Here is a 55,942-nt window from a genome sequence, read left to right as displayed (position 1 = left end):
CTCCACCAGCGCGGCCGCGGCCGGCCGCAGTGCGCCCCGGCCGCCGATCCCGACCAGCCCGTCCAGCACCAGGTCGGCCCGGCCGGGCACGGCCCCGTCGAGCCGCCCGCCGGCGGCCCGCAGCGCGGCCAGTCCGCCCGCGTGCACCCGGGCCGGATCCATCGCGACGGCCGTCACGCCGGCCCCGCGCCGGGCCAGCCGCGCGCCCGCGTAGAGGGTGTCGCCGCCGTTGTCCCCCGGGCCGACCAGCAGCACCACGCGGGCCCCGTACACGCGGGGCAGCAACCGCACGCAGACGGCGGCCAGTCCGGCCGCCGCCCGCTGCATCAGGGTGCCTTCGGGCAGCCGGGCCATCAGCTCGCGCTCGGCGGCCCGTACGGTCTCCACGCTGTAAGCAGTACGCATGCCACCAGCCTGCACGAAGAAGGTGCGGAGAAGGCCTAGGGCATGAGGCCCTAGCCCTCGGCGATCACCACGGCGGAGGCGATGCCCGCGTCGTGGCTGAGGGAGATGTGCCAGGACTTCACGCCCAGCGCCAGGGCCCGCGCCTCGACCGTCCCGGACACCCGCAGCCGCGGCTGTCCGGAGTCCTCCACGTACACCTCGGCGTCGGTCCACAGCAGCCCGCCGGGCGCGCCGAGCGCCTTGGCGAGCGCCTCCTTGGCGGCGAACCGGGCGGCGAGCGAGGCGGTCCCGCGCCGCTCGCCGCTCGGCAGGGTCAGCTCGGTGTCGAGGAACAGCCTCCCGGCCAGGCTCGGCGTGCGCTCCAGCGCCACGCCGAACCGCTCGATCTCCGCCACATCGATCCCGACGCCGATAATCACAACCACAGCTCCAGCTACTACGCCGACTTCTCCACGGTCACCACCGTGCTCGATTGTCGGCGACCTGCTCCGTCCGCTGCGCTCACTCCACAGTCACCGACTTGGCGAGGTTACGCGGCTGGTCCACCTCGTTGCCGCGCGCGGTCGCCAGCTCGCACGCGAACACCTGCAGCGGCACGGTGGCCACGAGCGGCTGGAGCAGCGTCGGGGTGGCCGGGATGCGGATGAGGTGGTCGGCGTAGGGGACCACCGCCTCGTCCCCCTCCTCGGCGATCACGATGGTCCGCGCCCCGCGCGCCCGGATCTCCTGGATGTTCGAAACGATCTTGTCGTGCAGCACCGAGCGCCCGCGCGGCGACGGCACGACGACCACGACCGGCAGGTCCTTCTCGATCAGCGCGATCGGCCCGTGCTTGAGCTCGCCCGCCGCGAAGCCCTCGGCGTGCATGTACGCCAGCTCCTTGAGCTTGAGCGCGCCCTCCAGCGCCACCGGGTAGCCGACGTGCCGCCCCAGGAACAGCACGGTGTTCTTGTCGGCGAGCGACCGCGCCAGCTCCCGTACCGGTTCCATGGTCTCCAGTACGGTGTCCACCGCCGCGGCGATGTCCGACAACTCCCTGATCACGGACCGGATCTCGTCGCCCCACTTCGTGCCCCGGACCTGCCCGAGGTAGAGGGCGACCAGGTAGCAGGCCACGAGCTGCGTCAGGAACGCCTTGGTCGAGGCGACGGCCACCTCGGGTCCGGCGTGCGTGTAGAGCACGGCGTCCGACTCGCGCGGGATCGTCGAGCCGTTCGTGTTGCAGACGGCCAGCACCTTGGCCCCCTGCTCGCGCGCGTGGCGCAGCGCCATCAGCGTGTCCATCGTCTCGCCGGACTGCGAGATTGCGATCACCAGCGTCCGCTGGTCCAGGATCGGGTCGCGGTAGCGGAACTCGCTGGCCAGCTCCGTCTCGCACGGGATGCGGGTCCAGTGCTCGATGGCCAGCTTCGCGATCATGCCCGCGTGGTAGGCCGTACCGCAGGCCACGATCACGACCTTGTCGACCTCGCGCAGCACCGAGTCGGGGATGCGCACCTCGTCGAGGGTGAGCAGGCCGTTCGCGTCGATCCGGCCCAGGAGGGTGTCGGCGACGGCCTTCGGCTGCTCGGCGATCTCCTTGAGCATGAAGTAGTCGTAGCCCCCCTTCTCCGCGGCCGAGGCGTCCCAGTCCACGTGGTACGCCCGCACGCTCGCGGCCGTACCGTCGAAGTTGGTCACCGTGACTCCGTCGCGGCGCAGTTCGACGACCTGGTCCTGCCCCAGCTCGATCGCGGACCGGGTGTGCGCGATGAAGGCGGCCACGTCCGAGGCGAGGAAGTTCTCGCCCTCTCCGACGCCCACCACGAGCGGCGAGTTGCGGCGCGCGCCGACCACCACGTCCGGCGCGTCGGCGTGCACGGCGACCAGCGTGAAGGCCCCGTCGAGGCGCCGGCACACCTGCCTCATCGCCTCCGCCAGGTCCCCGCCCGCGCCGTCGAAACGCTCGGCCAGCAGGTGCGCCACGACTTCGGTGTCCGTCTCGGACTCCAGCCGGTGCCCGCGCTCGGCGAGCTCGGCCCGCAGGGCGGCGAAGTTCTCGATGATCCCGTTGTGCACGACGGCCACGCGCCCCGAATTGTCGAGGTGCGGGTGGGCGTTGACGTCGGTGGGCCCCCCATGGGTGGCCCACCGGGTGTGTCCGAGCCCCGTGGAGCCGGCCGGCAGCGGGTGCCCGACCAGCTCCTTCTCCAGATTGACCAGCTTGCCGGCCTTCTTGACGGCGGCGAGTTCCCCGTCGGCGAGCACGGCGACACCCGCCGAGTCGTAGCCTCGGTACTCCAGCCGCTTGAGTCCGGCAATGACCACATCGAGCGCCGACTGCGCTCCCACGTAACCCACGATTCCGCACATAAGCCGCAGGGTACGCCGTAGTTGGCTCCACGCCCGGTACCTGAACAAGACGAAAACCCCGCCCCGGCTGATGTGCCGGGGCGGGGTCTGCTCCCGCGTGGAACCCTCAGGACGGACGAACCGTCAGGCGAGCTTCTTGAGCTGCGCCGCGACGAGGGCCGTCGGCTGCTCGGCCGTACCGGCCAGGCTGATGGCGTGGAAGGTGGCGAGGGTGTTGCCCTGGCGCACGACCACGAGCTGCGTCGTGAACGGCGAGCCGTCCGCGTCACCCACGACCGTGTAGGCGAGCGCCTCGTCCCCACCGGTGACGGGGGTGCCGGCGGCGACCTTGGTGACCTTGCCCGTTTCGCCCGCCTGGGTGGCCGTGTAGCCGGCGGCGCACGCCGCGCCCGCGCTCTTGAGCGAGGCGAAGGCCTCCGCCGCGCCCGTCCCCTCGAACGACTCCAGGGTGACGGCGGTGGCGGTCGAGCCGAGGGCCTGCATCGCGGCCTTCGCCTTCTCCTCCGGACTCGCGTCCGCGGCCGCCGCCTTCGGCTTGGCCACGGCCTTGACCCGGGCGGTGCCGGTGCCGGCGCCCTGCGCGGCCATGGACTGCGCCTTGACCAGCGGAACGCACGCGGGCTTGTCGCTGGTGGCCCCGGCGCCGGCCGTGGCCTCCTCAGGGGTAGCGCCCTTGAGGACGTGGTCCGGCAGGTCCGCCTGGGCCACGAGCAGGCCGCCGAGCTCGGCGTCCGTCTTCGCCTTCGCTGCGGGCGCCGCCGGAGCGGACGCGGACGGCTTGGTGTCGTCCTTCGCGTCGGTCGTGCCGGAGCTTCCGCACGCAGTGGCGAGCAGGGCCAGGGACAGGGCCGAGGCGGACAGGACGGTACGGCGGACGAGTGCGGTACGCACGATGTTTCCCCCCACGGGACGGTCAGCGAATGGGCAGCACGCGGCTGCGCCCCGAAAGCGGGGCGCCCTCCAGAACTGCGGTGATCAACACCGTACGGGGACGCCGGCGCGGACGCCGCCCCATTACTCGCGCGCCGCACGCATCGTGACCCCGCCGATACCGCAGATCCCTCCAATCGATACCGCCCCTCGTACAACCCACCCCACCCCGGGCCATAAGACCCCACTCCACGTGACCGACCACACCACCCACAGCGCCCCGTCACCCGTGACAATGGCCCTGTGATCTCTTCGCCGCCACGAAGCACGCCGGACCGCGCAACGGAGCGCCCCGACGGATCGGGGGACCCTACGCAGGCCCAGCAGACCCAGCACCCCGAGCACCCCGAGCACGCCGCGCACCCCACGCGCCGCCGGGGCCACGAGGCCTCCCCCTACGTAGACCTCACCCGTGCCGAGTGGAGCGCCCTGCGCGAGCGCACCCCGCTCCCGCTGACCGCCGACGAGGTCGAGCGGCTGCGCGGGCTGGGCGACGTCATCGACCTCGACGAGGTCCGCGACGTCTACCTGCCGCTCTCCCGCCTGCTGAACCTGTACGTCGGCGCCACCAGCAACCTGCGCGGCACCCTCAACACCTTCCTCGGCGACGCGGGCAACGGCCACGGCGCCCAGCAGGGCACCCCCTTCGTCATAGGGGTCGCCGGCTCCGTGGCCGTGGGCAAGTCCACCGTGGCCCGTCTGCTCCAGGCCCTCCTGGCCCGCTGGCCGGAGCACCCGCGCGTGGAGCTGGTCACCACCGACGGCTTCCTGTACCCGATGAAGGAACTGGAGCGGCGCGGGCTGACCGCCCGCAAGGGCTTCCCGGAGTCCTACGACCGCCGGGCGCTGACCCGCTTCGTCGCCGACATCAAGGCGGGCAAGGACGAGGTCAAGGCGCCCGTCTACTCCCACCTGATCTACGACATCGTCCCCGGCGAGGAGCTCGTCGTACGCCGTCCCGACATCCTGATCGTCGAGGGGCTCAACGTCCTGCAGCCCGCCATGCCCGGCAAGGACGGCCGCACCCGGGTCGGCCTCGCCGACTACTTCGACTTCAGCGTGTACGTGGACGCCCGCCCCGAGGACATCGAGCGCTGGTACCTCAACCGCTTCCGCAGGCTGCGCGAGACGGCGTTCCAGAACCCCTTCTCCTACTTCCGCAAGTACACCCAGGTCTCCGAGGAAGAGGCCCTGGAGTACGCGCAGACGATGTGGCGGACCATCAACAAGCCCAACCTGCTGGAGAACGTGGCCCCGACCCGCGGCCGCGCCACCCTCGTCGTCCGCAAGGGCCCGGACCACAAGGTGCAGAAGCTGAGTCTGCGCAAGCTCTGAGCGCCACCGGAAACCAGGAGCCTCCGGCAGCTAGGGTGCGGCCATGCTGCATCTACGGATGATCATTCCGTCGGACCGGACCGACGCCGTGGTCAAGATCGTCGAGAGGACGGTCGGCACCACCCATCTCGCCGTGCTGCCCGGCGCCGCCCGCATCCCACCGGGCGACATCGTGCTGTGCGACGTCGCGCGCGAGGCGGGCGACGAGCTCCTGCACGAGCTCCGGGAGCTCGGCATCGACAAGGACGGCTCGATCGCGGTCGAGAACATCGACCTCTCCCTCTCGGACCGCGCCGACCGGGCCGAGGAGGAGGCCCCGGGCGAGGCCGCCGACGCCGTCCTGTGGGAGCAGTTGAGCGAGGCGACCCACGAGGAGTCCACGCTCACCATCACCTACAGCGCCTTCATGATCGTCGCGACGATGATCGCGGCCTGCGGCGTGATCCTCGACAACGCCATCCTCATCGTGGGCGCGATGGCGGTCGGCCCGGAGTTCGGCCCGCTCGCCGGCGTCTGCACCGCCATGGTGCAGCGCGCCCCCAAGCTGGCCGCCCGCTCGCTGATCGCCCTGCTGGTGGGCTTCGCCGCCGCGATGGTCGCGACCACCGTCTTCAGCCTGGTCATGGACGCGCTCGGCCTGTTCCACCACGACATGCTGGACAAGCCCCGCCCCAACACCAGCTTCATCTGGCAGCCGGACCTGTTCTCGTTCGTCGTGGCGGTGCTCGCCGGCGTGGCCGGGGTGCTCTCCCTGACCTCGGCGAAGTCCGGCGCGCTGGTCGGCGTCGCGATCTCGGTGACCACGGTCCCGGCGGCCGCCAACGCGGCCGTGGCCCTCAGCTACGGGGAGTTCGGCCAGATGTCGGGCTCCATCCAGCAGCTGCTGCTGAACCTCTTCGGCATCCTGCTGGCCGGAGTCCTGACCCTGCTGGGCCAGAAGCTCCTGTGGCGCACCCAGCGGGGCCACTGGCGGCGTACGCCGGCCAAGGCCTGAGCCCCGGCAACGACGGCGGCCCCGCGCTACGGAGCTTCGTAGCGCGGGGCCGCCGTCGTCACGGGAGGGCGGGCCCTAGCCGAGCGCCGACTTCACGACGTCCGCGAGGCGACCGGCGACCGAGCGGGCCTGCTCGATGTCGGCAGCCTCCACCATCACCCGTACGAGGGGCTCCGTGCCCGACGGACGCAGCAGTACGCGCCCGGTCGTGCCCAGCTCCCGCTCCGCGTCGGCGACGGCCGCGGCCAGCTCGCCCGAGGTGGTGACCCGCGACTTGTCCACGTCGGGGACGTTGACGAGCACCTGCGGCAGCCGCGTCATGACCCCGGTCAGCTCGGCCATGGACCGGCCGGTGGCCGCGATCCGGGCCGCCAGCATCAGGCCGGTCAGGGTGCCGTCGCCGGTGGTGGCGTGGTCGAGGATGATCACGTGGCCGGACTGCTCGCCGCCCAGCGCGTACCCGTGCTCCTTCATCGACTCCAGGACGTACCGGTCGCCGACGCCGGTCTGCACGACGTTGATGCCCTCGGACTCCATGGCCAGCTTGAAGCCCAGGTTCGACATCACGGTGGCGACGACGGTGTCCTCGCGCAGGTGCCCGGACTCGCGCATCGCCAGCGCCAGCACGGCGAGGATCTGGTCCCCGTCGACCTCCTCGCCGTTCGCGTCCACGGCGAGGCAGCGGTCGGCGTCCCCGTCGTGCGCGATGCCCAGGTCGGCGCCGTGCTCGATGACGGCCTGCTTCAGCAGACCGAGGTGGGTGGAGCCGCAGCCGTCGTTGATGTTCAGGCCGTCGGGCTCGGCACCGATGGTGACGATCTCCGCGCCGGCCCGGGTGAAGGCCTCGGGCGAGACGTAGGCGGCCGCGCCGTGCGCCTCGTCGAGGACGACCTTGAGGCCGTCGAGACGGTTGGGCAGGACACCCATGAGGTGGGCGACGTACTTGTCGAAGCCCTCGGTGTAGTCGGAGACGCGGCCGACACCGGCGCCCGTCGGGCGGTCCCAGGGAGCACCCGTGCGGTGGTCCTCGTAGACCGACTCGATCCGGTCCTCCAGCTCGTCGGCGAGCTTGTGACCGCCGCGCGCGAAGAACTTGATGCCGTTGTCGGGCATGGCGTTGTGGCTGGCCGAGAGCATGACGCCGAGGTCGGCGCCCAGCGCACCGGTGAGATACGCCACCGCCGGGGTGGGCAGCACACCGACGCGCAGGACGTCCACGCCCGCGCTCGCGAGGCCGGCGACGACCGCGGCCTCCAGGAACTCGCCCGAGGCCCGGGGGTCCCGGCCGACCACCGCGGTGGCCCGGTGACCAGCGAAGGTGCCCGCCTCGGCCAGTACGTGCGCGGCCGCCACGGAGAGGCCGAGCGCGAGCTCGGCCGTCAGATCCGCGTTGGCGACGCCTCGTACACCGTCCGTCCCGAAGAGTCGTCCCACTGTTGTCCTCCCGAGTTCACACTTCGCTATGACCAGTTGTGCCAATTATTTGCCGCTTTTGGCGGTAAACGAACCGCCCCGGCAGCACACAGAGTGCTGCCGGGGCGGATTCGTGCTGAACAGCAGGCGAGATTAACGCTTGCTGTACTGCGGAGCCTTACGGGCCTTCTTGAGACCGGCCTTCTTGCGCTCGACCGCACGGTCGTCGCGGGAGAGGAAGCCGGCCTTCTTCAGCGCCGGGCGGTTGTTGTCCACGTCCGCCTCGTTCAGCGCACGGGCCACACCGAGGCGCAGGGCGCCGGCCTGGCCGGACACGCCGCCACCCGAGATGCGGGCGATGACGTCGTAGCGGTTGTCGAGCTCGAGCAGCTTGAACGGCTCGTTGACTTCCTGCTGGTGCACCTTGTTGGGGAAGTAGTCCTCAAGGGTGCGACCGTTGATCTTCCACTTGCCGGTGCCCGGAACGATCCGGACGCGGGCGATGGCGTTCTTGCGACGGCCCAGGCCGGCGGCCGGCTGGGGGTCACCGAAGCGACCGGCAAGGGACTCGGACGTGTAGTCACCCTCGACTACGTCCGCGGTCTCGGTGGTGTACTCCTCGACGTTGCCCTCGAACTCTTCGACGGGGGTCGTCTCGGCGGTGGTCTCGGCCACGATGCTCCTCAGAAGTTTCTTGTCTTAGGGGGTGTGGTGGCCGGAACTACTGCGCGACCTGGGTGATCTCGAACGGCACCGGCTGCTGAGCAGCGTGGGGGTGCACATCGCCCGAGTAGACCTTCAGCTTCGAGAGCATCTGACGGCCCAGGGTGTTCTTGGGGATCATGCCCTTGATGGCCTTCTCGACGGCCTTCTCCGGGTTGTTCGCCAGGAGGTCGTCGTAGCGGACCGAACGCAGACCACCCGGGAAACCGGAGTGGCGGTACGCCATCTTCTGGGTCGCCTTGTTGCCGGACAGGTGGACCTTGTCGGCGTTGATGATGATGACAAAGTCGCCCATGTCCATGTGGGGGGCGTAAGTCGGCTTGTGCTTACCCCGCAGGAGGGTAGCGGCCTGGGTCGCCAGACGGCCGAGGACAACGTCCTGGGCGTCGATGACGTGCCACTGGCGCGAGATGTCGCCGGGCTTGGGGCTGAACGTACGCACGCGTATGCCTTCGCTTCTTCAGTGGTGGGTCATCCCCGGGGGGTGAGCCCGAGGGACGGGTCCTGACATGGGTCACCACGGACGATCACGACAGCCCTGGTTCACATCGGAGACGCAACCCGTGTGTACCGCTGGTCATCGGCCCGGTGGACCGGCGTAAGGCGAATTCACGTGAGAATGAGCAAGCCAATACGCATAACGAACCAGCAGGGTACCCCTGAAGACCTGGAAGGGTCAAAACGCGGTCCGCGATCCCGTCTGGACGGGGGACGCGGCGCACTCCGGTTCGGTCCTGGGTGGGGACCCCGTAGTTCGTACAGGCTCCAGAGTACCCCGGCGCGGCCGCAGTGCTCGACGCGCCAGCAGTCCGGCGAGCGCGCACAGGGTCACCATGTCCCTGAATGCCCGCCTCTTGGCCTCGAACTCCGAGGGCCACGGAATGCCCGCCGTCTGGGGTACCAGGGCCACCCAGAACCAGGGCGAGCGCGGCATCGAGCCCGCCCGCACCCCCGATGCCAGCAGCAGCGGGAGCACCACGATCAGGTAGTGGTCGAAGGAGGGCCGCGACACCAGGAATGCGGCGAGCATCACCATGCAGGCCGTCTCCACCAGCCGCAGCTCGCCCGCGTCGCCGTCCGCCGCCACCGGCCGCCGCCACCGCCGCCAGACCGCCCACAGCCCGCACCCGGCCCCCGCGAAGGCCAGCGCCACCGCCAGCGGCGCCGGCACCCCCAGCCGCGGCAGCGCCGCGATCGGGGAGGCGTCCCAGGGCAGCGCGTAGGAGTCCTGGCCCTGCAGCAGGAACGGCAGGGTCTTGGTGAAGAACAGCGTCGGCTGCGGCATCATCAGCGCGCCCGCCAGCGACAGCCCCACCGGCACCCCCACCGCCAGGGCCAGCCCCCGCCACTGCCGTGCCAGCAGGAAGAGCAGCCCGATCGGCACCAGCATCGGCTTGCACGCGATGGCCAGGCCCACCACCAGCCCGGCCGCGGCCCAGTGCTTGCGGTGCGCCAGCAGCAGCGCCACCGGCAGGGCGGCGGCCGAGATGGCCGTCCAGTTCCCGATCAGCACGAGGTTGATGTACGGCTTGTAGGCCAGCGCGAACAGCGCGAAACCGCCGACCGCGAACCGCGAGCGCACCGGTACGGAGAACAGCCGCAGCGAGGCCCACCAGCCGATGCCGACGAGCCCGGTCATCCCCAGCGGCAGCACGCAGCGCAGCAGCGGCGTCGGCAGCAGCGCCTCGGGAATCGCCATGATCACGGCGCTGGGCAGGTAGAGGAACCGCTTGTCCTCGTACGGGGAGACCCCGGCGAGCAGGGCGTCGGCCGCCTTGACCACGAAGGCGTTGTCCGAGCCCCAGTTCTCCCGCAGGCTCGCCGCGACCGCCACCGACAGCAGGATCACCAGGCCCACGAACCGCCAGGACCGGGGGGCCGGCCGCAGCAGCCAGGCCACCCCGCGGTCCCAGGAGGACGGGCTGTCCCACTTCATGACCCAGACACTCGGCCGCAGCCCCACAACGAAGTCCCCTCGACCCAAGCCGGGGGGCGGTCTCCCCCTAGCGCTTCCGCTCGACCCTACGTTCGTCCCAGACGGGCTCCGTAGTCTCTCGCACAACACCGTCTGAACCGAAGACCAGGTAACGGTCAAATGTGCGGGCGAACCACCGGTCGTGCGTGACGCACAGCACAGTGCCCTCGTACGCCTCCAGCCCGTCCTGCAGTGCTTCCGCCGACTCCAGGTCGAGGTTGTCCGTGGGCTCGTCGAGCAGCAGCGCCGTGGTCCCCGCCAGTTCCAGCAGCAGGATCTGGAAGCGTGCCTGCTGGCCGCCCGAGAGCTTCTCGAAGGGCTGCTCGGCCTGCCGCTCCAGCTCGTAGCGGCGCAGCGCGCCCATCGCCGCGCCGAGCGGCTTCGCCGCCTCCGTCCACAGGATGTCGACGAGGGTGCGGCCGAACAGCTCCGGGTGGGCGTGGGTCTGCGCGAAGTGACCGGGGACCACGCGGGCGCCGAGCTTCCAGGTGCCCGTGTGCTTGACCTCCTCGCCCGCCATCAGCCGCAGGAAGTGGGACTTCCCGGAGCCGTTCGAGCCGAGGACCGCGACGCGCTCCCCGTAGAAGACCTCCAGCGAGAAGGGCTGCATCAGCCCGGTCAGCTCCAGGTTCAGGGCGGTGAGCGCGCGCACGCCCGTACGCCCGCCCTTGAGCCGCATCCGGATGTCCTGCTCGCGCGGCGGCTCCGGCGGCGGGCCGGCCTCCTCGAACTTCTGGAAGCGGGTCTGCATCGCCCGGTAGCGGGAAGCCATGTCCGGGCTGCTCGCGGCCTGGTTGCGCAGCCGCAGCACCAGCGCCCGCAGACGGGCGTGCTCCTCGTCCCAGCGCCGCTTGAGCTCCTCGAAGCGCAAGAAGCGCTCCTTGCGGGCGTCGTGGAAGGTGGCGAAGCCCGAGCCGTGGACCCACACGTCCGAGCCCGTCGGGCTCGCCTCCAGGCTGATGATCTTCTCGGCGGCCTGGGTGAGCAGCTCCCGGTCGTGGCTGACGAAGAGCACCGTCTTGCGGGTGGCCTCCAGCTGCTCCTCCAGCCACCGCTTGCCCGGGACGTCCAGGTAGTTGTCCGGCTCGTCGAGCAGCAGCACCTCGTCCGGCCCGCGCAGCAGCGCCTCCAGCACGAGCCGCTTCTGCTCACCGCCCGAGAGCGTGCGCACCTCGCGGAACTGCGCCGAGTCGTACGGGATCGCCAGCGCGGCCATCGTGCAGACGTCCCACAGCGTCTCCGCCTCGTACCCCTGCACGTCGGCCCAGTCGCTGAGCGCCTGCGCGTACGCCATCTGGGCGGCCTCGTCGTCCACCGTCAGGATCAGCTGCTCGGCGCGGTCCACCGCCTTGGCGGCCTCCCGGATCCGCGGCTGGGCCACCGAGACCAGCAGGTCCCGTACGGTCGTCTCGTCGCGGACCGAGCCCACGAACTGCGACATCACGCCGAGCCCGCCGCTGACGGTGACCGAGCCGCCGTGCGGCTGGAGCTCCCCGGAGATCATCTTCAGCAGAGTGGTCTTGCCGGCCCCGTTCGCCCCGACCAGGGCGACGACCGACCCCTCCCCCACCCGGAAGGAGACGTCGGGGAGCAGGACCCGCCCGTCGGGAAGGTAGTACTCCAGGTGGCTGGCTTCGAGATGTCCCATGCCGGGCATTGTCCAGGTCCGCCGCCGTTCCGCCCAAACGGATTAGCCAGGCACGGGGAAGGGGACGCGGCCTAGCAGCAGCCGGCTCCCGGCAGCGTCCGCAGGTTCCGCGCTTCCTTGCTGCGGGCGGCCAGCAGCTCGTCGGCCGGATAGCCGACCTCCTCCAGGGTCAGCCCGTGCGGCTTGACCACGTGCACCGAGGAGTCCCGTACGGCCGCGGCCAGCACCTTCCCGGGCCAGTCGGTCGTGCGGTGGCCGTCGCCGACGTGCAGCAGGGCGCCGACCAGCGAGCGGACCATGTTGTGGCAGAAGGCGTCGGCGCGCACGGTCGCGGTGATGATGCCCTCCGCGTCCCGCTCCCAGCTGAGCTGCTGGAGCGTGCGGATCGTGGTGGCCCCCTCGCGCTTCTTGCAGTACGCGGCGAAGTCGTGCTCCCCCACCAGTGCGGCGGCGGCCTCGTTCATGGCGTCCACGTCGAGCGGCCACTGGTACCAGAGCACGTGCCCGCGGCGCAGCGGGTCCACCCCGGCCTGGTGGTCGCCCACGCGGTAGGCGTAGCGGCGCCAGATCGCGGAGAACCGCGCGTTGAAGCCGGCGGGGGCCTCGGCGGCCTTCCACACCCGTACGTCGTGCGGCAGCCGGCCGGCGAGGCGGCGCAGGAGCTTGTCCTGGTGCTCGGCCCACACCTCGTCCCGTACGTCGAACTGCGCGACCTGTCCGCGCGCGTGCACGCCCGCGTCGGTCCGGCCGGCCACGGTCAGCTCCACCGGGTCGGGCAGCCGCATCACGGTCTGCAGGGCCGACTCCAGCTCTCCCTGGACGGTCCGCAGCACGCGCTGCTTCGCCCAGCCGGAGAAGTCCTTGCCGTCGTAGCTCAGGTCCAGCCTGACCCGGACGTGTCCGGGCTCCACCTCGTCACTCACGTGACAGATCCTCTCAGAATGCAGAACGGGCCCGCCCCGGAAGGGGGCGGGCCCGTTCAGAGCCATTCAGCTTGATCCCGAAGGGGGATCAGGCCTCCTTGGTCTCCTCGGCGGCGGGAGCCTCAGCGGCCTCCGCCTCCTTCACGGCGCGCTTGGTGGCGGCCTCGGCCTCACCAGTGGCCTGCTGGGCGACCGTAAGGGCCTCGACCAGCTCGATCACGGCCATCGGGGCGTTGTCGCCACGACGGTTGCCGATCTTGGTGATGCGCGTGTAACCACCGGGGCGGTTCTCGTAGCGCGGGGCGATCTCGGTGAACAGCGTGTGCACGATGCTCTTGTCCGTGATCGTCTGCAGCACCAGGCGACGGTTGTGGATGTCGCCCTTCTTGGCCTTGGTCACCAGACGCTCGGCGTAGGGACGCAGGCGGCGGGCCTTGGCCTCGGTGGTGGTGATGCGGCCGTGCTCGAAGAGCGCCTTCGCGAGGTTCGCGAGGAGGTGCTTCTCGTGCGCGGCGCTGCCGCCCAGACGGGCACCCTTTGCGGGACGCGGCATGGTCATACTCCTTCATATCTGCACCGGCCGTGTCAGGTACCGGTGTCAGTTCCCCCGAGGCGGATGCCACGGGAAAGATCTACAGGTGGTGCTTAGTACTGCTCGGTCTCGACGAAACCGGCGTCCGCGTCGTCGTCGGCGCCGAAGGCGTCGGCGGCAGCGGTCGGGTCGAATCCGGGCGGGCTGTCCTTGAGGGCCAGGCCCATGCCGGCCAGCTTCGCCTTGACCTCGTCGATCGACTTCGCACCGAAGTTGCGGATGTCGAGCAGGTCGGCCTCGGAGCGGGCGACGAGCTCACCCACGGAGTGGATGCCCTCGCGCTTGAGGCAGTTGTACGACCGAACGGTGAGCTCGAGCTCCTCGATCGGCAGGGCGAGATCAGCGGCCAGGGCCGCGTCCGTCGGCGAGGGGCCCATGTCGATGCCCTCGGCGTCGATGTTGAGCTCGCGGGCCAGACCGAACAGCTCGACCAGGGTCTTACCGGCGGACGCCATGGCGTCGCGCGGGCGCATGGCCTGCTTGGTCTCGACGTCGACGATGAGCTTGTCGAAGTCGGTGCGCTGCTCGACTCGGGTCGCCTCGACCTTGTAGGTGACCTTGAGGACCGGGCTGTAGATGGAGTCGATCGGGATGCGACCGATCTCCTGGCCCAGCTGCTTGTTCTGGACGGCGGAGACGTAGCCGCGACCGCGCTCGACGGTCAGCTCCATCTCCAGCTTGCCCTTGCCGTTGAGCGTGGCGAGGACCAGGTCCGGGTTGTGCACTTCGACACCGGCCGGGGGCGCGATGTCGGCAGCGGTGACCAGGCCGGGACCCTGCTTGCGCAGGTACATCACGACCGGCTCGTCGTGCTCCGAGGAGACGACCAGCTGCTTGATGTTGAGGATGATGTCGGTGACGTCTTCCTTGACACCCGGCACGGTGGTGAACTCGTGCAGGACGCCGTCCACGCGGATGCTGGTTACTGCTGCACCCGGGATCGAGGACAGAAGCGTGCGACGAAGCGAGTTGCCGAGGGTGTAGCCGAAGCCCGGCTCCAGCGGCTCGATCACGAACCGCGAGCGGTACTCGTCTACGACCTCTTCGGTCAGCGAGGGGCGCTGAGCGATAAGCATGTCTGTGTTCCTTCATTCGTGGACGCCCACTATTTGACGCCCGACGGAGTGCAGCACGGGGCTGCGACTTACAAGGGTACGGGCGGTACGTCCCCCGCGAGGGGTTCGTACCGCCCGGACACTCAAAGACGCACAGCTGCGAAGCCTGAGCGAGCCTCGTCAAACGCGGCGGCGCGGATCGCGCCGCCCCGGATCAGACGCGGCGACGCTTGGGCGGACGGCAGCCGTTGTGCGGGGTGGGGGTGACGTCCTGGATCGAGCCGACCTCCAGGCCAGTGGCCTGCAGGGAGCGGATCGCGGTCTCACGGCCGGAGCCGGGACCCTTGACGAAGACGTCGACCTTGCGCATGCCGTGCTCCTGCGCGCGACGGGCGGCCGACTCGGCGGCCATCTGCGCGGCGAAGGGGGTGGACTTGCGCGAGCCCTTGAAGCCGACGTGGCCGGCGGAGGCCCAGGAGATCACGTTGCCCGCGGGGTCCGTGATCGAAACGATGGTGTTGTTGAACGTGCTCTTGATGTGGGCGTGCCCGTGAGCGACGTTCTTCTTTTCCTTGCGGCGCACCTTCTTGGCAGCGCCCTGACGACCCTTGGGGGGCATCTAAATCTCCTACGGGAGGTGGTCGGTCCTACAGCGCAAGACCGCTGAACAGGACTACTTCTTGCCCGGCTTCTTCTTACCGGCGATCGCGCGACGCGGACCCTTGCGGGTACGGGCGTTCGTGCTGGTGCGCTGTCCGTGCACGGGCAGGCCACGACGGTGGCGAACACCCTGGTAGCACTGGATCTCGACCTTGCGACGGATGTCGGCCTGGATCTCGCGGCGGAGGTCACCCTCGGTGCGGAGGTTGGCGTCCACGTACTCGCGGATCTTGACCAGGTCCTCTTCGGCCAGGTCACGAACGCGGGTGTCGGGGTTCACACCGGTGGCCGCAAGGATTTCCTTGGACCGGGTGCGACCGACACCGAAGACGTAGGTAAGTGCGATCTCCACACGCTTTTCGCGCGGGATGTCAACACCGGAAACGCGTGCCATTCAATGGCTCCTGTGTGTTCGGGGGTCTTCCGCAGAACCGAACCCCGACCGCCGACCACACCTGCTGGGTGGTGGTACGCCCGGGTCCCCGGCCCCCGCCGGAGGTGCCGCCGGTCCTGGTCAGGACTGGGCGGGTTCTGCGTATGTACGTTTTCTTACGTCGCGCGAAGAACTGCGTAGTGCAGGTCGGTCGGCGTGCGTCAGCCCTGGCGCTGCTTGTGGCGCAGGTTGTCGCAGATGACCATGACCCGACCGTGACGGCGGATCACCTTGCACTTGTCGCAGATCTTCTTGACGCTCGGCTTGACCTTCATGTTGGTGAGGTTCTCCGGGTCAGTGCCACCACCCGCGCGTCAGGACAGGATGTCCGGACGGGGATGAAGACAAGATCTACTTGTATCGGTAGACGATCCGGCCACGCGTCAGGTCGTACGGAGAGAGCTCCACGACAACCCGGTCATCAGGGAGGATGCGGATGTAGTGCATGCGCATCTTGCCGCTGATGTGCGCGAGGACCTTGTGACCGTTCTGGAGTTCCACCTTGAACATCGCGTTCGGGAGGGACTCGATCACGGTGCCCTCGATTTCGATGGCACCTTGCTTCTTGGCCACGCTTCGCCTTTCGAATCGGCTACCTTGATCAGCTCCCCGCCTTCGCATGAGGACATGCGGGTGCAAAGGAGCCGACGAGTCAGTCTACGTCAGGGCCCACTGAAAGACGAATCCGGAAAGTGTGCCCTACAGGATAGATCATCAATCCTGGTCATACCGGTTGGCCCAGCTGGGCCGACCCGGCTCAGCCCAGCGGGTCGGGCGCCGTCGTGACGCCGTACTCCGCCAGCTTCGCCTTGCCGCAGTCCGGGGAGGTGAGGACGATGGGTCCCTCCTCGGTCAGCGCGATGGAGTGCTCCCAGTGCGAGGACCAGGTGCCGTCCGTGGTGATGACCGTCCAGTCGTCCGCCAGGACCTCCGTCTGGGCGGTGCCCAGGGAGACCATCGGCTCGATCGCCAGGCACAGGCCCGGGACGAGCTTGATGCCCTTGCCCCGCTTGCGCGAGACGTAGTTCAGCAGGTGCGGGTCCATGTGCATCTCGGAACCGATGCCGTGGCCGCCGTAGTCCTCGATGATCCCGAACTTGCCGAGGCTGTGCTCACCGGTGGTCGGGCGCGGCTGGCGCTTGATGTACGTCTCGATCGCCTTCGAGATGTCCACGAGGCGGTTGCCGAGCTTCATGGCGGCGATACCGGCCCACATGGACTCCTCGGTCACCCGGGAGAGCTCCACGAGCTCAGGGGCGTGCCCAGAGCCCACGAAGGCGGTGTACGCGGCGTCGCCGTGCCAGCCCTCGACGATCGCGCCGGCGTCGATCGAGATGATGTCGCCGTCCTTGAGGACCGTCGTGTCGTCGGGGATGCCGTGGACCACGACCTCGTTGACGGAGGTGCAGATGGTCGCGGGGAACCCGCCGTACCCGAGGAAGTTCGACTTGGCGCCGGCGTCCGCGATGACCTTGCGGGCCACCATGTCCAGATCCCGCGTCGTGGCGCCCGGCACGGCCGCCTCACGGGTCGCCGCGTGGATCGCAGCGACGACCAGCCCCGCCTCACGCATCTTCGCGATCTGCTCGGGGGTCTTGATCTGGACCATGACGTACCTGCCACCTTCGGATTCGGGTCTTTCAACAGTACGGCCGCGGCGTCCATGGGACACCGCGGCCGGGGCTGCACTACAGGTGAACTGCTTCTTACTACTTCTTCAGGGCGTCCATCGCGCGCTGCGTGACGTCCTTGACCTCGCCGAGAGCGGGGATCGTCACGAGCAGGCCCTGGGCCTTGTAGAAGTCGATGATCGGCTCGGTCTGCGTGTGGTAGACGTCGAGGCGGTTGCGCACCGTGGCCTCGGAGTCGTCCTCACGCTGGTAGAGCTCGCCACCGCACACGTCGCACACGCCGTCGGTCTTCGGCGCGGCGTAGTCGACGTGGAAGATGTGCTTGTTGTCCTTGCGGCAGGTGCGCCGCCCGGCGATCCGCTTCACGACCTCGTCCTCCTCGACCTCCAGGTCGAGGACGGCGTCGAGCTTGATGCCCTGCACCTTGAGGATCTCGTCCAGCGCCTCGGCCTGGGAGACATTGCGCGGGAAGCCGTCGAGCAGGAAGCCGTTCGCGGCGTCCGACTGCTCCATGCGGTCCTTGGCCATGTCGATCGTGACCTGGTCGGGGACGAGGTCACCCTTCGACATGTAGGACTGGGCGCGCTGCCCCAGCTCGGTCTTCTGGCTGATGTTGGCCCGGAACAAGTCGCCCGTGGAGATGTGCGGGATCGACAAGGTTTCGGCAAGGACAGTCGCCTGCGTTCCCTTGCCCGCACCGGGCGGGCCGACGAGGACGATTCGCATCAGCGGAGGAACCCTTCGTAATTACGCTGTTGGAGCTGGCTCTCGATCTGCTTCACGGTTTCCAGACCCACACCCACGATGATCAGGATGCTCGTCCCGCCGAACGGGAAGTTCTGGTTCGCTCCGAAGCCGGCCAACGCCATCGTCGGCACAAGAGCGATCAGACCCAGGTACAGCGACCCCGGCCACGTGATCCGGTTGAGTACGTAGCTCAGGTACTCGGCGGTAGGCCGACCGGCGCGGATGCCCGGAATGAACCCACCATACTTCTTCATGTTGTCTGCAACTTCCTCGGGGTTGAACGAGATCGCCACGTAGAAGAACGCGAAGAAGACGATCAGGAGGAAGTAGGTGGCGATGTAGTACGGGTGGTCGCCCTTGACGAAGTGCTTCTGGATCCAGGTGGCCCAGCCGGCGGTGGAACCGCTGAACTGCACGACCAGTGCCGGGATGTAGAGCAGCGACGAGGCGAAGATGACGGGGATGATGCCCGCCTGGTTCACCTTGAGCGGGATGTACGTCGAGGTACCGCCGTACGCACGGCGGCCGATCATGCGCTTCGCGTACTGGACCGGGATCCGTCGCTGCGCCTGCTCGACGAAGACCACCAGACCGACCATCGCGAGGCCGACCAGCATGACCACGCCGAACTCGACCCAGCCGTCCGCGATCTTGCCCTGCTCCTTGATGGCCCACAGGGATCCGATGAAGCCCGCGGCGATCGAGATGAACATCAGGATCGACATGCCGTTGCCGATGCCCCGGTCGGTGATGAGCTCACCGAGCCACATGACGACACAGGTACCGGCGGTCATGGTGAGGACCATGACGACGGTGGTGAAGATCGACCGGTCGGGGACGATCTGGCTGGCGACCGAGCAGTTCTGGAACAGGGCGCCGCTGCGGGCGGTGGCGACGAGGCCGGTGCCCTGCAGGATCGCCAGCGCGACCGTCAGATAGCGCGTGTACTGAGTGATCTTCGACGTGCCGGCCTGGCCCTCTTTCTTGAGGGTCTCCAGCTTCGGGATGACCACGGTCAGCAGCTGCAAGATGATGCTCGCCGTGATGTACGGCATGATGCCGAGCGCGAAGATCGTGATCTGCAGCAGGGCACCGCCACTGAACATGTTGACCAGACCGAAGAGCCCGCCGTTCTGGCCGGACGCCTGATCAACGCAGATCTGGACGTTCGTATAGCTCACGCCCGGAACGGGGACGTGGGACCCGAGCCGGAACAGCACGATGATGCCGAGCGTGAAGAGCAGTTTCTTGCGCAGGTCGGGCGTCTTGAACGCCCGGGCGAACGCGGTTAGCACGGTGCCTCCTGCGACCCCCGCGCTACTGCGTCAGAGGTGACGGTCTGAGGGATCGACGAATGTGTACAAGCAAAGGTGCAGGCCACCTTACCGGCGTCTGCACCTTCCATGGAACGACCAACCGGGGATGCCCCATATGTGAGGCATCCCCGGTCGGGTTTCTAGCTATTTGTCACTGAGGTCGTCTTAGACGAGCTCGGTCACAGAGCCACCAGCGGCGGCAATCTTCTCCTTGGCGGAGCCGGAAACGGCGTCAACCGAAACCTGCAGCGCCACGGAGATCTCGCCCTGGCCCAGGACCTTGACGAGGCTGTTCTTGCGAACCGCGCCCTTGGCGACCAGGTCGGCCACCGTGACTTCTCCACCCTCGGGGTAGAGAGCGCCGAGCTTGTCCAGGTTCACGACCTGGAACTCGGTGCGGAACGGGTTCTTGAAGCCCTTGAGCTTCGGCAGACGCATGTGGAGGGGCATCTGCCCACCCTCGAAGCGCTGCGGGATCTGGTAACGGGCCTTCTGGCCCTTCGTACCACGACCGGCCGTCTTACCCTTCGACGCCTCACCACGACCGACACGGGTCTTCGCGGTCTTGGCGCCGGGGGCGGGACGGAGGTTGTGGGCCTTCAGCGGGCTGCTCTCAGCCATGTTAGTCAACCTCCTCAACCGTCACGAGGTGGCGGACGGTGTGAACCATTCCGCGGAACTCGGGGCGGTCCTCCTTGACGACGACGTCGTTCAGGCGCTTCAGCCCGAGCGAACGCAGCGTGTCACGGTGGTTCTGCTTGCTGCCGATGTACGACTTGATCTGCGTGACCTTGAGGCGAGCCATTACGCACCCGCCCCAGCACGTGCACGGAGCAGAGCCGCGGGGGCGACGTCCTCGAGGGGCAGACCACGGCGAGCCGCGATCTCCTCGGGACGCTGCAGGCCCTTGAGGGCCGCCACGGTCGCGTGCACGATGTTGATCGCGTTGGAAGAACCAAGCGACTTCGACAGGATGTCGTGAACGCCGGCGCACTCCAGAACGGCGCGCACCGGGCCACCGGCGATAACACCGGTACCGGGGGCGGCCGGCTTCAGCAGCACGACGCCCGCGGCACGCTCACCCGTGATCGGGTGAGGAATGGTGCCCTGGATGCGCGGAACCTTGAAGAAGGACTTCTTGGCTTCCTCGACACCCTTGGCAATGGCCGCGGGAACTTCCTTGGCCTTGCCGTAACCGACACCTACAGTGCCGTCACCGTCGCCCACCACGACCAGCGCGGTGAAGCTGAAGCGGCGACCACCCTTGACAACCTTGGCGACGCGGTTGATCGCGACAACGCGCTCAACGTAAGCGGTCTTCTCGGCGGCAGGGCCACCGTCGCGACCCTTCCGGTCCCGCCGCTCGCCGCCACCGGCACCGCTTCCGCGGCGCTGGGGTCCAGCCATTGGATTACCTCTCTCTGTTACGTCCGTGAGTCCCGGAAAACGGGGCTTAGAACTTCAGCCCGGCTTCGCGGGCGGCGTCAGCCAGAGCGGCAATGCGCCCGGCGTATCGGTTGCCACCGCGGTCGAACACGACGGTCTCGACACCCGCGGCCTTGGCACGCTCGGCGACGAGTGCGCCGACGGCCTGGGCCTGCGAGCTCTTGTCGCCTTCGCCACCGCGGATCGAAGCGTCCAGGGTCGACGCGGACGCCAGGGTGTGACCCTGGAGGTCGTCGATGACCTGAGCAACGATGTTGCGGTTGGAACGCGTCACGACGAGGCGCGGACGCTCCGCCGTACCCGAGACGTTCTTGCGGATGCGGATGTGGCGGCGGGCCTTGGCGGCACGCTTGTACGCGTCGCCCTTGGCGATCTTTACACCGTATGCCATGGCTACTTACCAGCCTTTCCGACCTTGCGGCGGATGACTTCGCCGGCGTACTTGACACCCTTGGCCTTGTACGGGTCGGGCTTCCGCAGCTTGCGGATGTTGGCGGCGACCTCGCCGACCTTCTGCTTGTCGATGCCCTCGACCGAGAACTTGGTGGGCGACTCGACCTTGAAGGAGATGCCCTCGGGCGCCTCGATCAGGATCGGGTGGCTGTAGCCAAGCTGGAACTCCAGGTTGGAGCCCTTCGCGGCGACGCGGTAACCGACACCGCTGATCTCGAGCGCCTTGACGTAACCCGTGGTCACGCCGGTGATCATGTTCGCCACCAGCGTGCGGGACAGGCCGTGCAGGGCCTTGTTCTGACGCTCGTCGTTGGGGCGGGTGACGTTCAGAACGCCGTCCTCACCCTTGACGATCTCGATCGGCGCCTTGACGGTGAGCGCGAGGGAACCCTTGGGGCCCTTCACAGCCACTGCCTGGCCGTCGATGGTGACGTCCACACCGGCGGGAACCTGGATGGGGAGCTTGCCGATTCGCGACATTGCTTTTCCTCCGTTCCCGACTACCAGACGTAGGCGAGGACTTCCCCACCTACGCCCTTCTTGCCTGCCTGCTGGCCGGTGAGCAGACCGTGGGACGTGGAGATGATCGCCACGCCCAGGCCGCCGAGCACCTTCGGCAGGTTGGTGGACTTTGCGTACACACGCAGACCGGGCTTCGAGATCCGCTTGATGCCCGCAATGGAGCGCTCGCGGTTCGGGCCGAACTTCAGCTCGAGGACGAGGTTCTTGCCGACCTCGGCGTCCTCGACCTTCCAGCCGGTGATGAAACCCTCCTGCTTGAGGATTTCTGCGATGTGCGACTTGATCTTGCTGTGCGGCATCACGACGGAGTCGTGGTACGCCGAGTTAGCGTTACGCAGACGCGTGAGCATGTCTGCGATCGGGTCAGTCATGGTCATGAAGTGGCCTTCGGCCTCTCTCGCCGGGGTTTCCTGTATGCGCCATCCCTCTCCCCACTCAGTGGCGGGACGGGTGCGGCGCGGGGACCTACGGCGTAGTAAGTCGTTATGGGCGACGGACGCCCAACCACACAAGCCTAAGGCATGCGCGGCCGGGCATCCGCCGACCAGATGCTTACCGAGAGTGCCTGGAAGTTCCCAAGTCCTTGCGGACGAGAGGGAATTACCAGGAGCTCTTGGTCACGCCCGGCAGCTCGCCACGGTGAGCCATCTCACGAAGGCAGACGCGGCACAGGCCGAACTTGCGGTACACGGAGTGGGGGCGACCGCAGCGCTGGCAGCGGGTGTACGCACGCACACCGAACTTGGGCTTGCGGGCAGCCTTCGCGATGAGAGCCTTCTTCGCCATCTCGCTTACGCCTCCTTGAAGGGGAAGCCGAGGTGACGAAGGAGCGCGCGGCCCTCAGCGTCGTTGGTCGCCGTGGTGACCACGGTGATGTCCATACCCCGGGTACGGTCGATCTTGTCCTGGTCGATCTCGTGGAACATGACCTGCTCCGTGAGACCGAAGGTGTAGTTGCCACGGCCGTCGAACTGCTTCGGCGACAGACCACGGAAGTCACGGATACGCGGCAGCGCGAGCGACAGCGTACGGTCCAGGAACTCCCACATGCGGTCACCACGGAGGGTGACGTGGCAGCCGATCGGCTGACCCTCGCGCAGCTTGAACTGCGCGATGGACTTGCGGGCCTTCGTGACGGCCGGCTTCTGACCGGTGATCGTCGTCAGGTCCTTGATGGCGCCGTCGATCAGCTTGGAGTCGCGGGCGGCGTCGCCCACACCCATGTTGACCACGATCTTCACGAGGCCGGGGATCTGCATGACGTTCTCGTAGGAGAACTCTTCGCGCAGCTTGCCCGCGATGTCCTCGCGGTACTTCGTCTTGAGACGCGGAGTGGTAGCCATCAGATGTCCTCACCCGTCCGCTTGGCAACGCGGATCTTGTTGCCCTCGTCGTCGAAGCGGAAACCGACGCGGGTAACGACCTTCTGGCCGTCCTTCTCCACAACCAGCTGAACGTTGCTGACGTGGATCGGCGCCTCGGTGATCACGATGCCACCGGTCTGCGAGCCACCAGCGGTCTGGCCGGCCTTGGTGTGCTTCTTGACCCGGTTGACACCCTCGACCAGGACGCGGTTCTCAGTAGGGATGGCCAGAATGACCTTGCCCTGCTTGCCCTTGTCCTTACCGGTGATGACCTGAACCAGGTCGCCCTTCTTGATCTTCATGCTTACAGCACCTCCGGCGCGAGCGAGATGATCTTCATGAACTTCTTCTCGCGCAGCTCACGGCCCACCGGGCCGAAGATACGGGTGCCACGAGGGTCGCCGTCGTTCTTCAGAATGACGGCGGCGTTCTCGTCGAAGCGGATGTACGAGCCGTCCTGGCGGCGGCGTTCCTTCACGGTGCGAACGATGACAGCCTTGACGACGTCACCCTTCTTCACGTTGCCACCGGGGATCGCGTCCTTGACGGTGGCAACGATGACGTCACCGATGCCCGCGTAGCGGCGACCGGAGCCACCGAGAACACGGATGCAAAGGATCTCCTTGGCACCAGTGTTGTCGGCGACACGCAGTCGCGACTCCTGCTGGATCACGTCTATCTCCTGTTTGTCTGCCGGTTCCCGGCGGGGGTTTCACTCCGAAGAGCTACCGCCCCCACCGAGCCTGGCGGAACGAACCTGAGGGGCCCCTGGGCGTGATGCCCAGGGCCTCAGATAATTACTTGGCCTTCTCGAGGATCTCGACGATGCGCCAGCGCTTGCTCGCCGACAGCGGACGCGTCTCCATGATGAGGACGCGGTCGCCGACGCCGGCAGCGTTCTGCTCGTCGTGCGCCTTGAGCTTGTTCGTACGGCGGATGACCTTGCCGTAGAGCGCGTGCTTCACGCGGTCCTCGACAGCGACGACGACGGTCTTGTCCATCTTGTCGCTGACGACAAGACCCTCGCGGGTCTTGCGGAAGCCGCGGTCAGTCGTCTCAGTCACGTTCTTCTCGCTCATCAGGCGCTCTCCACCGTCTCGATACCGAGCTCACGCTCGTGCATCAGGGTGTAGATGCGAGCGATGTCCTTACGGACGGACTTGAGCCGGCCGTTGTTCTCCAGCTGACCCGTGGCCGCCTGGAAGCGCAGCTTGAACAGCTCTTCCTTGGCCTCGCGCAGCTTGCCAACGAGCTCCTCGTTACCGAGCTCACGCAGCTCGGACGCCTTGGTTCCCGTCGCCATCACGACTCACCTGCCTCGCGCCGAACAATCCGGCACTTCATCGGAAGCTTGTGAGCAGCGCGGGTGAGCGCCTCACGAGCAATCTTCTCGTTCGGGTAGGACAGCTCGAACATGACCCGGCCCGGGTGCACGTTCGCGATCCACCACTCGGGAGAACCCTTACCGGAACCCATGCGGGTCTCGGCAGGCTTCTTCGTCAGGGGACGGTCCGGGTAGATGTTGATCCAGACCTTGCCGCCACGCTTGATGTGGCGGGTCATCGCGATACGAGCCGCCTCGATCTGGCGGTTCGTCACGTAGGCGGGGGTAAGCGCCTGGATGCCGTACTCGCCGAACGAGACCTCAGTACCGCCCTTGGCCATACCGCGGCGCTTCGGGTGGTGCTGCTTGCGGTGCTTGACCCTACGAGGGATCAGCATGTCGGTCAGGCCTCCGTTCCGGTGCTCTCAGCCGGAGCGGCGGCGGGAGCGTCGGCCTTGGGGGCCTCGGCACCAGCAGCCTGCTGCGGCTTGCGGCCACCACGGCCGCCGCGCTCGCCACCACGGCCACCACGGCCGGCGGGACGGTCGCCAGCGCCGGCGGCACCACGGGCCGGGCGGTTACCCGCACGGGCCGCAGCGTTCTCGGCGCGAACCTCGGCGATGTTCTTGACGTCGCCCTTGTAGATCCAGACCTTCACACCGATACGGCCGAAGGTGGTCTTGGCCTCGAAGAAGCCGTAGTCCACGTTCGCGCGGAGGGTGTGCAGCGGCACACGGCCTTCGCGGTAGAACTCGGAGCGGGACATCTCGGCGCCGCCGAGGCGACCGCCACACTGGATCTTGATGCCCTTGGCGCCGGCCTTCATCGTGCCCTGCATGCTCTTACGCATGGCGCGACGGAAGGAGACGCGGGAGGAGAGCTGCTCGGCAACGGCCTGCGCGACGAGCTGAGCGTCGACCTCGGGGTTCTTGACCTCGAGGATGTTCAGCTGCACCTGCTTGCCCGTGAGCTTCTCGAGGTCACCGCGGATGCGGTCGGCCTCGGCGCCACGGCGGCCGATGACGATGCCCGGACGAGCGGTGTGGATGTCCACACGCACGCGGTCACGGGTGCGCTCGATCTCAACCTTCGAGATGCCGGCGCGCTCCATGCCGGACGTCATCATCCTGCGGATGGCGACGTCTTCCTTGACGTAGTCCTTGTACAGCTTGTCGGCGTACCAACGCGACTTGAAGTCGGTGGTGATGCCGAGCCGGAACCCGTGCGGGTTTACCTTCTGGCCCATTACCGGGAACCTTCCTTGCTGCTGACGACCACGGTGATGTGGCTGGTCCGCTTGCGGATCCGGTAGGCACGGCCCTGGGCACGCGGACGGAACCGCTTCAGGGTCGGGCCCTCGTCCACGTACGCCTCGCTGATGACCAGCGTGGAGGCGTCCGGGTGGTTGTAGTTGTGTGCGGCGTTGGCAATGGCGCTGTCGAGCACCTTGCCAACCGGCACGCTCGCGGCCTGCGGGGCGAAACGCAGGACCGCCTGAGCCTCCGTGGCATCCATGCCACGGATAAGGTCCACCACTCGGCGGGCCTTCATGGGCGTGACGCGGATGTACCGCGCCTGGGCCCTGGCTTCCATGGTTGTCCCTTCGGTGTAAGTCATAGTCGTAACCACCCCGCCTTTAGCGGCGCTTCGACTTCCGGTCGTCCTTGACGTGGCCGCGGAAGGTGCGAGTCGGCGAGAACTCGCCGAGCTTGTGGCCGACCATCGACTCGGTGACGAACACCGGGACGTGGATCTTGCCGTTGTGCACCGCGATGGTGTGACCCAGCATGGCCGGGATGATCATCGAGCGACGGGACCAGGTCTTGATGACGTTCTTGGTACCGGCTTCGTTCTGTACGTCCACCTTCTTGATGAGGTGTCCGTCGACGAAGGGTCCCTTCTTGAGACTGCGCGGCATCTAAACCCGCTCCTAGCGCTTCTTGTTCGTCTTGCGGCGGCGGACGATGTACTTGCTCGAAGCCTTCTTCGGCGAGCGAGTACGACCCTCCTTCTGACCCCACGGGGAGACCGGGTGACGACCACCGGAGGTCTTACCCTCACCACCACCGTGCGGGTGGTCGACCGGGTTCATCGCGACACCGCGGACGGAGGGGCGAACGCCCTTCCAGCGCATGCGGCCGGCCTTGCCCCAGTTGATGTTCGACTGCTCGGCGTTGCCGACCTCACCGACGGTCGCGCGGCAGCGCGCGTCGACGAGACGGATTTCACCGGACGGCATACGAAGGTGGGCCATGGTGCCCTCCTTCGCCAGCAGCTGCACGGAGGCACCAGCGGAGCGGGCGAACTTGGCGCCGCCACCGGGACGGAGCTCGATCGCGTGGATCGTGGTACCGACCGGGATGTTGCGGAGTGCCAGGTTGTTACCGGGCTTGATGTCGGCCGTGGGGCCGTTCTCAATCCGGTCGCCCTGCTTCAGGTTCTTCGGCGCAATGATGTAGCGCTTCTCACCGTCGGCGTAGTGCAGGAGCGCGATGCGCGCAGTGCGGTTGGGGTCGTACTCGATGTGCGCGACCTTGGCCGGCACGCCGTCCTTGTCGTGACGACGGAAGTCGATCACACGGTAGGCGCGCTTGTGGCCGCCACCCTGGTGTCGAACCGTGATCCGACCGGTGTTGTTACGGCCGCCCTTGCTGTGCAGGGGGCGGACCAGCGACTTCTCCGGCGTGGACCGCGTGATCTCGACAAAGTCGGCGACGCTGGAGCCACGACGGCCCGGGGTCGTCGGCTTGTACTTGCGGATACCCATTTCTCAGTCCTCGTCCGATTCCGGACGACTAGACCTCCGTTAGGAGGCCTGGCCGCCGAAGATGTCGATTCGGTCGCCCTCAGCGAGGGTCACGATGGCGCGCTTGGTGTCTGCGCGCTTGCCGAAACCGGTCTTGGTGCGCTTGCGCTTACCCTGACGGTTGATCGTGTTGACCCCGGTGACCTTGACCCCGAAGACCGCCTCGACGGCCTGCTTGATCTGAGTCTTGTTGGAGCCGGGCGCGACGATGAACGTGTACTTGTTCTCGTCCAGCAGCGCGTAGCTCTTCTCCGAGACAACCGGCTTGATCAGCAGGTCGCGCGGGTCAGTGAAGGTCTTGCTGGTAACGGTCGCCTCAGACATCAGGCGTCGCTCCCTTCGGTCTCATCGGCCTTGGGGCCAGACACGAAGGACTCGAAAGCGGCCTGAGTGAAGACCACGTCGTCAGAGACGATCACGTCGTACGTGTTCAGCTGGCCCGGCTCCAGGATGTGCACCTGGGGCAGGTTGCGGGCGGACAGCCACGCAGCCTCGTCGGCGCGCTCGACGACCAGGAGCAGGTTCTTGCGCTCCGAGATCTTGCCGAACAGCGTCTTGGCGGCCTTCGTGGAGGCGGCACCCTCGACCACGCCGGTGACGACGTGGATGCGGGAGTGACGCGCACGGTCCGAGAGGGCACCGCGGAGGGCGGCGGCCTTCATCTTCTTCGGGGTCCGCTGCGAGTAGTCACGCGGCTGCGGGCCGTGGACGACGCCACCGCCTACGAACTGCGGAGCGCGGGTGGAACCCTGGCGAGCGCGGCCGGTGCCCTTCTGGCGGTACGGCTTGCGGCCACCACCACGGACTTCGCCACGACGCTTGGTCTTGTGCGTGCCCTGACGGGCAGCAGCCAGCTGAGCGACAACGACCTGGTGGATCAGCGGAACGCTGGTCTTCGCGTCGAAGATCTCCGCGGGGAGCTCGACGGTACCGGCCTTGTCGCCTGCCGGCGAAAGGATGTCAATGGTGCTCATTACCTCAAGCCCCCTTGGCCGCGGTACGGACCAGGACGAGGCCGCCGTTCGGACCGGGGACCGCGCCCTTGATGAGGAGCAGACCCTTCTCCGCGTCAACCGCGTGGATGGTCAGGTTCTGGGTGGTGACGCGCTCGTTGCCCATGCGACCGGCCATGCGCATGCCCTTGAAGACACGCCCAGGGGTGGCGCAGCCACCGATCGAACCGGGGGAGCGGTGCTTGCGCTGGACGCCGTGCCCGGCGCCGAGGCCCTTGAAGTTGTGACGCTTCATGACACCGGCGAAGCCCTTGCCCTTGCTGTTGCCCGTGACGTCAACCTTGACGCCGGACTCGAACACGGCAGCCGTGATCTCCTGGCCGAGCGTGTACTCGCTGGCGTCGGAGGTACGGAGCTCCACCAGGTGGCGGCGGGGGGTGACGTCGGCCTTGGCGAAGTGACCCTTGAGGGGCTTGTTCACCTTGCGCGGGTCGATCTCGCCGAAGGCGATCTGGACCGACTCGTAGCCGTCGATCTCGTTCTTACGGACCTGGGTAACAACGCAGGGCCCGGCCTTGACCACGGTCACCGGGACGACACGGTTGTTCTCGTCCCAGACCTGGGTCATGCCGAGCTTCTCGCCCAGGACGCCCTTGATCTGCTTTGCCATCTTCTCCGTGCCTCTCAGAGCTTGATCTCGATGTCAACGCCGGCCGGAAGGTCCAGGCGCATCAGCGAGTCAACGGTCTTGGGCGTCGGGTCGAGGATGTCGATCAGGCGCTTGTGAGTGCGCATCTCGAAGTGCTCGCGCGAGTCCTTGTACTTGTGCGGCGACTTGATGACGCAGTACACGTTCTTCTCAGTGGGCAGCGGCACCGGGCCCGCGACCGACGCACCAGTGCGCGTCACCGTCTCGACGATCTTCTTCGCCGACGAATCGATGACCTCGTGGTCGTAGGCCTTGAGCCGGATGCGGATCTTCTGTCCCGCCATGGCTACTCCGTAGTCCTGTCTGTTGTGGAAACGCTCTGGTCCTCGGCCGGCTGCGGATCACTCCGCCGCTCTCCTCCGACCCACGCGGTCGGGCGTGTCGCGCTCCCTCTACAGAAAATTCCCATACGGAAATTCCCTCGTCCAAGGGGGCGCGGTCCCAAGACCGCAGATCGGGGGCAAACACCCACCGAGTACCTGGCAGGCACCGTGCTGACGCTTCCCGAAAGATTCCCGTACGTCCGCCCCATTGCTGCCCCGAGAGACAGGTAGAGCGACGAGTACTGTGGGACTTGCTTCCGGTCCTCCCGGCGGGAGGCGCGCAGCATCGGCACACGGCCGAGCAACTTGAGTAGTCTGCCATACGAGACGCGTATGGCGCCAATCGGGCGGAAGAGAATACCCCGCCACGCTGAGTGGTCAAACTGCACCACGCGGCGGGGTCCCTGCCCCGGCGCCCGCTCAGGACCGCGACATGATGCCGCAGTCCGCCCGCCGGTCGGTTTCCAGGGTCTCGCTCCGGTCGTACGGGTCCACGGGGGTGCCGGAGGGGGTGGGCCCGGTGGGCGCGTCATCGTCGAACTGCGGATGCAGGAAACCGTCGTCGGTGTCACAGGCGCTGTTGCCGATGTTGCGGTAGTTCTCCTCGATCCACAGCGTGCCGGCCGTGGAGTCCCACTTGCGGGGATCGACGATCGAGAAGGTGATCTCGCGCCGCATGACGGTCCGCTCGACCTGGTCGGCGCCCGCCTTCGCCTTCACGAAGGGGTAGACGAAGGTGTAGTCGGTCTTCAGGTTGACCTTCCCCGCGCGCTCCCCGGGCTCCACCCACATCCGGCCGCGGACCTTGACGACCTCGCCCACCAGGGTCAGCTCGGCCGGGTCGTACCGGCTGAAGAGGTCGAGCGGGTCGTTCTTCGCCGAAGAGTGCTTGAGGGCCTCCTCCAGGTTCGTCTTGTACTCCCCCAGCTTCGGGTCGAGCAGTGCCAGCGCCGCCTCGGGCCGCTCCCCGCGCAGGGTCGCCGGGTCCAGGTTGGCCGTGACCAGGAACTGCTTGACCTTCACCAGCGCGTCGGCGATCTTCTCCTTGCTCATGCCCCCGACGGCCTCGGCCGGCGGGATCTCGATCCCAGCCGCTCCGTCGGCCCACTCCACGGCCGGGGAGCCCTTGAAGGGCTCCTTGAGCGACGGCAGGTCCGGGTCCGCCATGGAAGGCGCGACGCTCGGGCGCGCCGTCTCGCCGGGCAGCGACTGCCCGGCCTTGGCGTCCTCCTCGGCCTTGCCTGTGATCTTGTCGATCACCAGCTCCGGCCGGATGGCGATCAGCGCGAGGGCGATGACGAAGGCGATGGCCAGCGCGGCCTTGATCCGGCGCTTGTCCTTGCCGCGGCCTTCCATCTCCTGCCAGGCGGGCCCCGTACGCCACCCCGCGGGCTCGGCGGGGACCGGCCTGGCTCTGCCGAAACGCTTCTTCTGCTGCGCGGCGCGCTGCTCGTCCTCGTGGCGCAACCGCTCGGTCAGCATGCGCGCCCGGGCCGACGGCTCCTTGGGCGCCTCCCCCGCACCCGCCTCGGCCTGTGCCAGGAACCGCGCCCAGTCCTCGTCGGAGACGGCCGGTCCGTCGTCGTCTTTCTTCCCCATGTCCCCCACCCCGTCGTCGATGCAGAAGCCGATCTTCCCATCGACCACGGGTTCGACCACCAGGGGTGCGGCGGAGTCCGTCAGCGGTGGCGCCAGAGCACCCATCCGTGCCTCTTGTCCACCACGGCCACGTACCAGCCCGGGGGCGCCGCCGGCCAGCCGTCCTGCGGGCTCGCGTCCTTCGGGTTCAGCCCCAGGACGGCCGCGTCCGCGGCGGCCGGCGGCTCCTCACCGTGCTTGAGGTCCCTGGTCCAGACCCGCCCGTCGTACACCTCGTACCCCTGGGCCATCCGCAGGTCCCAGTCGGCGCTGTGGTCCATCACCAGGTTCTCGCCCGGCTCGAGGTCCGCCGACTTGGTGAAGCCGGTGGCACTGGCCTCGCGCTGCTTCGTGTGCGGCTCGGCCACGTTCGAGGTGACCGCGACCGTCGCGTAGGCCGCGAACAGGGCCAGCGACACCGCCACGGCCCAGACCGCCCGGCGCCCGCCGGCCAGCCGGAAGAGCACGCAGACGGCGAACACCAGCAGGGCGCCGGCGAGCGTCCGCCCCATGTGCAGCCTCGTCCACTCCGAGGCCAGGAACAGCGCGTCCGGCATGCCCCACCGGATGATGCCCACCTTGTGGAGGCCCTTGCCGACCACCAGGATGACGAACTCGGCCGTGACCACGGTGAACAGCACCGCGCCCGCCACCAGCCGCAGCAGCGCACCGGCCCGCGCCCGTGCCAGGACCAGGGCGCCCACCACGAAGAACGCCGGCACCAGCGGGGCCAGGTAGCGGGCGTAGATCCAGTTGTCGATCCGGCCGTGGTCGTCCGGCAGTCCCGCGGCCGCGGCGAGCGCGATCCCGCACAGCAGGGCGACCATGACGAAGGAGACGACCCGCGCGGCCCGGGTGAAGCGGGAGCTGAACACCGCGAACACGCACAGGGCGACGGCGAGCGCGCCGAATCCCCAGGACGAGACGGAGAAGTACCAGAGCTGGCCGATCGTACGGGTCACCGTGCGGCGCAGCAGCTCGGGGTCGACCAGGCCGTCCAGGACCTTCGTGCCCACCGAGCTCGGCGGCGTGTCCGTGAACTGCGCCTCCAGCCAGGCGGCCAGCAGCCGGGCGCCCAGCACGGAGACGGCGAGTCCGCCCCAGGCCGCGAGCGTGGACCGCGGCGGCGCCCATCGCAGGACGAGTGCGCACAGGAAGACCGCCGCCGTGAGGGCCACCACCACCCCGCCACGGTCGTGCACCGCCATGGAGTAGCCGGCCAGCAGACCGGCCCCCGCCCCGTACCACGTGCGGCGGCGCGCCTCGCCCTCGCTGAGCCAGCCGTGCAGCGCGGTCAGCCAGCCGAGGAGGACCACGGGGAGCACGGTGTCGGACATGGCGAACTCGGAGTAGAAGACCACGGGCGGCATCAGCGCGGCCGCCGTGGCCATCAGGAACGAGAGGCCCCGGGACAGGCCCAGCCTGCGCAGGGCGGCGTAGGCCAGGAGGAAGACGAGCGCGTTGAGCAGCGTGTTGATGCCCATGACCAGCTGGTACGCGGTGACCGGATCGTCCGCGATCCGCAGGGCCGGGGAGATGAGCAGCGCGTAGCCGCCGGGGATCACCGATCCGACCGGCATCTCCGTCGTCGTCCGCCCGGCGAGCACGCGGGCCAGCACGAGGTACGAGGACTCGTCCGCGTGGACCGCCGGGTAGGCCTTGCCCCACACCAGGGAGAGGCGGAACAGCACCTGCACCGCGTACCCGGCGGTGAGCGCCGCCGGCCAGAACCACCGCCGGCTGACGAAGGACGCCCGCAGTGCGAGCAGTTGCCCGGTTCCGGCCGGCTTCCCGGCCCGCTCGGGAGCGGACGCGTGGTCCGCTCCGGCCTCGTCCGTCGTTTCGGTTCCCGACTTCAACCTTGGTACTTCCTCTTCGAGTTGGGGCTGGCGCGGCAGCAGCGGCCACGCCGGCCATGGGGCCGTACGGGGGACCGTGACGGAGGCGCCCTGACGTCGGGGCGGGCGGCATCCTGGAGGTAAAGTCCGCGGACATGACCGTCACCGCTCCCGCGCCCGTCCCGGTAGCCGAACACCGGGCACCGAGCGGCTCCAGTGGCCGCATACCTCGCACCTTCGCCCTCACGGCCGCCGAGGCGGCCGTGTCGGTTCTCGCAGCACTGCTGCTCATCGTCCTGAGCAAGCGCCTCGACGTGAATCCCATGCAGCGGGTCGGGCAGGTCAGCGGGCTGGCCGGCATCCAGCTGCGGCTGCTGGTCCTGCTGGCCGCGACCGTCGTGCTCTACCTGGTCCTGTCCCGGTGGCTGCCGGGTGCGGCGGTGCGGATCAGCGCGGCGGCCGTGGCCGGCCTGGCCACCGGTGTGACCGCGAGCGGCAGTGTGGTGGCCCTGCGGGGAACCAGCTGGCCGTACAACGGGTACGGCGGTGACATCGGGAACCTGCAGCAGTGGGCGTTCCACGTCATGGACGGGGTGCCCCTGCCGGCCGAGTACCCGCCCGGCTTCCCGCACCTGCTGGCGTGGATCTCCCAGCTGTTCTTCGACGGCAACGCCTCGCTCGCCGTCAAGTGGGTGATGATCGGCTTCCTGGCGGTCTCCGGCCCGGTCGCGTACCTGGCCTGGCGCACGCTGCTGCCCCCGCTGTGGGCCCTCGGCATCGGCGTCACGGCGTCCCTGACGCTGATCGAGCCGTACAAGCCGTACTCCCCGCTCGTCCTGGTCGTCGTCATCCCCGTGCTGGCCAAGCTCGCGCAGGTGGTGACGGAGTCCTCCACGCTCGGCCGCAAGCGCTCGCTCGTGGTCGGTGCGGGTATCGGAGCGCTGCTCGCCGCGCTGTTCCTGCTGTACGCGGGCTGGTTCGTGTGGTCCGCGGTCGGCGTGATCGTCCTCTTCGCCTTGGTGCTGACCGGCCGCGCCCGCGCGGGCGGGAAGCGCGCGCTGCTGAACGCGCTGATGCCGCTGGCGGCCGCGTCCGCGGTCTTCCTCGCACTGGCGGGGCGCTACATGATCCGGCTGCTCGGCGCGAGCGGAGCGACCCGGGACACGTACTTCTACTTCGACACCGCCACCGACCCGGCCTACTTCGCCTCGTCGGGTACCGCCTTCCCCGGCCCGCTGCGCTCCCTCGGGTGGCCGCTGCCGGGCGAACTCGGCGGCGTCGGCCTCTTCACGATCCTGCTCGTCGTCGGCCTGGGCGCGGCCATCGCGCTCGGCCTGCGCCGGCCGCTGGTGCTGACCCTGGCGGCCTGCACCGGCAGCGCCTTCCTGCTGCGCTACTGGTACGCCTCGCACATGGCGGGCGACGGCGCCGTGCAGCTGTACCCGCGCACCAGCCTGCAGATCGTCTACTGCATGCTCGCGCTGTCGGGCGTGGCCGTGTACCTCGGCGTGCAGCGCGTCAAGGCGTGGATCCGGGCCAACGAGACGCGACTGCCCGGCCGGGAGGCCCTGCGGGCGGCCGGGCGCGGGCCCCGGGCCGCCGTGATCGGGGTCCTGGTCTCGCTCGGGCTCCTGTTCGGCTCGGCCGGATCGTCCACGGCCGACGCCTACATGCCCAGGCCGCCCTCCGAGAACACCCTCGGCACCCTGGCCTGGTCGGCGCACTCGACGGGAATGCCGGGCGGCAAGTGCCCGAAGTACGCACCTCGCGGCACGTGCTCGGCGTACGACCCGCTGAAGCGTACGAAGAAGAACTGAGCTCAGCTCCGTCCGGTGGTGAAGGCGTGCCGGGCCAGCGTGCGGACGCCGGCCCGGTGCCCTCGCAGCAGTGCGCCGGGCAGCATTCCGAGCGCGTGCAGGCGGGAGGCGTGGTGGAGCCGGGCCGCGCGGGCGGCCCTGGGCCAGCCTCGGGCTTCCATCCGCTCCGCGACTGCCGAGAAGTAGCGCTCGGCCTCGGTGAAGCGGGTCCCGGAAAGGGCCTGGACGGAGGACTCGCTGGCCGCGTGCCGGCGGTACTGGAAGACCGTGGTGGACTCGTCGATCACCATCCGCTCGCCGGCTTCGAGCAGGTCCACGACGAGGGCCAGGTCCAGGAACACCGAGTAGCCGTCCCGGAAGTTCACCTCGCGCAGCGCCGGGCCGCGCCAGGTGATCGACGGGAAGTAGAGCCAGTTCCCGCGCAGCACGCCGGCGGCCGGCGCCTCACCGGCCATCGGTCCCCGGCCCTTGAGCCGCGGGGCGAACATCCACTGCTTGGCCAGGTCGGTCAGGCCCCGCGCGACCCGGCCCGCGCCGTCGATCACCTCGACGCCGGGCTGGACCATGCCGACGCCGGGGTGGGCGTCGAGGATCCGGCGCACGGTTTCCAGGTAGTGCGGGTGCAGCAGGTCGTCGCAGCCCATGATGACCACGTGGTCGGCCTCGGAGAGCTCGACGCACTTCTGGAAGTTCTTCGTGATGCCGAGGTTGCGCTCGTTGCGGAGGTACCGCACCCGCGCGTCACCCAGCCCCGCGAACCAGCCGGGCACGTCCGGCTCCCGGCCGTCGTCGATCACGACGAGCCGGAAGTCGCGGTCGGTCTGGGCCAGGACGCTGCGGACGGCGTCCTGCATCTGCCTCGCGTCCCCGTAGTACGGGAGCATGAAGTCGAAGGACCCCATCGGGCGTCAGGCCTTCACGGCGTCCGCGCCGAGGGGGGCCCGGCGCCGACGGGCCCGGACCCGACGGACCCGGACCCGACAGGCCCGGACGCGTCCTCGGGCGGACCGAGCCGGACGTCGTTGTGCCGGACGCCTTCGTTGATGGCGACCGTCCGGGCGAGGTCGGTGATCTTCTGCTCCAGCGAGCGGAAGCGCAGGTAGGTGTTGAGCGTGAGGAAGCCCATCGCGAGGACCATCACGTAGAGCACCAGGTCGGTGCCCCGGCCGACACCAAGGTGCTGGGCGACCCAGGTGACGTCGGTCGGGCGGAGCACCGCGTACACGTTGACGACGACGAACACCGAAAAGGCAATTCGCTTCCAGGCCCGGTTCGTGGCCTGGCTCCAGGTCCGAATGAACATCAGCGCCATGGAAACCGAACCGGCGATGAGCAGGAGCTGGATCCAGAAATATTTCATCGACGCCCACGCTCCCGCAGTGAAATATCAAAAACGATGTTGACGCCGTTGATCAGGGACTGGCCCTTGGCCCGCGAGTAATCGGTGTAGAGGATGTCGACCGGAATCTCGGTGACGCGCAGGTCGGAGCCCGCGAGGAAACCGACGAGCTCGGAGGCGTGGGCCATGCCGTTCATGGTGATGTTCAGCCGCTCGGCGGCCGCACGGCCCAGCACGCGCAGACCGTTGTGCGCGTCGGTGAGCCCCAGTTTGCGCGCGGTGGGGCTGACCGCGGCGGCCGTGCGCAGCACGACCTGCTTGATCCACGGCACTTGGCCGTTCCGCTCGATGAACCGCGAGCCGAGCACCACGTCGGCGTCGCCGGCCCGCAGGACCGCGACCATCGTCTCGACGTCCTTGGTCTGGTGCTGGCCGTCCGCGTCGAAGGTCGCGAAGTACAGGGCGCCGGGCTGGGAGAGCGCGTACGTGAGGCCGGTCTGCAGGGCCGCGCCCTGACCGAGGTTGACGGGATGGCGCACCAAGTGGGCGCCGGTGGCCGCTACGTGCTCGGCCGAGTCGTCGGTGCTGCCGTCGTCGACGACGACGATGTTCGGAAACGTCTTGCGGGCCGCCTCGACCACGTCGGCGACCACTCGGCCCTCGTTGTAAGCGGGGATGACCAGCCAGACATCGTCGTATTCGGACACGGCAGCAGCTCCAACGGAACGAGGCACGTACGCGTGCCAGGCCTCTCACGGCGGCCGTATCTCGGGGCCCCAGGCGCCCCAACGTAGCGAGTTCGGGTTTCGCGAAGCTGGCGCGCAGGCAACGTTCACGCGCACAGCGTGGTGTCCGGCGGGGTCCTCAGCCCACCCGGCTGTCCCGGGCCGGCCGGGCCAGAGCGGTGAAGCCGGGGGTCGCGAGGGCGTCGGCCAGCTGCTCCCGCCAGTCGCTCATCGGGGCCAGGCCCACCCGGGCCCAGCGGTCGTGTGCCAGGACGCTGAAGGAGGGGCGGACCGCGGGCCGGACGAAGGACGCGGAGGTGGTCGGGCGGATCCGCTCCGGGTCCAGGCCGCACTGCCGGTAGACCTCGCGCGCCAGCCCGAACCAGGTGGTCGCACCGCTCGCGGTGCCGTGGTAGATGCCCGCGGGGGCCTGACCGGCCAGGGCGGCCAGCCCGAGCTCGACGAGCCGCCGGGCGAGCGCAACTGACCAGGTGGGCTGGCCCTGTTGGTCGTCGACCACGTCCAGGGTGTCCCGTCGGGCGGCCAGCCCCAGCATGGTGGAGACGAAGTTCGGGCCGTGCTCGCCGTACAGCCAGGCGGTGCGGACCACGTAGCCGTCCTGCGGCAGGAGTTGGGCCACGGCTTGCTCGCCGATCAGCTTGGAGCGGCCGTACGCGTTCACCGGCCCGGTGGCCGCGTCCTCGGCGTAGGGCTCCGAGGCGTCCCCGGGCAGCACGTAGTCGGTGGAGATCTGCAGCAGCCGCGCGCCGTTCGCGGCGCAGGCCTCGGCGAGGATCCGTACGCCGGTGCCGTTGACGGCAGCGGCGGCCTCCTCGGCCGTCTCGGCACCGTCCACGTCCGTCCAGCCGGCGCAGTTGACGACGAGGGTGACGCCCTTGAGGGCGGACCGGACGGCGGCCGGGTCCGTGATGTCGAGCTCGGCACGGCTGAGGCCGACGGCCTCGATCGCATGGCGCCGCAGTGCGGTCAGGACGTCCTGACCCAGCATTCCGGCCGCGCCTGTGACGAGCCAGCGGCCCGTCCCCCGGTCACCGGTCACTTCTGCGGTGCCGCCTTCGCCTCTGCCCGCGGGGCGCATCCATATTCGGCGCCTCCGTTGTCGTAATCCGGAATGTCCTTCTCCGATAACCGATCGTTCCGTCTGGGCCGGAATCCGCCCCTCACCAGGATGCACATGAAGTGAACAGTAGCTGCGCGGTTCGTTCGATATGGTCCGAAACGGAAACTGCTCGGCCCCTCTCGCATAGGGTCGTGCCCATGCGTGGAATTCTCTTGGCCGGCGGCACCGGATCCCGACTGTGGCCGCTGACGCGGGCCGTGTCGAAGCAGCTGCTGCCCGTCTTCGACAAGCCGATGATCTACTACCCGCTCTCGACTCTCGTCATGGCCGGGATCAGCGAGATCCTCGTCATCACCACCCCGGACGACCGCGACCAGTTCGAGCGCCTGCTCGGCGACGGCTCGCAGTTCGGCATCCGGCTCGAGTACACCGTCCAGGAGCGCCCCGAAGGCATCGCCCAGGCCTTCGTGCTCGGCGCCGACTTCATAGGCGACGACTCCGTCGCCCTGATACTCGGCGACAACATCTTCCACGGCAGCGGGCTCGGCACCCGCCTGGCACAGCACACCGACTCCAAGGGCGGCCGGGTCTTCGCGTACCCGGTGGCGGACCCGACGGCGTACGGCGTGGTCGAGTTCGACGAGGACGGCCAGGCGATATCCATCGAGGAGAAGCCGGCCAAGCCCAAGTCCCGTTACGCCGTGCCCGGCCTGTACTTCTACGACAACCAGGTCGTGGAGATAGCCCGCGGCCTGAAGCCCAGCGCCCGGGGGGAGCTGGAGATCACCGCCGTCAACGACGCGTACCTCCAGGCCGGTCAGCTCAACGTCACCATCCTCGACCGCGGCACCGCCTGGCTGGACACCGGCACCTTCGTCTCCATGGTGCAGGCCTCGGAGTTCGTACGGGTCATCGAGGAGCGTCAGGGCTTCAAGATCGGCTGCGTCGAGGAGGCCGCCTGGCGGGCGGGCCTGATCGACTCCGCCCAGCTGCGCGCGCTGGCCGAGCCACTCACCAAGAGCGGCTACGGGGACTACCTGATCGGCCTGCTCGAAGAGGAGGCCGCACGATGAAGTTCCGCGAGCTCTCCATCGGGGGCGCGTTCGAGATCACGCCCCAGCAGCACGGTGACCCGCGCGGCATGTTCATGGAGTGGTACCGCTTCGACCACCTCGCCGAGGTCGTCGGGCACCCGCTGAAGCTGGCGCAGGCCAACCTCTCGGTCTCCCAGCGCGGTGTGGTCCGCGGCATCCACTTCGCCGACGTCCCGCGCGGCCAGGCCAAGTACGTCACCTGCGTGCGCGGCGCCGTGCTCGACGTCATAGTGGACATCCGGGTCGGCTCCCCGACCTTCGGCCGCTGGGAAGGCGTCCGCCTGGACGACCTGGACCGCCGCGCCGTCTACCTCCCCGAGGGCATGGGCCACGGCTTCTGCGCACTGACGGACGACGCCACCCTGTCCTACATCTGCTCGGAGACCTACAACCCGGCGGCCGAGCACGCGGTCCACCCGCTCGACCCCGACCTGGACATCGACTGGCCGGCGGACGTCCCGCTGCTGTCGGCCCGCGACGACGCGGCCCCTTCGCTGGCCGACGCCACCGCGTCCGGCCTGCTGCCGGACTACGCCGCCTGCATCGAGTTCACGGAGTCCCTGCGGGTGACGTAGCCGCCGCGCACGGAGCCGCGTACGCCCGTACGCCCGTACGAGTGATCCCGTACGACAAAGGGCCCCTCCCCCGTCGCGTGAACGACGGGGAAGGGGCCCTTCTGTCAAACGTGGTGCCCGCTCGCGCGAGCTACCAGGTCAGAACACGAATTACTTCGTGATCTTGGTGACCTGGCCGGCGCCCACGGTACGACCACCCTCACGGATGGCGAACTTGAGGCCTTCCTCCATGGCGACCGGCTGAATCAGCGTGACCGTCATCTCGGTGTTGTCGCCCGGCATGACCATCTCCGTGCCGGCCGGCAGGGTGACGACACCCGTGACGTCCGTGGTACGGAAGTAGAACTGGGGACGGTAGTTGTTGAAGAACGGGGTGTGACGGCCACCCTCGTCCTTCGACAGGATGTACGACTGGGCCTCGAACTCGGTGTGCGGGGTGACCGAACCGGGCTTGATGATGACCTGGCCGCGCTCGACGTCCTCGCGCTTGATGCCACGGAGGAGCAGACCGACGTTCTCGCCCGCCTGGCCCTCGTCGAGCAGCTTGCGGAACATCTCGATACCGGTGACCGTGGTGGTGGTCTTGGTCTCCTTGATACCGATGATGTCGACGGTCTCGTTGACCTTCAGGACACCACGCTCGATACGGCCGGTGACGACGGTACCGCGACCGGTGATCGTGAAGACGTCCTCGACGGGCATGAGGAACGGCAGCTCGGTGTCACGCGGCGGGGTCGGGATCGCCTCGTCGACGGCAGCCATGAGGCCGAGAAGCTTCTCGCCCCACTCCTTGTCGCCCTCGAGCGCCTTCAGCGCGGAGACGCGGACGACCGGAAGGTCGTCGCCCGGGAAGTCGTAGTCGGAGAGGAGCTCACGAACCTCGAGCTCGACGAGCTCCAGGATCTCCTCGTCGTCCACCATGTCGGCCTTGTTCAGGGCGACGACGATGTACGGAACGCCGACCTGGCGGGCCAGGAGCACGTGCTCCTTGGTCTGCGGCATCGGGCCGTCGGTGGCGGCGACCACGAGGATCGCGCCGTCCATCTGCGCGGCACCGGTGATCATGTTCTTGATGTAGTCCGCGTGACCCGGGCAGTCGACGTGGGCGTAGTGACGCGCCTCGGTCTGGTACTCGACGTGCGCGATGGAGATGGTGATACCGCGCTGGCGCTCTTCGGGAGCCTTGTCGATCTGGTCGAAGGCCGAGGCCTCGTTCAGGTCCGGGTACGCGTCGTGCAGCACCTTGGTAATGGCGGCCGTAAGGGTCGTCTTACCGTGGTCAATGTGACCGATGGTGCCGATGTTGACGTGCGGCTTAGTCCGCTCGAACTTCGCCTTCGCCACGGGGTCCTCCTGGAGAGTGGTTCTGTACGCCTTGCTCATCGGCGCCAGGTGATCTTTGCTGGATAGCCGGTACCCCGGGGGCAACGGGAGGGTTACTCCTGTTGCCCCTGAGGCTCCGGTGACAAGCCTAAAGCGTGTACTCGGAAGAGTTACTCGCCCTTGGCCTTCGCGATGATCTCCTCGGCGACGTTCCGGGGAACCTCGGCGTAGGAGTCGAACTGCATCGAGTAGCTGGCGCGACCCGAGGTCTTGCTGCGGAGGTCTCCGACGTAGCCGAACATCTCCGAGAGGGGCACGAGGCCCTTCACGAGGCGAGCACCGTGACGCTCCTCCATGGCCTGGATCTGGCCACGACGGGAGTTGATGTCACCGATGACGTCACCCATGGACTCCTCCGGCGTGGTGACCTCGACGGCCATCATCGGCTCGAGGAGCACGGGAGAAGCCTTGCGCGCGGCCTCCTTGAACGCCTGCGAACCGGCGATCTTGAAGGCGAGCTCGGAGGAGTCGACCTCGTGGTAGCCACCGTCGAGAAGAATGACGCGGACGCCGGTCATCTCGTAGCCGGCGAGGATGCCGAACTTCATGGCTTCCTGCGCACCCGCGTCGACCGAGGGGATGTACTCCCTCGGGATGCGGCCACCGGTGACCTTGTTCACGAACTCGTACGCCGGACCGTCGGCCTCGAGGATCGGCTCGATCGCGATCTGCACCTTGGCGAACTGACCGGTACCACCGGTCTGCTTCTTGTGGGTGTAGTCGTGACGCTCCACCGTCTGGCGGATCGTCTCGCGGTAAGCGACCTGCGGCTTGCCGACGTTGGCCTCGACCTTGAACTCGCGCTTCATACGGTCGACCAGCACCTCGAGGTGCAGCTCGCCCATACCACCGAGGATGGTCTGGCCGGTCTCTTCGTCCGAGTGAACGTGGAAGGAGGGGTCCTCCTCCGCGAGAGACTGGATGGCTACACCCAGCTTCTCCTGGTCACCCTTGGACTTGGGCTCGATGGCGACCTGAATGACCGGGGCCGGGAAGTCCATGGACTCCAGGATGACCGGGTTCTTGTCGTCACACAGCGTCTCACCGGTGGTGGTCTGCTTCAGGCCCATGACGGCGACGATGTCACCGGCGCCCACCGCTTCGATCTCTTCACGCTTGTTCGCGTGCATGCGGTAGATCTTGCCGATGCGCTCCTTCTTGCCCTTGACGGAGTTCAGCACCGCAGTGCCGGCCTCCAGGCGGCCCGAGTAAACCCGGACGAAGGTGAGCTTGCCGAGGTGCGGGTCGCGCATGATCTTGAACGCGAGCGCCGCGAGGGGCTCCTCGTCAGACGGCTTGCGCTTCACGACGACCTCGGCGTCCCGGACGTCGTGGCCTTCGATGGCCTCGATGTCCAGGGGCGACGGGAGGTAGCGGACGACGGCGTCGAGCAGGGGCTGAACGCCCTTGTTCTTGAACGCCGTGCCACAGAACACCGCGGTGACGGTGGCACCCTTGTCGCCCTTGGAGCCGATGATGATGCGACGCACAGCGGCGTGCAGCTGCTCGACGGTGGGCTCGACGCCCTCGAGGAACAGCTCCATGATCTGGTCGTCGTTCTCGGCGACCGTCTCGACCAGCTTGGCGTGCCACTCTTCAGCGGCTTCCTTGTGGGTGTCCGGGATGTCGACGATGTCGTACATCTCGCCCTTGGTCGCCTCGGCGGACCAGACGAACGCCTTCATGGTGACCAGGTCGACAACGCCCTGGAAGTCCATCTCGGCGCCGATGGGGAGCTGCATGACGATCGGAACCGCACCGAGGCGGTCCTTGATCATGTCGACACAGCGGTGGAACTCGGCGCCGGTGCGGTCCAGCTTGTTGACGAAGCAGATGCGCGGCACGCCGTAGCGGTCCGCCTGACGCCAGACGGTCTCGGACTGCGGCTCAACGCCGGCCACACCGTCGAACACGGTGACGGCGCCGTCGAGGACGCGGAGCGAACGCTCCACCTCGACGGTGAAGTCGACGTGACCCGGGGTGTCGATGATGTTGATGGTGTGGTCAACATCTTCGAGCGGCCAGTGGCAGGTGGTAGCGGCAGACGTGATGGTGATACCACGCTCCTGCTCCTGCTCCATCCAGTCCATCGTGGCAGCGCCGTCGTGGACCTCACCGATCTTGTAAGACACACCGGTGTAGAACAGGATGCGCTCGGTGGTGGTCGTCTTGCCCGCGTCGATGTGGGCCATGATGCCGATGTTGCGCACCTTGGCCAGGTCAAGCGAAGTGGTAGCCATATCGGCTCAGTCTTCTCTCGGTCTCGATGTGGGTTCGGACTACCAGCGGTAGTGCGCGAAGGCCTTGTTGGACTCGGCCATCTTGTGCGTGTCCTCGCGCTTCTTGACGGCAGCGCCAAGACCGTTGGACGCGTCAAGCAGCTCGTTCATGAGGCGCTCGGTCATCGTCTTCTCGCGGCGGGCGCGGGAGTAACCCACGAGCCAGCGCAGCGCGAGGGTCGACTGACGACCCGGCTTGACCTCGATCGGCACCTGGTAGGTGGCGCCACCGACACGGCGGGACTTGACCTCGAGCGACGGCTTGACGTTCTCCAGCGCGCGCTTCAGCGTGATGACCGGGTCGTTGCCGGTCTTCTCGCGGAGGCCTTCCATGGCGCCGTAAACGATGCGCTCGGCGGTGGAGCGCTTGCCGTTCAGGAGGATCTTGTTGATGAGCGACGTCACCAGAGGAGATGCGTAGACCGGGTCGATGATGACCGGGCGCTTCGGGGCGGGGCCCTTACGAGGCATTTTTTACTTCTCCTTCTTGGCGCCGTAGCGGCTGCGGGCCTGCTTGCGGTTCTTGACAGCCTGGGTGTCAAGCGCACCGCGGATGATCTTGTAGCGAACACCCGGCAGGTCCTTCACACGGCCACCACGCACGAGCACGATGGAGTGCTCCTGCAGGTTGTGTCCCTCACCCGGAATGTAAGCGGTGACCTCGATGCCAGAGGTCAGACGCACACGCGCGACCTTACGCAGCGCCGAGTTCGGCTTCTTCGGGGTGGTCGTGAACACTCGCGTGCAGACGCCGCGACGCTGGGGCGAAGCCTCAAGCGCGGGGGTCTTTGTCTTCTCGACCTTGTCCTGCCGGCCCTTACGGACCAGCTGCTGGATCGTAGGCACTACTTCTCCGGTTTCTGTGTGCCGTGTAGTGAAGCTAACCTGGAACATTTGCCGACCCACGCGGTCGGGTGTGTCGGATCCGGCGGACCTCCACGCAAGCGTGGAAACGCATGAATCGCGGTGGCTGATACGGCTCAAGTGCGGTTGATGGACACGCACAGGAGCCCAGGCACACCCCAGGCACAAGGTCTGAGCGTACCTACCGCATCCACTCCGGTCAAAACAAAAGCCCCGGCCCCCGAAGCCCGAAGGGCCCCCAGGCCAGTCGCCGCAAGGCCGAAGCCCGGATGCGGCCCCTGCGACGTGCGGCCGTGGTGCACGTGTGCTAAGCGGAGCCGCCGCCGCCCCGCCTCCGCCCCCGGGACGGCAGCCCGGATTCATTCCTTGGGCAGTGCGGCATACAGGGCGCTGAAGAGCGGCCTGTACACCTTCTCCTCCTCGGGCGAGCTCCGTGCGCGGCGGTAGGCCACGCTCGCGGCGCGCTCCGTCGCCTTCGCGCCGCGGCCGAGCAGCCAGCGCGCCATCCGCACCTTCCCGCCCTGGACCGCGAGCTCCAGGGCCGTGCGGTCCTTCATCACGACGTCGATGTCCTGACCGCGGTCGAGGAACAGCGCCACGATGTGCGGGTAGCCCTCGTCCCCGCTGGTGGCCGCCACCGGCAGCGGGACGTACTCCACCCGGCCCTGGGGGCCCACGGGAGCTCCGGCGTCGAGCAGGAGCCTGACCACCTCGAGGTCGGGGCGCATCGCCGCCTGGAGCATGGGCGTCAGCTCGTGGTACTCGCCGGCCCGCCCGCCCGGATCCGCCCCCGCGGCGAGCAGCAGCCGGACTGTCTCCGGCCGCCCCGCGCTCACCGCGAGGTCCAGCGGGGTACGCCAGTGCGCGTTCGGGGCCTCCACCTCGGCCCCCTCCGCCAGCAGCCGGCCCACTGTTTCCGCGTCGCCGTCTTCCGCGGCCTTGGCCAGCCGGTTCGGTATGTCCATGCGCGCATGATCCCCGGCCGCGCGGCCGCCCGGCCACAGAGTTTCCCCGATCCCGTTGCGCGCGCAGGTCGCCGCGGCCGACGCCGCGAAGGCCTTGCGCTCCGGCTGACAACCGCGACCCCCGCGCTCCACCGAAAGGGGGAACCCCCGTGTCCGGAGCCGGCGGGCGCACCCTGCGCACACGCGTCCGGACCACCCTGGTGGGAGCCGTCCGGCCGCCCGCCCGGGCCGACGCGCACGGCCTCGCACACGCCGGACCCGCCGTCCGCCGCCCTGGAACCGGAGCTGCCGCGCGGCACCATGGTGGCCGGATTCGCCCGGGGCGCCGGATCGCGATTCGCCCGGGGCGCCGGATCGCGGCCCTCCCGGTCCGCGAGTCCGGCAGACCAGCCATGTGTGCCACCCGTCGGACAGCCGACCAGCAGGGAGCAGACCCTTGGGGATCTTGGCCGTCGAGCCCGCGACGCAGAGCAGTCCGCCCCCCGATCAGGACCGGCCCCGGCCCCCCTCGCGCCGCACCACCCGCTTCTACGGCCCGCTCCTCGCGTTCCTCACGGCCTCGGGCGCCTTCTGCGCGTCCTGGGCGGCCCGGGGCACCTTCCCCTTCGGCCACACCGGCCGGGCCGTCAACGACCAGGCCAACCAGTACGTCCCCTTCCACCGGGCCCTGTGGGACCTGGTGCACGGCCGGGCCGCCGGCGACCTCCTCTTCACCTGGCGCGGCGGCTTCGGCCAGCAGTTCCTGTCCGACTACCACACCTACCTCGGCAACCCCTTCTCCTGGCTGGCCGTCCTCGTCCCCCGCGCCCACGTGGACCTCGCCGTCTTCGCGGTCACCCCGGTCACGATGGGCACCGCCGCCGCCCTGATGGCCGTCTACCTCGGCAGGCTCCACCCCGGCCCCTGGTGGCAGCGGGGCGTGCTCGGAGCCGTCTACGGGCTGTGCGGCTGGGCGCTCAGCGACGCCTCGTACATCCCGATGTGGATGTGGGGCCTGGTCGCGCTCCCGCTCCTGGGCATCGCCGTCGAGTGGTGCCTGGAGGAGCGCCGCTGGCCGGGCGTGGCCCTGCTGGTCGCGCTCGCCTGGTTCGGGAACTTCTACACCGCGATGATGGCGACGATGGCCGCGTGCGTGCTGCTCGCCGTCCGCCTGGTCGTCCTCGACCTGACCGGAGCCCAGCGGCTGCGCGCCGTATGGCGGGCGGGTACGGGCGCCGCGACGGGCATCCTGCTCACGCTCCCCCTGCTCCTGCCCGCCTTCCTCTCCAGCGGGGCCGCCCAGCCGACCGGGGCGGCCGCCTTCGATCCCGTCCGGATCGAGGTCTTCCTGACGGGCATGCTCCCCGGCACCCACCTGTGGGGCGGCCGGCCCCGGCTGTACGTGGCCTCGCTCGGCCTGATCCTGGCCGGGTCCTTCCTCCTCAACGCGGCGATCACGCGCAGGACCCGCCTGGCATGGGCGGCGGCGGCCCTGCTCGTCGTCCTCTCCTTCCAGTTCCCGCCCACCCAGTACGCATGGCACGGGCTGGCGGTTCCGAACGGCAACCCGTACCGCGAGGCCTTCGTGTTCAGCGGCATGGTGGTGGTCATCGCCTGGCTGTCCCTGGCCAACCGGCCGCGCCCGCTGCACCTGGCTCTGACGGCGGCCCTGCTGGTCGCCGCCACCTTCGTGCTGCGCCACACCGACGACTTCGGCGGCGCCACCTGGCCGGCCGTCCTGGGCGGCGGCGCGGTGTCGCTCCTCGCGCTGGTCCTGCTCGCGCTGGGCGAGAAGCACCGCGTACTGGTCCCCGTGGCCGCGGTCCTCATGGTCGGGGTCGTCTTCGCCGAATCCACCGCCGCCGCGGCCGGCGCGGACGCCCGGCGCGCCCGCGAACGCTGGGCGAAGCCGATCGCCACCTCCAGCGAGTCGATCTCGAACCATTTCGACGCCGTCCGTTCGGTCGACGGCTGGCCCGCGTACCGCACCGACTCGGGCGGCCCGCAGACCTCGTACAACGACGCGCTCGCACTCCGGGCGGAGGGCCCGCAGTACTACAGCAGCTACCTCCCCGAGGCCACCTACGAGGCCCTGGAGCCCCTCGGGTACGGCTACAAGAACGACGGCCGCACCTTCTTCGGCGCCGACAATCCCGTCCTGGACGCGATCTTCTCGATCGGCGCCCGCGCCGAACCGGGCCCGGAGAAGAACAGCTGGACGGCCCGTACCTTCCCCGCCCCGCCGCTGGTCACCGTCCGCAGCGCCCCGTACGCCTCCCCCAACCCCCCGGCCAGCGTCTACGCCCACCAGGAGCAGGTCCTCGGCGCCACCGTCTACCGGGTCCCGCCCGTCGCCCGCGGCGGCACCGCCGCGAAACAGCGGTACACCGCCCGGTGCGCCCCCGGCTCCGAAGCCTTCTGGTACTCGCCCCGGCTGTACGGAACCCTCTCCTTCGCAGGCATCGAGAGGCCCCTGGAGGACCGGACGGCCGGGGTCCGCCGCCTCGGCGAGGTCCCCGCCTCCGGCCGGGTCGACGTCACGGTGCGCACCCGTACCCGGGGCGCCGCCGCCGGCGCCCACCCGGTCGGCTGCCTGGACCGGGCCGCGCTCGCCTCGACGGTGGGCCGCCTTACGGCCACGGGCGCCACCCGCGTCAGCGCGGGCGGCCACACCATCGAGGCCACCCTCCCCGAGGAGGCCTCCGGCACCGCCGTCTTCGCGATGACCGCCGTCCCCGGCTGGCAGTGCTCGGCCCCGGTGAAGAGCTTCCACGGCCTGGTCTCCCTGGACATCCCCCAGGGCACGGCCGCGGTCTCCTGCACCTTCCGCCCCAAGGGCCTCACCCCCGGCCTGGCCGGTGCCACCCTGGCCCTCCTGGCCGTGGCCTCGGTGACCGTGACGGGCCTGCGCCGCCGCCGGCGGACCTGACCCACGCCGGGCCCGGTCCAGGACGCGCAGAAGCCCCCCGCCTCTCCTCTCGGAGCGGCGGGGGGCTTCTGCGTACTACCTACTGCTAACGAGCTCAGCCGTTGTACGGGCCGTAGTCGTAGTCCTCCAGCGGGACAGCCTGGCCGGAGCCGGTGCCGAAGGGCGAGTAGTCGATGTCGTCGTAGCCGACGGCCGAGTACATCGCGGCCTTGGCTTCCTCGGTCGGCTCGACCCGGATGTTGCGGTAGCGGGCGAGGCCCGTACCGGCCGGGATGAGCTTACCGATGATGACGTTCTCCTTGAGGCCGATCAGGGAGTCGGACTTGGCGTTGATCGCCGCGTCCGTCAGAACCCTGGTCGTCTCCTGGAAGGACGCCGCCGACAGCCAGGACTCGGTCGCGAGCGAGGCCTTGGTGATACCCATCAGCTGCGGACGGCCGGAGGCGGGGTGACCGCCCTCGGTGACCACACGACGGTTCTCGGTCTCGAACTTCGACCGCTCGACCAGCTCGCCCGGCAGGAGCTCCGCGTCGCCGGACTCGATGATCGTCACGCGGCGCAGCATCTGCCGGATGATGATCTCGATGTGCTTGTCGTGGATCGACACGCCCTGCGAGTTGTAGACCTTCTGGACTTCGCCGACCAGGTGGACCTGGACCGCACGCTGGCCGAGGATGCGCAGCACGTCGTGCGGGTTGGTGGCACCCATGGTCAGCTTCTGGCCGACCTCGACGTGGTCGCCCTCGCCGACGATGACCTTGGCGCGCTTGGAGATCGGGAACGCCGTCTCCTCGCTGCCGTCGTCGGGCGTGATGACGATCTTCTTCGTCTTCTCGGTCTCCTCGATCCGCACGCGGCCGGCGGCCTCGGAGATCGGGGCGACACCCTTCGGGGTACGGGCCTCGAAGAGCTCGACGACACGCGGCAGACCCTGCGTGATGTCGTCACCGGCCACACCACCGGTGTGGAAGGTACGCATCGTCAGCTGGGTACCGGGCTCACCGATGGACTGGGCGGCGATGATGCCGACCGCCTCACCGATGTCGACCAGCTTGCCGGTGGCGAGCGAGCGTCCGTAGCAGAAGGCACAGGTGCCGACCGCGGACTCACAGGTCAGGACCGAGCGGGTCTTGACCTCCTCGACGCCGTTGGCGACCAGGGCGTCGATGAGCACGTCACCGAGGTCGACGTTGGCCGGCGCGATGACCTTGCCGTCGATGACGACGTCCTCGGCCAGCATGCGGGCGTAGATCGAGGTCTCGACGTCGTCGGCCTTGCGCAGCACGCCGTCCTCGCCGCGAACGGCGATCTTCAGCTTCAGGCCGCGCTCGGTGCCGCAGTCCTCCTCGCGGATGATGACGTCCTGCGAGACGTCCACCAGACGACGGGTGAGGTAACCCGAGTCGGCGGTACGCAGGGCGGTGTCCGCCAGACCCTTACGGGCACCGTGCGTGGAGATGAAGTACTCCAGAACGGTGAGGCCCTCACGGAAGGACGCCTTGATCGGACGCGGGATGGTCTCGTTCTTCGCGTTCGACACCAGACCACGCATACCGGCGATCTGTCGCATCTGCATCATGTTTCCTCGGGCACCCGAGTCAACCATCATGAAGATGGGGTTCGTCTTGGGGAAGTTCGCGTTCATCGCCTCGGCAACCTCGTTGGTCGCCTTGGTCCAGATCGCGATGAGCTCCTGCGTGCGCTCGTCCTTGGTGATCAGACCGCGCTCGTACTGCTTCTGGACCTTCTCGTCCAGCTCCTCGTAGCCCTTGACGATGGCCTTCTTGGCCTCGGGCACGACGACGTCGGAGATGGCCACGGTGACGCCCGAACGGGTCGCCCAGTGGAAGCCGGCCGCCTTCAGGTTGTCGAGCGTCGCCGCCACGATCACCTTGGGGTAGCGCTCCGCCAGGTCGTTGACGATCTCGGAGAGCTGCTTCTTGCCCACCGAGTAGTCGACGAACGGGTAGTCCTCGGGCAGCAGCTCGTTGAAGAGCGCACGGCCCAGGGTCGTCTTCAGACGGAAGCTGTCGCCCGGCTGGAACTCCTGCTCGCCCTCTTCGGCGATCGGGGCCACCCAGCCGCGCGGCGGGATGGTGCCCACCGGGAAGCGGATGTCCACGGCCGACTGGAGAGCCAGCTCGCCGTTGTCGAACGCCATGGTCGCCTCGGCGGTCGAGCCGAACGCACGGCCCTCGCCCTTGACGTCACGGAGCTCGCCGTCGGTGGTGAGGAAGAACAGACCCAGCACCATGTCCTGGGTCGGCATGGTGACGGGACGACCGTCTGCCGGCTTCAGGATGTTGTTCGAGGACAGCATCAGGATGCGGGCCTCGGCCTGCGCCTCTGCCGAAAGCGGCAGGTGCACGGCCATCTGGTCACCGTCGAAGTCCGCGTTGAACGCGGTGCAGACGAGCGGGTGGATCTGGATGGCCTTGCCTTCGACCAGCTGGGGCTCGAAGGCCTGGATGCCGAGGCGGTGCAGCGTGGGCGCACGGTTCAGCAGAACCGGGTGCTCGGCGATGACCTCTTCGAGCACGTCGTAGACGACCGTGCGGCCGCGCTCGACCATGCGCTTCGCCGACTTGATGTTCTGCGCGTGGTTCAGGTCGACCAGGCGCTTCATCACGAACGGCTTGAAGAGCTCCAGCGCCATGGCCTTGGGCAGACCACACTGGTGCAGCTTCAGCTGGGGACCGACGACGATCACGGAACGCGCGGAGTAGTCCACGCGCTTGCCGAGGAGGTTCTGACGGAATCGACCCTGCTTGCCCTTCAGCATGTCGCTGAGGGACTTCAGGGGACGGTTGCCGGGACCGGTGACCGGACGACCACGACGACCGTTGTCGAAGAGGGCGTCGACGGCCTCCTGAAGCATGCGCTTCTCGTTGTTCACGATGATCTCGGGGGCACCGAGGTCGAGGAGGCGCTTCAGACGGTTGTTGCGGTTGATCACGCGGCGGTACAGGTCGTTCAGGTCGGAGGTCGCGAAGCGGCCACCGTCCAGCTGCACCATCGGACGCAGGTCCGGCGGGATCACCGGCACGCAGTCCAGAACCATGCCCTTGGGCTTGTTGCTGGTCTGCAGGAACGCGGAGACGACCTTGAGGCGCTTGAGCGCACGGGTCTTCTTCTGGCCCTTGCCGGTACGGATGATCTCGCGGAGGCGCTCGGCCTCTTCGTCGAGGTCGAAGGACTCCAGACGCTTCTGGAGCGCCGCGGCGCCCATGCAGCCGTCGAAGTACGTACCGAAGCGGTCGCGCAGCTCGCGGTAGAGCAGCTCGTCGCCCTCGAGGTCCTGGACCTTGAGGTTCTTGAAGCGGGCCCACACCTCGTCGAGGCGGTCGATCTCGCGCTGGGCGCGGTCACGGAGCTGCTTCATCTCGCGCTCGGCACCTTCGCGCACCTTGCGGCGTACGTCGGCCTTGGCGCCCTCGGCCTCGAGCTCGGCCAGGTCGGTCTCGAGCTTCTTGGCACGGCCTTCGAGGTCCGAGTCGCGACGGTTCTCGATCTGCTGGCGCTCGACGGAGACGTGCGCCTCCAGGGACGGGAGGTCGCGGGTGCGGCGCTCGTCGTCCACGAACGTGATCATGTACGCGGCGAAGTAGATGACCTTCTCGAGGTCCTTCGGCGCGAGGTCCAGCAGGTAGCCAAGACGCGACGGAACGCCCTTGAAGTACCAGATGTGGGTGACGGGAGCGGCAAGCTCGATGTGGCCCATCCGCTCACGGCGCACCTTGGCGCGCGTGACTTCGACGCCACAGCGCTCACAGATGATGCCCTTGAAGCGGACACGCTTGTACTTACCGCAGTAGCACTCCCAGTCCCGGGTCGGACCGAAGATCTTCTCGCAGAAGAGTCCGTCCTTCTCGGGCTTGAGGGTGCGGTAGTTGATGGTCTCCGGCTTCTTGACCTCGCCGTGGGACCAGGTTCGGATGTCGTCCGCGGTGGCAAGGCCGATCCGCAGCTCGTCGAAGAAGTTGACGTCGAGCACTGTGCGTCAATCCCTCTTTCGGGGTCGAGTCTCAATCATGGTCTGAACGGTCCCGGGGATGACGGGGGGCTCTTGAGCGAGCCCCCCGTCAGGCCCGTCAGACCTCTTCGACGCTGCTCGGCTCACGCCGGGACAGGTCGATACCGAGCTCCTCCGCCGCGCGGAAGACGTCCTCGTCGGTGTCGCGCATCTCGATGGACATGCCGTCCGAGGACAGCACCTCCACGTTGAGGCAGAGCGACTGCATTTCCTTGATGAGCACCTTGAAGGACTCGGGAATGCCCGGCTCGGGGATGTTCTCGCCCTTGACGATGGCCTCGTAGACCTTCACGCGGCCGGTCACGTCATCGGACTTGATGGTCAGGAGCTCCTGGAGGGCGTAAGCGGCGCCATAAGCCTCGAGCGCCCACACCTCCATCTCACCGAAGCGCTGGCCACCGAACTGCGCCTTACCACCCAGCGGCTGCTGCGTGATCATCGAGTACGGACCGGTCGACCGAGCGTGGAGCTTGTCATCGACCAGGTGGTGGAGCTTCAGGATGTACATGTAGCCGACCGAGACCGGCTCCGGGAACGGCTCGCCGGAGCGGCCGTCGAACAGACGCGCCTTGCCGGACGGGAGGACCAGGCGGTCCCCGTCTCGGTTCGGGATGGTGTGCTCGAAGAGGCCGGAGATCTCGTCCTCACGGGCACCGTCGAACACCGGGGTGGCGACGTTGGTGCCGGGCTCGACGCGGTCGGCGCCGATGACCTTCAGTCGCTCGGCCCACTCCTCCGCGAGGCCGGAGACGTCCCAGCCGCGGCTGGCGAGCCAGCCGAGGTGGATCTCCAGGACCTGTCCCGGGTTCATTCGGGACGGGACACCCAGCGGGTTCAGGATGATGTCGACCGGCGTGCCGTCCTCAAGGAAGGGCATGTCCTCGATCGGAAGGATCTTGGAGATGACACCCTTGTTGCCGTGGCGGCCGGCGAGCTTGTCACCGTCGGTGATCTTGCGCTTCTGGGCGACGTAGACGCGGACCAGCTGGTTCACGCCCGGGGGAAGCTCGTCGCCCTCCTCGCGGTCGAAGACGCGGACACCGATGACCTTGCCGATCTCACCGTGAGGAACCTTGAGCGAGGTGTCACGCACCTCGCGGGCCTTCTCACCGAAGATCGCGCGGAGCAGGCGCTCTTCCGGGGTCAGCTCGGTCTCGCCCTTGGGCGTGACCTTGCCGACCAGGATGTCGCCGGCGACTACGTCCGCACCGATGCGGATGATGCCGCGCTCGTCGAGGTCCGCCAGGACCTCCTCGGAGACGTTCGGGATGTCCCGGGTGATCTCCTCGGGGCCCAGCTTGGTGTCACGGGCGTCGACCTCGTGCTCCTCGATGTGAATCGAGGAGAGGACGTCGTCCTGTACGAGGCGCTGCGACAGGATGATCGCGTCCTCGTAGTTGTGACCTTCCCAGGGCATGAACGCGACGAGCAGGTTCTTGCCGAGGGCCATTTCGCCCTCTTCGGTCGCAGGACCGTCGGCGAGGACCTGGGACTCGATGATCCGGTCACCCTCGTTGACGATGACCTTCTGGTTGACCGAGGTGCCCTGGTTCGAGCGGGAGAACTTGGCGACGCGGTACGTGGTGTACGTGCCGTCGTCGTTGGCGACGGTGATGTAGTCGGCCGAGACCTCCTGGACGACACCGTCCTTCTCCGCACGGATCGAGTCACCGGCGTCGACCGCACAGCGGTACTCCATGCCGGTGCCGACGAGCGGCGCCTCCGCCTTGATGAGCGGAACGGCCTGGCGCATCATGTTCGCGCCCATGAGGGCACGGTTGGCGTCGTCGTGCTCCAGGAAGGGGATCATCGCGGTCGCGACGGACACCATCTGGCGCGGGGAGACGTCCATGTAGTCGACGTCGTCGCCGGCGATGTAGTCGATCTCGCCGCCACGACGGCGAACCAGCACGCGGTTCTCCGTGAAGCGCATGTCGTCGGACAGGCCGGCGTTGGCCTGGGCGATGACGAAGCGGTCTTCCTCGTCGGCCGTCAGGTAGTCGACCTCGTCGGTGACGACGCCCTCGATGACCTTGCGGTACGGGGTCTCGACGAAGCCGAACGCGTTGACGCGGCCGTAGGACGCGAGCGAGCCGATCAGACCGATGTTCGGGCCTTCAGGGGTCTCGATCGGGCACATGCGGCCGTAGTGCGACGGGTGAACGTCTCGGACCTCGAAGCCGGCCCGCTCACGGGACAGACCACCCGGGCCAAGCGCCGACAGACGGCGCTTGTGGGTGAGACCCGACAGCGGGTTGTTCTGGTCCATGAACTGCGACAGCTGGCTGGTGCCGAAGAACTCCTTGATGGAGGCGACGACCGGCCGGATGTTGATCAGGGTCTGCGGCGTGATCGCCTCGACGTCCTGGGTCGTCATCCGCTCGCGGACGACGCGCTCCATACGAGCCAGACCCGTACGGACCTGGTTCTGGATGAGCTCGCCGACGTTGCGCAGACGACGGTTGCCGAAGTGGTCGATGTCGTCGGTCTCGACGACGATCGAACGACCCGACTCACCGACGGTCTCGGTCTCACCGGCGTGCAGCTTGACCAGGTACTTGATGGTCGCGATGACGTCGTCGGTGGTGAGCACGCCGGCGTCCAGCGGCTCATCGGCGCCGAGCTTCTTGTTCACCTTGTAGCGGCCGACCTTCGCGAGGTCGTAGCGCTTCGGGTTGAAGTAGAGGTTCTCGAGCAGCGTCTGAGCGGCCTCGCGGGTCGGCGGTTCGCCCGGACGCAGCTTGCGGTAGATGTCGAGCAGCGCGTCGTCCTGGCCCTGGGTGTGGTCCTTCTCCAGGGTGGCGCGCATGGACTCGTACTCGCCGAACTCCTCGAGGATCTGCTCGGTGGTCCAGCCGAGAGCCTTCAGGAGGACGGTGACGGACTGCTTGCGCTTGCGGTCGATGCGAACACCGACCATGTCGCGCTTGTCGATCTCCATCTCGAGCCAGGCACCCCGGGAAGGGATGATCTTGGCGGCGAAGATGTCCTTGTCGGACGTCTTGTCGATGGAGGAGTCGAAGTAGACACCGGGGGAACGGACGAGCTGCGACACGACGACACGCTCGGTGCCGTTGATGACGAAGGTGCCCTTGTTGGTCATGAGCGGGAAATCGCCCATGAAGACCGTCTGAGACTTGATCTCTCCGGTCTCGTTGTTCGTGAACTCGGCAGTGACGAAAAGCGGCGCCGCGTACGTGAAGTCGCGGTCCTTGCACTCGTCGACCGAGTTCTTCGCCGGCTCGAAACGGTGGTCGCGGAACGTCAGCGACATCGACCCGGAGAAGTCCTCGATCGGCGAGATCTCCTCGAAGATCTCTTCCAGACCGGACTTGGTGGGAACGTCCTGTCCGCTCTCAAGCGCCGACTCGACGCGAGACTTCCAGGCGGCGTTGCCGAGCAGCCAGTCAAAGCTCTCGGTCTGCAGCGCCAGGAGGTTCGGAACCTCGAGGGGCTCCTTGATCTTTGCAAAGGAGATGCGCAGCGGGGCGGTGCTGGCACCGTTGTTCGTATTGGTCGAGGCGTTGCGCGAGGCGGCCAAGAGGGGGTCCTTCCGAGGGCTCGGACTCACTACGCGCGTACCGGTCCCAGCTGACACAGAAGACAAGCGCCCCCCATCTGGTCAAAGGACCAGCTCAGGGCCGTTCAATCAAGTGTGCTCATGCGTGGGCATGCCCCTGGCGACGGGCAGGGGGCAGCTAACAGGCAGCGCAAAGGGTCAGTGTAGCCACTAGGCTCACTGATGTCCAGACCAGGTTTCCGGAAACCGGCAACAGGCCTTCCCCATGTCGTTTAAACAACCGTGCGTCCCGCTCGGCTCCGCATACAGAGCGCGTAACAGTACTGCCCTCTTCGTAGTCGATCCATGCCCGATGTGGACCCGATCCATGCCTCGGATCCCGGATCGGGCCTGCCGATCTCACGACGGATCTGAGAATTGCGCGCCGCGTCCCGTTCGTCAAGGCCCCCTGCTCCGAGCGGATCATCGAAGGACCCTGCCGCAGAGCAACGAAGATCACCCTACTCCCCAACGAGACAGGGGCAAGTCAGGCACTCCGGGTACGCCAAAGGGCGACCACCCTTACGGGTGATCGCCCTTGGTTGAGGCCTCAGAGAGGCCTCAGAGGTGTTACTTGACCTCGACGGACGCGCCGGCGGCCTTGAGGGTCTCGGCGGCCTTGTCAGCGGCCTCCTTGGCGACCTTCTCGAGGACGGGCTTCGGAGCGCCGTCGACGAGGTCCTTGGCCTCCTTCAGGCCGAGGGAGGTCAGCTCGCGGACGACCTTGATGACCTGGATCTTCTTGTCACCGGCGGCGGTGAGGATGACGTCGAACTCGTCCTGCTCCTCAGCGGCCTCAGCGGCAACCGGGG

At 68.2% G+C, this 55,942-nt stretch carries 60 protein-coding genes (2 of these 60 only partly in view); 6 read left to right on the top strand and 54 right to left on the bottom strand.

Annotation, left to right across the window (positions count from 1 at the left end; translation table 11 throughout):
- The 4 genes from MTF69_RS12140 to MTF69_RS12125 all read right to left on the bottom strand — a co-directional run.
- Positions 1–405 carry the 5' end (the start) of an NAD(P)H-hydrate dehydratase gene (locus MTF69_RS12140; protein WP_243333396.1) on the bottom strand. Its footprint begins 999 nt before the window's first position, so 405 of the gene's 1,404 nt are visible here — the first part of the coding sequence; the start codon lies at positions 403–405; its stop codon lies off the left edge, out of view.
- A gap of 50 nt (positions 406–455) precedes the next feature.
- Entirely contained in the window at positions 456–824 is a 369-nt protein-coding gene (locus MTF69_RS12135) for a holo-ACP synthase (RefSeq protein ID WP_243333395.1), read from the bottom strand.
- A gap of 82 nt (positions 825–906) precedes the next feature.
- Positions 907–2,757, bottom strand: a complete 1,851-nt coding sequence (glmS, locus tag MTF69_RS12130; protein ID WP_243333394.1) for a glutamine--fructose-6-phosphate transaminase (isomerizing) — start codon at positions 2,755–2,757, stop codon at positions 907–909.
- Positions 2,758–2,880: 123 nt separating this feature from the next.
- Positions 2,881–3,648: a hypothetical protein gene (locus MTF69_RS12125; RefSeq protein ID WP_243333393.1), complete on the bottom strand. Its 768-nt coding sequence runs from the start codon at positions 3,646–3,648 to the stop codon at positions 2,881–2,883.
- A gap of 282 nt (positions 3,649–3,930) precedes the next feature.
- On the opposite strand from MTF69_RS12125, the gene coaA reads away from it, so the two are divergent.
- Positions 3,931–5,022, top strand: a complete 1,092-nt coding sequence (coaA, locus tag MTF69_RS12120) for a type I pantothenate kinase (protein ID WP_243333391.1) — start codon at positions 3,931–3,933, stop codon at positions 5,020–5,022.
- A gap of 43 nt (positions 5,023–5,065) precedes the next feature.
- Positions 5,066–6,016 (top strand): DUF389 domain-containing protein, encoded by a 951-nt coding sequence (locus MTF69_RS12115; protein WP_243333389.1) that lies wholly within the window; start codon positions 5,066–5,068, stop codon positions 6,014–6,016.
- Positions 6,017–6,091: 75 nt separating this feature from the next.
- Here MTF69_RS12115 and glmM read toward each other — a convergent pair whose 3' ends face one another.
- From glmM to MTF69_RS11925, 38 genes are all read right to left on the bottom strand, one after another.
- Positions 6,092–7,450 (bottom strand): phosphoglucosamine mutase, encoded by a 1,359-nt coding sequence (gene glmM, locus MTF69_RS12110; RefSeq protein WP_243333388.1) that lies wholly within the window; start codon positions 7,448–7,450, stop codon positions 6,092–6,094.
- Positions 7,451–7,582: 132 nt separating this feature from the next.
- Positions 7,583–8,104, bottom strand: coding sequence for a 30S ribosomal protein S9 (gene rpsI / locus MTF69_RS12105; RefSeq protein WP_243333386.1), 522 nt, complete (start codon positions 8,102–8,104; stop codon positions 7,583–7,585).
- A gap of 46 nt (positions 8,105–8,150) precedes the next feature.
- Positions 8,151–8,594, bottom strand: a complete 444-nt coding sequence (gene rplM / locus MTF69_RS12100; protein WP_112447734.1) for a 50S ribosomal protein L13 — start codon at positions 8,592–8,594, stop codon at positions 8,151–8,153.
- A 234-nt stretch (positions 8,595–8,828) separates the two neighbouring features.
- Positions 8,829–10,088 carry a glycosyltransferase family 87 protein gene (locus MTF69_RS12095; protein ID WP_243333383.1) on the bottom strand — a complete coding sequence of 420 codons (1,260 nt, stop codon included), beginning with the start codon at positions 10,086–10,088 and terminating at the stop codon, positions 8,829–8,831.
- Between the two features lie 67 nt (positions 10,089–10,155).
- The gene (locus MTF69_RS12090) at positions 10,156–11,784 is read right to left on the bottom strand and encodes an ATP-binding cassette domain-containing protein (protein WP_243333381.1); all 1,629 of its coding nucleotides are present in this window, start codon (positions 11,782–11,784) and stop codon (positions 10,156–10,158) included.
- Positions 11,785–11,846: 62 nt separating this feature from the next.
- On the bottom strand, positions 11,847–12,698 hold the full coding sequence (gene truA / locus MTF69_RS12085; protein WP_243333379.1) for a tRNA pseudouridine(38-40) synthase TruA: 852 nt from the start codon (positions 12,696–12,698) through the stop codon (positions 11,847–11,849).
- Positions 12,699–12,786: 88 nt separating this feature from the next.
- Entirely contained in the window at positions 12,787–13,251 is a 465-nt protein-coding gene (gene rplQ, locus MTF69_RS12080; protein WP_215023458.1) for a 50S ribosomal protein L17, read from the bottom strand.
- A 92-nt stretch (positions 13,252–13,343) separates the two neighbouring features.
- Positions 13,344–14,366 (bottom strand): DNA-directed RNA polymerase subunit alpha, encoded by a 1,023-nt coding sequence (locus tag MTF69_RS12075; RefSeq protein WP_008739666.1) that lies wholly within the window; start codon positions 14,364–14,366, stop codon positions 13,344–13,346.
- Positions 14,367–14,559: 193 nt separating this feature from the next.
- A complete protein-coding gene (gene rpsK / locus MTF69_RS12070; protein ID WP_006376016.1) occupies positions 14,560–14,964 on the bottom strand; it encodes a 30S ribosomal protein S11 in 405 nt (134 codons plus the stop codon).
- Positions 14,965–15,018: 54 nt separating this feature from the next.
- Positions 15,019–15,399: a 30S ribosomal protein S13 gene (gene rpsM, locus MTF69_RS12065; protein WP_053682609.1), complete on the bottom strand. Its 381-nt coding sequence runs from the start codon at positions 15,397–15,399 to the stop codon at positions 15,019–15,021.
- Positions 15,400–15,599: 200 nt separating this feature from the next.
- Positions 15,600–15,713, bottom strand: a complete 114-nt coding sequence (gene rpmJ, locus MTF69_RS12060; protein WP_003956441.1) for a 50S ribosomal protein L36 — start codon at positions 15,711–15,713, stop codon at positions 15,600–15,602.
- A gap of 76 nt (positions 15,714–15,789) precedes the next feature.
- Positions 15,790–16,011 (bottom strand): translation initiation factor IF-1, encoded by a 222-nt coding sequence (gene infA, locus MTF69_RS12055; RefSeq protein WP_003956442.1) that lies wholly within the window; start codon positions 16,009–16,011, stop codon positions 15,790–15,792.
- Between the two features lie 184 nt (positions 16,012–16,195).
- Positions 16,196–17,047, bottom strand: a complete 852-nt coding sequence (gene map, locus MTF69_RS12050) for a type I methionyl aminopeptidase (protein WP_243333376.1) — start codon at positions 17,045–17,047, stop codon at positions 16,196–16,198.
- Between the two features lie 100 nt (positions 17,048–17,147).
- Entirely contained in the window at positions 17,148–17,795 is a 648-nt protein-coding gene (locus tag MTF69_RS12045) for an adenylate kinase (RefSeq protein ID WP_243333375.1), read from the bottom strand.
- Positions 17,795–19,111, bottom strand: a complete 1,317-nt coding sequence (gene secY / locus MTF69_RS12040; protein ID WP_243333373.1) for a preprotein translocase subunit SecY — start codon at positions 19,109–19,111, stop codon at positions 17,795–17,797. The genes MTF69_RS12045 and secY overlap by 1 nt, the downstream gene beginning before the upstream one ends.
- Positions 19,112–19,297: 186 nt before the next feature.
- Positions 19,298–19,753 (bottom strand): 50S ribosomal protein L15, encoded by a 456-nt coding sequence (gene rplO / locus MTF69_RS12035; protein ID WP_243333371.1) that lies wholly within the window; start codon positions 19,751–19,753, stop codon positions 19,298–19,300.
- Position 19,754: 1 nt separating this feature from the next.
- Complete coding sequence (rpmD, locus tag MTF69_RS12030) at positions 19,755–19,937, bottom strand: 50S ribosomal protein L30 (RefSeq protein ID WP_112447741.1); 183 nt, start codon at positions 19,935–19,937, stop codon at positions 19,755–19,757.
- Positions 19,937–20,539, bottom strand: a complete 603-nt coding sequence (rpsE, locus tag MTF69_RS12025) for a 30S ribosomal protein S5 (RefSeq protein WP_008739695.1) — start codon at positions 20,537–20,539, stop codon at positions 19,937–19,939. Before rpsE ends, rpmD begins: the two co-directional genes overlap by 1 nt.
- A 46-nt stretch (positions 20,540–20,585) precedes the next feature.
- Complete coding sequence (rplR, locus tag MTF69_RS12020) at positions 20,586–20,969, bottom strand: 50S ribosomal protein L18 (protein ID WP_030008471.1); 384 nt, start codon at positions 20,967–20,969, stop codon at positions 20,586–20,588.
- 2 nt (positions 20,970–20,971) lie between these two features.
- The gene (rplF, locus tag MTF69_RS12015; RefSeq protein WP_243333369.1) at positions 20,972–21,511 is read right to left on the bottom strand and encodes a 50S ribosomal protein L6; all 540 of its coding nucleotides are present in this window, start codon (positions 21,509–21,511) and stop codon (positions 20,972–20,974) included.
- A gap of 20 nt (positions 21,512–21,531) precedes the next feature.
- The gene (gene rpsH, locus MTF69_RS12010) at positions 21,532–21,930 is read right to left on the bottom strand and encodes a 30S ribosomal protein S8 (RefSeq protein ID WP_008739698.1); all 399 of its coding nucleotides are present in this window, start codon (positions 21,928–21,930) and stop codon (positions 21,532–21,534) included.
- A 223-nt stretch (positions 21,931–22,153) separates the two neighbouring features.
- Positions 22,154–22,339, bottom strand: coding sequence for a type Z 30S ribosomal protein S14 (locus MTF69_RS12005; protein WP_003956452.1), 186 nt, complete (start codon positions 22,337–22,339; stop codon positions 22,154–22,156).
- A gap of 5 nt (positions 22,340–22,344) precedes the next feature.
- A complete protein-coding gene (gene rplE, locus MTF69_RS12000) occupies positions 22,345–22,896 on the bottom strand; it encodes a 50S ribosomal protein L5 (protein WP_030008469.1) in 552 nt (183 codons plus the stop codon).
- On the bottom strand, positions 22,896–23,219 hold the full coding sequence (gene rplX, locus MTF69_RS11995; RefSeq protein WP_215023444.1) for a 50S ribosomal protein L24: 324 nt from the start codon (positions 23,217–23,219) through the stop codon (positions 22,896–22,898). Before rplX ends, rplE begins: the two co-directional genes overlap by 1 nt.
- Positions 23,220–23,221: 2 nt before the next feature.
- Positions 23,222–23,590, bottom strand: coding sequence for a 50S ribosomal protein L14 (gene rplN, locus MTF69_RS11990; protein ID WP_003956455.1), 369 nt, complete (start codon positions 23,588–23,590; stop codon positions 23,222–23,224).
- A 124-nt stretch (positions 23,591–23,714) separates the two neighbouring features.
- Positions 23,715–23,996 carry a 30S ribosomal protein S17 gene (gene rpsQ / locus MTF69_RS11985; protein ID WP_243333368.1) on the bottom strand — a complete coding sequence of 94 codons (282 nt, stop codon included), beginning with the start codon at positions 23,994–23,996 and terminating at the stop codon, positions 23,715–23,717.
- Entirely contained in the window at positions 23,996–24,220 is a 225-nt protein-coding gene (gene rpmC, locus MTF69_RS11980; protein WP_008739703.1) for a 50S ribosomal protein L29, read from the bottom strand. The genes rpsQ and rpmC overlap by 1 nt, the downstream gene beginning before the upstream one ends.
- Positions 24,220–24,639 carry a 50S ribosomal protein L16 gene (rplP, locus tag MTF69_RS11975; protein ID WP_030026326.1) on the bottom strand — a complete coding sequence of 140 codons (420 nt, stop codon included), beginning with the start codon at positions 24,637–24,639 and terminating at the stop codon, positions 24,220–24,222. The genes rpmC and rplP overlap by 1 nt, the downstream gene beginning before the upstream one ends.
- A gap of 5 nt (positions 24,640–24,644) precedes the next feature.
- Positions 24,645–25,487, bottom strand: coding sequence for a 30S ribosomal protein S3 (gene rpsC, locus MTF69_RS11970; RefSeq protein WP_112447746.1), 843 nt, complete (start codon positions 25,485–25,487; stop codon positions 24,645–24,647).
- The gene (rplV, locus tag MTF69_RS11965) at positions 25,487–25,834 is read right to left on the bottom strand and encodes a 50S ribosomal protein L22 (protein WP_007265904.1); all 348 of its coding nucleotides are present in this window, start codon (positions 25,832–25,834) and stop codon (positions 25,487–25,489) included. Before rplV ends, rpsC begins: the two co-directional genes overlap by 1 nt.
- Positions 25,835–25,877: 43 nt before the next feature.
- On the bottom strand, positions 25,878–26,159 hold the full coding sequence (rpsS, locus tag MTF69_RS11960) for a 30S ribosomal protein S19 (protein WP_023539342.1): 282 nt from the start codon (positions 26,157–26,159) through the stop codon (positions 25,878–25,880).
- A 12-nt stretch (positions 26,160–26,171) separates the two neighbouring features.
- On the bottom strand, positions 26,172–27,008 hold the full coding sequence (gene rplB, locus MTF69_RS11955) for a 50S ribosomal protein L2 (protein ID WP_112447748.1): 837 nt from the start codon (positions 27,006–27,008) through the stop codon (positions 26,172–26,174).
- 39 nt (positions 27,009–27,047) lie between these two features.
- Positions 27,048–27,371 carry a 50S ribosomal protein L23 gene (rplW, locus tag MTF69_RS11950; protein ID WP_030154694.1) on the bottom strand — a complete coding sequence of 108 codons (324 nt, stop codon included), beginning with the start codon at positions 27,369–27,371 and terminating at the stop codon, positions 27,048–27,050.
- Entirely contained in the window at positions 27,371–28,021 is a 651-nt protein-coding gene (rplD, locus tag MTF69_RS11945) for a 50S ribosomal protein L4 (RefSeq protein WP_030008466.1), read from the bottom strand. Before rplD ends, rplW begins: the two co-directional genes overlap by 1 nt.
- Before the next feature lie 4 nt (positions 28,022–28,025).
- Positions 28,026–28,670, bottom strand: coding sequence for a 50S ribosomal protein L3 (gene rplC / locus MTF69_RS11940; protein ID WP_112447750.1), 645 nt, complete (start codon positions 28,668–28,670; stop codon positions 28,026–28,028).
- A 14-nt stretch (positions 28,671–28,684) separates the two neighbouring features.
- Entirely contained in the window at positions 28,685–28,993 is a 309-nt protein-coding gene (gene rpsJ, locus MTF69_RS11935) for a 30S ribosomal protein S10 (protein ID WP_003948644.1), read from the bottom strand.
- Between the two features lie 459 nt (positions 28,994–29,452).
- Complete coding sequence (locus MTF69_RS11930) at positions 29,453–30,736, bottom strand: hypothetical protein (RefSeq protein ID WP_243333364.1); 1,284 nt, start codon at positions 30,734–30,736, stop codon at positions 29,453–29,455.
- Positions 30,712–32,529, bottom strand: coding sequence for a hypothetical protein (locus MTF69_RS11925; protein WP_243333362.1), 1,818 nt, complete (start codon positions 32,527–32,529; stop codon positions 30,712–30,714). The genes MTF69_RS11930 and MTF69_RS11925 overlap by 25 nt, the downstream gene beginning before the upstream one ends.
- Positions 32,530–32,663: 134 nt before the next feature.
- Here MTF69_RS11925 and MTF69_RS11920 point away from each other — a divergent pair, with 134 nt between their 5' ends.
- Entirely contained in the window at positions 32,664–34,325 is a 1,662-nt protein-coding gene (locus tag MTF69_RS11920) for a hypothetical protein (RefSeq protein ID WP_243333360.1), read from the top strand.
- 2 nt (positions 34,326–34,327) lie between these two features.
- Here MTF69_RS11920 and MTF69_RS11915 read toward each other — a convergent pair whose 3' ends face one another.
- The 4 genes from MTF69_RS11915 to rfbD form a co-directional block, all read right to left on the bottom strand.
- The gene (locus MTF69_RS11915; RefSeq protein WP_243333358.1) at positions 34,328–35,227 is read right to left on the bottom strand and encodes a glycosyltransferase family A protein; all 900 of its coding nucleotides are present in this window, start codon (positions 35,225–35,227) and stop codon (positions 34,328–34,330) included.
- A gap of 14 nt (positions 35,228–35,241) precedes the next feature.
- Positions 35,242–35,685: a DUF2304 domain-containing protein gene (locus MTF69_RS11910; RefSeq protein WP_243333356.1), complete on the bottom strand. Its 444-nt coding sequence runs from the start codon at positions 35,683–35,685 to the stop codon at positions 35,242–35,244.
- Entirely contained in the window at positions 35,682–36,371 is a 690-nt protein-coding gene (locus MTF69_RS11905; protein ID WP_243333354.1) for a glycosyltransferase family 2 protein, read from the bottom strand. The genes MTF69_RS11910 and MTF69_RS11905 overlap by 4 nt, the downstream gene beginning before the upstream one ends.
- Positions 36,372–36,528: 157 nt before the next feature.
- Positions 36,529–37,449, bottom strand: a complete 921-nt coding sequence (rfbD, locus tag MTF69_RS11900; protein WP_374322803.1) for a dTDP-4-dehydrorhamnose reductase — start codon at positions 37,447–37,449, stop codon at positions 36,529–36,531.
- Positions 37,450–37,667: 218 nt separating this feature from the next.
- Here rfbD and rfbA point away from each other — a divergent pair, with 218 nt between their 5' ends.
- Together rfbA and rfbC are read left to right on the top strand one after the other, a co-directional pair.
- A complete protein-coding gene (rfbA, locus tag MTF69_RS11895) occupies positions 37,668–38,543 on the top strand; it encodes a glucose-1-phosphate thymidylyltransferase RfbA (RefSeq protein ID WP_243333352.1) in 876 nt (291 codons plus the stop codon).
- Entirely contained in the window at positions 38,540–39,139 is a 600-nt protein-coding gene (gene rfbC / locus MTF69_RS11890) for a dTDP-4-dehydrorhamnose 3,5-epimerase (protein ID WP_243333350.1), read from the top strand. The genes rfbA and rfbC overlap by 4 nt, the downstream gene beginning before the upstream one ends.
- A 150-nt stretch (positions 39,140–39,289) precedes the next feature.
- Here rfbC and tuf read toward each other — a convergent pair whose 3' ends face one another.
- From tuf to MTF69_RS11865, 5 genes are all read right to left on the bottom strand, one after another.
- A complete protein-coding gene (gene tuf, locus MTF69_RS11885; RefSeq protein ID WP_112447760.1) occupies positions 39,290–40,483 on the bottom strand; it encodes an elongation factor Tu in 1,194 nt (397 codons plus the stop codon).
- A 149-nt stretch (positions 40,484–40,632) separates the two neighbouring features.
- Positions 40,633–42,762 (bottom strand): elongation factor G, encoded by a 2,130-nt coding sequence (gene fusA, locus MTF69_RS11880; protein WP_243333348.1) that lies wholly within the window; start codon positions 42,760–42,762, stop codon positions 40,633–40,635.
- 39 nt (positions 42,763–42,801) lie between these two features.
- Entirely contained in the window at positions 42,802–43,272 is a 471-nt protein-coding gene (gene rpsG, locus MTF69_RS11875) for a 30S ribosomal protein S7 (protein ID WP_215023410.1), read from the bottom strand.
- 3 nt (positions 43,273–43,275) lie between these two features.
- On the bottom strand, positions 43,276–43,647 hold the full coding sequence (gene rpsL / locus MTF69_RS11870; RefSeq protein WP_007265893.1) for a 30S ribosomal protein S12: 372 nt from the start codon (positions 43,645–43,647) through the stop codon (positions 43,276–43,278).
- A 377-nt stretch (positions 43,648–44,024) separates the two neighbouring features.
- Complete coding sequence (locus MTF69_RS11865; RefSeq protein WP_243333346.1) at positions 44,025–44,630, bottom strand: ankyrin repeat domain-containing protein; 606 nt, start codon at positions 44,628–44,630, stop codon at positions 44,025–44,027.
- A 436-nt stretch (positions 44,631–45,066) separates the two neighbouring features.
- Here MTF69_RS11865 and MTF69_RS11860 point away from each other — a divergent pair, with 436 nt between their 5' ends.
- Entirely contained in the window at positions 45,067–47,538 is a 2,472-nt protein-coding gene (locus MTF69_RS11860) for a YfhO family protein (protein ID WP_243333345.1), read from the top strand.
- A 94-nt stretch (positions 47,539–47,632) separates the two neighbouring features.
- On the opposite strand, the gene MTF69_RS11855 is transcribed toward MTF69_RS11860, so the two are convergent.
- From MTF69_RS11855 to rplL, 3 genes are all read right to left on the bottom strand, one after another.
- Positions 47,633–51,532, bottom strand: a complete 3,900-nt coding sequence (locus tag MTF69_RS11855) for a DNA-directed RNA polymerase subunit beta' (RefSeq protein ID WP_243333344.1) — start codon at positions 51,530–51,532, stop codon at positions 47,633–47,635.
- A 97-nt stretch (positions 51,533–51,629) separates the two neighbouring features.
- Positions 51,630–55,112 (bottom strand): DNA-directed RNA polymerase subunit beta, encoded by a 3,483-nt coding sequence (gene rpoB, locus MTF69_RS11850; RefSeq protein ID WP_243333342.1) that lies wholly within the window; start codon positions 55,110–55,112, stop codon positions 51,630–51,632.
- Between the two features lie 588 nt (positions 55,113–55,700).
- On the bottom strand, positions 55,701–55,942 hold the 3' portion of the coding sequence (gene rplL, locus MTF69_RS11845) for a 50S ribosomal protein L7/L12 (protein ID WP_243333341.1). 139 nt of this gene lie beyond the right edge of the window; the window shows 242 of its 381 coding nt (coding positions 140–381); its start codon lies off the right edge, out of view; its stop codon occupies positions 55,701–55,703.

Origin of the sequence: Streptomyces sp. AP-93 (assembly GCF_022808175.1) — a bacterium.
In the GTDB taxonomy this organism is placed as follows: domain Bacteria; phylum Actinomycetota; class Actinomycetes; order Streptomycetales; family Streptomycetaceae; genus Streptomyces.
This window is presented reverse-complemented; position numbering and strand designations above follow the sequence as displayed.

Bases quoted from the DNA above. Each gene is read 5' to 3' on its own strand.
- glmS (WP_243333394.1), bottom strand. From the start codon at position 2,757: ATGTGCGGAATCGTGGGTTACGTGGGAGCGCAGTCGGCGCTCGATGTG.
- MTF69_RS12115 (WP_243333389.1), top strand. From the start codon at position 5,066: ATGCTGCATCTACGGATGATCATTCCGTCGGACCGGACCGACGCCGTG.
- MTF69_RS12095 (WP_243333383.1), bottom strand. From the start codon at position 10,088: ATGAAGTGGGACAGCCCGTCCTCCTGGGACCGCGGGGTGGCCTGGCTG.
- MTF69_RS12090 (WP_243333381.1), bottom strand. From the start codon at position 11,784: ATGCCCGGCATGGGACATCTCGAAGCCAGCCACCTGGAGTACTACCTT.
- rplQ (WP_215023458.1), bottom strand. From the start codon at position 13,251: ATGCCGCGTCCCGCAAAGGGTGCCCGTCTGGGCGGCAGCGCCGCGCAC.
- MTF69_RS12075 (WP_008739666.1), bottom strand. From the start codon at position 14,366: ATGCTTATCGCTCAGCGCCCCTCGCTGACCGAAGAGGTCGTAGACGAG.
- rpsK (WP_006376016.1), bottom strand. From the start codon at position 14,964: ATGCCCCCCAAGGGTCGTCAGGGCGCTGCCAAGAAGGTGCGCCGCAAG.
- rpsM (WP_053682609.1), bottom strand. From the start codon at position 15,399: ATGGCACGCGTTTCCGGTGTTGACATCCCGCGCGAAAAGCGTGTGGAG.
- rpmJ (WP_003956441.1), bottom strand. From the start codon at position 15,713: ATGAAGGTCAAGCCGAGCGTCAAGAAGATCTGCGACAAGTGCAAGGTG.
- map (WP_243333376.1), bottom strand. From the start codon at position 17,047: ATGGTCCAGATCAAGACCCCCGAGCAGATCGCGAAGATGCGTGAGGCG.
- MTF69_RS12045 (WP_243333375.1), bottom strand. From the start codon at position 17,795: ATGCGAATCGTCCTCGTCGGCCCGCCCGGTGCGGGCAAGGGAACGCAG.
- rplO (WP_243333371.1), bottom strand. From the start codon at position 19,753: ATGGCTGAGAGCAGCCCGCTGAAGGCCCACAACCTCCGTCCCGCCCCC.
- rpmD (WP_112447741.1), bottom strand. From the start codon at position 19,937: ATGGCTCGCCTCAAGGTCACGCAGATCAAGTCGTACATCGGCAGCAAG.
- rpsE (WP_008739695.1), bottom strand. From the start codon at position 20,539: ATGGCTGGACCCCAGCGCCGCGGAAGCGGTGCCGGTGGCGGCGAGCGG.
- rplR (WP_030008471.1), bottom strand. From the start codon at position 20,969: ATGGCATACGGTGTAAAGATCGCCAAGGGCGACGCGTACAAGCGTGCC.
- rplF (WP_243333369.1), bottom strand. From the start codon at position 21,511: ATGTCGCGAATCGGCAAGCTCCCCATCCAGGTTCCCGCCGGTGTGGAC.
- rpsH (WP_008739698.1), bottom strand. From the start codon at position 21,930: ATGACCATGACTGACCCGATCGCAGACATGCTCACGCGTCTGCGTAAC.
- MTF69_RS12005 (WP_003956452.1), bottom strand. From the start codon at position 22,339: ATGGCGAAGAAGGCTCTCATCGCGAAGGCTGCCCGCAAGCCCAAGTTC.
- rplE (WP_030008469.1), bottom strand. From the start codon at position 22,896: ATGGCTACCACTCCGCGTCTCAAGACGAAGTACCGCGAGGACATCGCG.
- rplX (WP_215023444.1), bottom strand. From the start codon at position 23,219: ATGAAGATCAAGAAGGGCGACCTGGTTCAGGTCATCACCGGTAAGGAC.
- rpsQ (WP_243333368.1), bottom strand. From the start codon at position 23,996: ATGAGCGAGAAGAACGTGACTGAGACGACTGACCGCGGCTTCCGCAAG.
- rpmC (WP_008739703.1), bottom strand. From the start codon at position 24,220: ATGGCGACGGGAACCAAGGCGTCCGAGCTGCGTGAGCTCGGTAACGAG.
- rplP (WP_030026326.1), bottom strand. From the start codon at position 24,639: ATGCTGATCCCTCGTAGGGTCAAGCACCGCAAGCAGCACCACCCGAAG.
- rpsC (WP_112447746.1), bottom strand. From the start codon at position 25,487: ATGGGCCAGAAGGTAAACCCGCACGGGTTCCGGCTCGGCATCACCACC.
- rplV (WP_007265904.1), bottom strand. From the start codon at position 25,834: ATGGAAGCCAGGGCCCAGGCGCGGTACATCCGCGTCACGCCCATGAAG.
- rpsS (WP_023539342.1), bottom strand. From the start codon at position 26,159: ATGCCGCGCAGTCTCAAGAAGGGACCCTTCGTCGACGGACACCTCATC.
- rplB (WP_112447748.1), bottom strand. From the start codon at position 27,008: ATGGGTATCCGCAAGTACAAGCCGACGACCCCGGGCCGTCGTGGCTCC.
- rplW (WP_030154694.1), bottom strand. From the start codon at position 27,371: ATGTCTGAGGCGACCGTTACCAGCAAGACCTTCACTGACCCGCGCGAC.
- rplD (WP_030008466.1), bottom strand. From the start codon at position 28,021: ATGAGCACCATTGACATCCTTTCGCCGGCAGGCGACAAGGCCGGTACC.
- rplC (WP_112447750.1), bottom strand. From the start codon at position 28,670: ATGGCAAAGCAGATCAAGGGCGTCCTGGGCGAGAAGCTCGGCATGACC.
- rpsJ (WP_003948644.1), bottom strand. From the start codon at position 28,993: ATGGCGGGACAGAAGATCCGCATCCGGCTCAAGGCCTACGACCACGAG.
- MTF69_RS11930 (WP_243333364.1), bottom strand. From the start codon at position 30,736: ATGGGTGCTCTGGCGCCACCGCTGACGGACTCCGCCGCACCCCTGGTG.
- MTF69_RS11920 (WP_243333360.1), top strand. From the start codon at position 32,664: ATGACCGTCACCGCTCCCGCGCCCGTCCCGGTAGCCGAACACCGGGCA.
- MTF69_RS11915 (WP_243333358.1), bottom strand. From the start codon at position 35,227: ATGGGGTCCTTCGACTTCATGCTCCCGTACTACGGGGACGCGAGGCAG.
- MTF69_RS11910 (WP_243333356.1), bottom strand. From the start codon at position 35,685: ATGAAATATTTCTGGATCCAGCTCCTGCTCATCGCCGGTTCGGTTTCC.
- rfbA (WP_243333352.1), top strand. From the start codon at position 37,668: ATGCGTGGAATTCTCTTGGCCGGCGGCACCGGATCCCGACTGTGGCCG.
- rfbC (WP_243333350.1), top strand. From the start codon at position 38,540: ATGAAGTTCCGCGAGCTCTCCATCGGGGGCGCGTTCGAGATCACGCCC.
- fusA (WP_243333348.1), bottom strand. From the start codon at position 42,762: ATGGCTACCACTTCGCTTGACCTGGCCAAGGTGCGCAACATCGGCATC.
- rpsG (WP_215023410.1), bottom strand. From the start codon at position 43,272: ATGCCTCGTAAGGGCCCCGCCCCGAAGCGCCCGGTCATCATCGACCCG.
- MTF69_RS11865 (WP_243333346.1), bottom strand. From the start codon at position 44,630: ATGGACATACCGAACCGGCTGGCCAAGGCCGCGGAAGACGGCGACGCG.